The organism is Neomegalonema sp., assembly GCF_028688855.1.
Taxonomy (GTDB): domain Bacteria; phylum Pseudomonadota; class Alphaproteobacteria; order Rhodobacterales; family Rhodobacteraceae; genus Neomegalonema.
Genome location: NZ_JAQTXI010000010.1, coordinates 109,976 through 152,731, shown reverse-complemented (window position 1 = coordinate 152,731; position 42,756 = coordinate 109,976). Strand labels below are relative to the sequence as shown.

Annotated in this window: 39 protein-coding genes and 1 pseudogene (1 of these 40 running past the window's edge); 24 read left to right on the top strand and 16 right to left on the bottom strand. The window is 66.5% G+C overall.

Annotated features, from left to right (window positions below):
* The 8 genes and pseudogenes from PHN62_RS09770 to mobQ form a co-directional block, all read right to left on the bottom strand.
* Window positions 1-776, bottom strand: a 776-nt coding sequence (locus tag PHN62_RS09770; RefSeq protein ID WP_300149731.1) for a recombinase family protein, incomplete at its 3' end; no start/stop codon positions are given.
* Between the two features lie 41 nt (window positions 777-817).
* Window positions 818-1,150, bottom strand: coding sequence for a type II toxin-antitoxin system HicB family antitoxin (locus PHN62_RS09765; protein WP_300149728.1), 333 nt, complete (start codon window positions 1,148-1,150; stop codon window positions 818-820).
* On the bottom strand, window positions 1,147-1,401 hold the full coding sequence (locus PHN62_RS09760; protein WP_113490294.1) for a type II toxin-antitoxin system HicA family toxin: 255 nt from the start codon (window positions 1,399-1,401) through the stop codon (window positions 1,147-1,149). The genes PHN62_RS09765 and PHN62_RS09760 overlap by 4 nt, the downstream gene beginning before the upstream one ends.
* 16 nt (window positions 1,402-1,417) lie before the next feature.
* Complete coding sequence (locus PHN62_RS09755; RefSeq protein ID WP_300149720.1) at window positions 1,418-1,732, bottom strand: hypothetical protein; 315 nt, start codon at window positions 1,730-1,732, stop codon at window positions 1,418-1,420.
* On the bottom strand, window positions 1,722-1,949 hold the full coding sequence (locus tag PHN62_RS09750; protein ID WP_300149717.1) for an AlpA family transcriptional regulator: 228 nt from the start codon (window positions 1,947-1,949) through the stop codon (window positions 1,722-1,724). The genes PHN62_RS09755 and PHN62_RS09750 overlap by 11 nt, the downstream gene beginning before the upstream one ends.
* Window positions 1,950-2,086: 137 nt before the next feature.
* A complete protein-coding gene (locus PHN62_RS09745) occupies window positions 2,087-3,061 on the bottom strand; it encodes a hypothetical protein (protein ID WP_300149714.1) in 975 nt (324 codons plus the stop codon).
* A gap of 27 nt (window positions 3,062-3,088) precedes the next feature.
* Entirely contained in the window at window positions 3,089-3,967 is an 879-nt protein-coding gene (locus tag PHN62_RS09740) for an AAA family ATPase (RefSeq protein WP_300149734.1), read from the bottom strand.
* Window positions 3,968-4,086: 119 nt separating this feature from the next.
* A pseudogene (gene mobQ, locus PHN62_RS09735) lies at window positions 4,087-4,566 on the bottom strand (MobQ family relaxase); the annotation flags it as partial.
* A 181-nt stretch (window positions 4,567-4,747) separates the two neighbouring features.
* On the opposite strand from mobQ, the gene PHN62_RS09730 reads away from it, so the two are divergent.
* Together PHN62_RS09730 and PHN62_RS09725 are read left to right on the top strand one after the other, a co-directional pair.
* On the top strand, window positions 4,748-5,074 hold the full coding sequence (locus PHN62_RS09730) for a conjugal transfer protein TraD (RefSeq protein WP_300149711.1): 327 nt from the start codon (window positions 4,748-4,750) through the stop codon (window positions 5,072-5,074).
* Between the two features lies 1 nt (window position 5,075).
* Window positions 5,076-5,339, top strand: a complete 264-nt coding sequence (locus tag PHN62_RS09725) for a conjugal transfer protein TraD (protein WP_300149708.1) — start codon at window positions 5,076-5,078, stop codon at window positions 5,337-5,339.
* Between the two features lie 42 nt (window positions 5,340-5,381).
* Here PHN62_RS09725 and PHN62_RS09720 read toward each other — a convergent pair whose 3' ends face one another.
* From PHN62_RS09720 to PHN62_RS09700, 5 genes are read right to left on the bottom strand one after another with little or no spacing between them, the layout of a single operon-like run.
* Window positions 5,382-7,004, bottom strand: a complete 1,623-nt coding sequence (locus tag PHN62_RS09720) for a type I restriction-modification system subunit M (RefSeq protein ID WP_300149705.1) — start codon at window positions 7,002-7,004, stop codon at window positions 5,382-5,384.
* Entirely contained in the window at window positions 7,001-8,107 is a 1,107-nt protein-coding gene (locus PHN62_RS09715) for an AAA family ATPase (RefSeq protein ID WP_300149703.1), read from the bottom strand. Before PHN62_RS09715 ends, PHN62_RS09720 begins: the two co-directional genes overlap by 4 nt.
* Complete coding sequence (locus tag PHN62_RS09710) at window positions 8,104-9,372, bottom strand: restriction endonuclease subunit S (RefSeq protein ID WP_300149700.1); 1,269 nt, start codon at window positions 9,370-9,372, stop codon at window positions 8,104-8,106. The genes PHN62_RS09715 and PHN62_RS09710 overlap by 4 nt, the downstream gene beginning before the upstream one ends.
* The gene (locus tag PHN62_RS09705) at window positions 9,362-12,358 is read right to left on the bottom strand and encodes a type I restriction endonuclease subunit R (RefSeq protein WP_300149697.1); all 2,997 of its coding nucleotides are present in this window, start codon (window positions 12,356-12,358) and stop codon (window positions 9,362-9,364) included. The genes PHN62_RS09710 and PHN62_RS09705 overlap by 11 nt, the downstream gene beginning before the upstream one ends.
* Before the next feature lie 54 nt (window positions 12,359-12,412).
* Entirely contained in the window at window positions 12,413-12,712 is a 300-nt protein-coding gene (locus PHN62_RS09700) for a HigA family addiction module antitoxin (RefSeq protein WP_300149695.1), read from the bottom strand.
* Window positions 12,713-13,097: 385 nt separating this feature from the next.
* On the opposite strand from PHN62_RS09700, the gene yghX reads away from it, so the two are divergent.
* Both yghX and PHN62_RS09690 read left to right on the top strand, forming a co-directional pair.
* The gene (gene yghX / locus PHN62_RS09695) at window positions 13,098-13,997 is read left to right on the top strand and encodes a YghX family hydrolase (RefSeq protein WP_300149692.1); all 900 of its coding nucleotides are present in this window, start codon (window positions 13,098-13,100) and stop codon (window positions 13,995-13,997) included.
* Between the two features lie 145 nt (window positions 13,998-14,142).
* Entirely contained in the window at window positions 14,143-16,068 is a 1,926-nt protein-coding gene (locus PHN62_RS09690; RefSeq protein WP_300149688.1) for an AAA family ATPase, read from the top strand.
* 48 nt (window positions 16,069-16,116) lie between these two features.
* Here the strand turns inward: PHN62_RS09690 and PHN62_RS09685 are convergent, their stop codons facing one another.
* Window positions 16,117-16,611 carry an Lrp/AsnC family transcriptional regulator gene (locus PHN62_RS09685; protein ID WP_300149685.1) on the bottom strand — a complete coding sequence of 165 codons (495 nt, stop codon included), beginning with the start codon at window positions 16,609-16,611 and terminating at the stop codon, window positions 16,117-16,119.
* Between the two features lie 361 nt (window positions 16,612-16,972).
* Here PHN62_RS09685 and pgeF point away from each other — a divergent pair, with 361 nt between their 5' ends.
* The 4 genes from pgeF to PHN62_RS09665 all read left to right on the top strand — a co-directional run bounded on the left by pgeF (window position 16,973) and on the right by PHN62_RS09665 (window position 20,392).
* Complete coding sequence (pgeF, locus tag PHN62_RS09680; protein ID WP_300149682.1) at window positions 16,973-17,761, top strand: peptidoglycan editing factor PgeF; 789 nt, start codon at window positions 16,973-16,975, stop codon at window positions 17,759-17,761.
* A 186-nt stretch (window positions 17,762-17,947) separates the two neighbouring features.
* Entirely contained in the window at window positions 17,948-19,456 is a 1,509-nt protein-coding gene (locus PHN62_RS09675; protein ID WP_300149679.1) for a hypothetical protein, read from the top strand.
* A 220-nt stretch (window positions 19,457-19,676) separates the two neighbouring features.
* Window positions 19,677-19,931, top strand: a complete 255-nt coding sequence (locus PHN62_RS09670; RefSeq protein ID WP_300149676.1) for a YjhX family toxin — start codon at window positions 19,677-19,679, stop codon at window positions 19,929-19,931.
* A gap of 152 nt (window positions 19,932-20,083) precedes the next feature.
* Window positions 20,084-20,392 (top strand): EthD family reductase, encoded by a 309-nt coding sequence (locus PHN62_RS09665; protein WP_300149674.1) that lies wholly within the window; start codon window positions 20,084-20,086, stop codon window positions 20,390-20,392.
* Window positions 20,393-20,405: 13 nt separating this feature from the next.
* Here the strand turns inward: PHN62_RS09665 and rlmN are convergent, their stop codons facing one another.
* Window positions 20,406-21,623, bottom strand: coding sequence for a 23S rRNA (adenine(2503)-C(2))-methyltransferase RlmN (gene rlmN / locus PHN62_RS09660; RefSeq protein WP_300149671.1), 1,218 nt, complete (start codon window positions 21,621-21,623; stop codon window positions 20,406-20,408).
* Window positions 21,624-21,757: 134 nt separating this feature from the next.
* On the opposite strand from rlmN, the gene PHN62_RS09655 reads away from it, so the two are divergent.
* Window positions 21,758-22,792, top strand: a complete 1,035-nt coding sequence (locus PHN62_RS09655) for an asparaginase (protein ID WP_300149669.1) — start codon at window positions 21,758-21,760, stop codon at window positions 22,790-22,792.
* 179 nt (window positions 22,793-22,971) lie between these two features.
* On the opposite strand, the gene PHN62_RS09650 is transcribed toward PHN62_RS09655, so the two are convergent.
* Window positions 22,972-23,493 carry an invasion associated locus B family protein gene (locus PHN62_RS09650; protein WP_300149667.1) on the bottom strand — a complete coding sequence of 174 codons (522 nt, stop codon included), beginning with the start codon at window positions 23,491-23,493 and terminating at the stop codon, window positions 22,972-22,974.
* 377 nt (window positions 23,494-23,870) lie between these two features.
* Between PHN62_RS09650 and cpaB the strand changes: the two genes are divergently transcribed.
* From cpaB to PHN62_RS09575, 15 genes are all read left to right on the top strand, one after another.
* The gene (gene cpaB, locus PHN62_RS09645; protein WP_300149664.1) at window positions 23,871-24,953 is read left to right on the top strand and encodes a Flp pilus assembly protein CpaB; all 1,083 of its coding nucleotides are present in this window, start codon (window positions 23,871-23,873) and stop codon (window positions 24,951-24,953) included.
* A complete protein-coding gene (locus PHN62_RS09640; RefSeq protein ID WP_300149661.1) occupies window positions 24,950-26,614 on the top strand; it encodes a type II and III secretion system protein family protein in 1,665 nt (554 codons plus the stop codon). The genes cpaB and PHN62_RS09640 overlap by 4 nt, the downstream gene beginning before the upstream one ends.
* A gap of 11 nt (window positions 26,615-26,625) precedes the next feature.
* On the top strand, window positions 26,626-27,006 hold the full coding sequence (locus PHN62_RS09635; protein ID WP_300149659.1) for a CpaD family pilus assembly lipoprotein: 381 nt from the start codon (window positions 26,626-26,628) through the stop codon (window positions 27,004-27,006).
* A 24-nt stretch (window positions 27,007-27,030) separates the two neighbouring features.
* A complete protein-coding gene (locus PHN62_RS09630) occupies window positions 27,031-28,434 on the top strand; it encodes an AAA family ATPase (protein ID WP_300149656.1) in 1,404 nt (467 codons plus the stop codon).
* 87 nt (window positions 28,435-28,521) lie between these two features.
* On the top strand, window positions 28,522-30,381 hold the full coding sequence (locus PHN62_RS09625) for a CpaF family protein (protein WP_300149653.1): 1,860 nt from the start codon (window positions 28,522-28,524) through the stop codon (window positions 30,379-30,381).
* A gap of 133 nt (window positions 30,382-30,514) precedes the next feature.
* Window positions 30,515-31,540, top strand: a complete 1,026-nt coding sequence (locus PHN62_RS09620; protein ID WP_300149650.1) for a type II secretion system F family protein — start codon at window positions 30,515-30,517, stop codon at window positions 31,538-31,540.
* 127 nt (window positions 31,541-31,667) lie between these two features.
* Window positions 31,668-32,642: a type II secretion system F family protein gene (locus PHN62_RS09615; protein ID WP_300149647.1), complete on the top strand. Its 975-nt coding sequence runs from the start codon at window positions 31,668-31,670 to the stop codon at window positions 32,640-32,642.
* Between the two features lie 283 nt (window positions 32,643-32,925).
* Window positions 32,926-33,534, top strand: a complete 609-nt coding sequence (locus PHN62_RS09610) for a cytochrome b (protein WP_300149644.1) — start codon at window positions 32,926-32,928, stop codon at window positions 33,532-33,534.
* Window positions 33,535-33,673: 139 nt separating this feature from the next.
* The gene (locus tag PHN62_RS09605) at window positions 33,674-34,408 is read left to right on the top strand and encodes an SIMPL domain-containing protein (protein ID WP_300149643.1); all 735 of its coding nucleotides are present in this window, start codon (window positions 33,674-33,676) and stop codon (window positions 34,406-34,408) included.
* A gap of 154 nt (window positions 34,409-34,562) precedes the next feature.
* Window positions 34,563-35,849, top strand: a complete 1,287-nt coding sequence (locus tag PHN62_RS09600) for a TIGR03862 family flavoprotein (RefSeq protein ID WP_300149641.1) — start codon at window positions 34,563-34,565, stop codon at window positions 35,847-35,849.
* Window positions 35,839-37,932, top strand: a complete 2,094-nt coding sequence (gene recG / locus PHN62_RS09595; RefSeq protein WP_300149638.1) for an ATP-dependent DNA helicase RecG — start codon at window positions 35,839-35,841, stop codon at window positions 37,930-37,932. Before PHN62_RS09600 ends, recG begins: the two co-directional genes overlap by 11 nt.
* 229 nt (window positions 37,933-38,161) lie before the next feature.
* Window positions 38,162-39,436, top strand: coding sequence for a hypothetical protein (locus PHN62_RS09590; protein WP_300149636.1), 1,275 nt, complete (start codon window positions 38,162-38,164; stop codon window positions 39,434-39,436).
* A gap of 80 nt (window positions 39,437-39,516) precedes the next feature.
* Complete coding sequence (locus PHN62_RS09585; protein WP_300149633.1) at window positions 39,517-40,239, top strand: hypothetical protein; 723 nt, start codon at window positions 39,517-39,519, stop codon at window positions 40,237-40,239.
* The gene (locus tag PHN62_RS09580; RefSeq protein ID WP_300149629.1) at window positions 40,236-41,543 is read left to right on the top strand and encodes a transcription antitermination factor NusB; all 1,308 of its coding nucleotides are present in this window, start codon (window positions 40,236-40,238) and stop codon (window positions 41,541-41,543) included. Before PHN62_RS09585 ends, PHN62_RS09580 begins: the two co-directional genes overlap by 4 nt.
* 99 nt (window positions 41,544-41,642) lie before the next feature.
* Window positions 41,643-42,756: the 5' portion of a heparinase II/III family protein gene (locus PHN62_RS09575; protein WP_300149626.1), read on the top strand. 695 nt of this gene lie beyond the right edge of the window; only the first 1,114 of its 1,809 coding nucleotides appear in the window; the start codon lies at window positions 41,643-41,645; its stop codon lies off the right edge, out of view.

Here is a 42,756-nt window from a genome sequence, read left to right as displayed (position 1 = left end):
GTTTTGGAGCGCTTGTTGAACTCATGCTCGCCCATATAGGTGCGGCGGGTCAGGATGCGGTGAACCTGACCAATGCCCCAACGTCCGCCGTCACGGGTAAAGATGCGGCGGCTGTTGAGATAGGAGACAATGTTTTTGACGCCCATCTGGCCGGTGGTGCCGTCGCCCTCCAAGGCAAGCCGATAGATCAGCCGCACCGTGTCGGCGTGCAACGGATCAATCTCCAATTTCTTCTTGGTCTTGGCTCCGCGCTGCTCGGCGGCGACGGTGCGATAGCCGATAGGGGGAAGCGAGCCGTTCCAGAAGCCTTGCCGTGCGTTCTCCTTCAAGGCACGCATGACGTGCTTGGCGTTTTCCTTGGACTGATATTCATCGAACAGCGCCATGATCTGCCGCATCATGACGTGCATCGGGTCGTCGCCCATTTCCTGTGTAATCGAAACCAGCTTCACGCCGTTCTTCGCCAGCTTGCGGACATAGAACTCAAGCTCGAAGTGGTCGCGGAAGAAGCGGCTGAAAGAATGAACCACGACCACATCGAACGGCGCGGGCTTGCTGGTCCCGGCCTCGATCATGCGCTGGAACTCGGGGCGGCGGTCATTGGTCGCCGATGCGCCCGGTTCGATGAAGGTTTCGACCAGTTGCAGCCCGCGTGACTCGCAATAGGCTTCACCCTGCCGCTTCTGGTCGGGAATGGAAACATCATGCTCGGCCTGTCGCGCCGTCGAAACACGCAGATAGAGGGCGGCGCGTAGCGGCACGGTGGAAGCGGTCATGACGATGTCTCCTTTTAAACCCGGTTGAACGAACGAGGCCGCTATTCAGCGGCCTCCCTGATCGTCCCGACAATCCATTCATTCAGGCTCTTGCCCGATGCTGCTGCGGCAATGACTGCGGCGGCATGGTCGTCAGGGGTGAGGCGGACATTGAACTTGCCGGAGAACTTCCGGCGCGGCTCAATGCCCTTCTCCCGGCACATTTCCAGATAGACGGCCAACGACTTGCGGCCTTCCTCGATCAGATCGTGGACGCTCTCGGCATAGAAATCGGCCCCGCCATTGAGGCTGACAAACTCGCCGCGCAGCATCTGAATCTCGGGATCGAAAGCGATGACCGCCCTCTCGCCATTGATTTCAACGACATTGTTCATGGCTTTACTCCGTGTTCGTCCAGCCATTTACGGATGCTGGCAACTGCACCTTTGTCCGTATCCGGTGACGGATGCGGACGATGAAAGACGCGCACTTCACCGAACAGGAACACGCCGACGCGCGAACCTTCCCGCTCGCTGACCTCCGCCCCGAGGCTCACAAACAGCGCCTCTATGTCGGCCCAGCGGATCGAACCGTTGACCGGGCGGGCGAAGATCAGTTCCAGCGTGGCTCTGTGACGCTTTTTCATGGAGTATCCAGTATCATTATTTAGTACCGATTTCAAGATCAGTCTCAGCCCCGGCATCAGGCGATCCGATGTCGGGGTCAAAGAGTTCATCGAAGAGGTCGCCGAACCATCGCTCGAACACCTCGATCTCGGCTTCTGCGACCGGAACGGGGTCTGGCCAGTCGTCGGTGACGGTCCATGTGCTGAGGTCGTGCTTGGGCGGCCTGCCGGGGAACGGCCACGGATAGCCCAACAATTCCTCAAGCTGCTCGGACGCTGTAGGCGGTCGTTTGGTGCGCGGGGAGCGAGATGCCGTCACCGGCTTGTGGTCGCCGTTGCGGTCAGAAGTCATCGAGGAAATCAAATTCGTTGAACGAACGCTGCCGCCATCCGACGGGGTTAGCGACCCAGCGATTGATGTCGGATTCCTTCCAGCCCGCGCCATTGGTGCTGATCTTGATCTGGGCGGGAAATGTGCCTTCGGCGATCTTGCGATAGATGGTGGACCGAGACAGCCCGGTGCGGGCGAGAACGGTCTTCAAACGGACGATACGGTCTGGTTGATGCATGGCTGCGTTGCCTCCTCCTGGTTGTTTCTGACGATTGCAGATACCAGACAGAACAGTGATTTATCGTTGTGCAACTGATATTTAGGCAGCGTAGGGCTATGGCGTAGAAACGGCGGCAAATAGGAAAGATCTTCGCTCTACAATCCGATGCCCCGGCCTCTGCCAAGGCCATGACTGAGGGAAAGTTGCCGCCCCAGCCTCATGCCTGAGTCGAAATCCATGTCGATGCCGAGTTGCTTCTTGCGAACTTCGAGCAGGGATTCCATCTGGGGATCGCGCTCAAGGCTTTTTGCCATGTTGCCCATCTCGGTGCGGGCGGCCTTGTAGCCAGAATAGTTGCCTGCCGCATACTGCCGGTCGCCGGTCTCCTTGAGGTTCCGGAACCGCTCCACGAAGCGGTCGGCGCGCAGTTCGGGATTTTGGCGCATCTCGGTTTCCCGTTGCACGGCGTTCCTTGCGGGCATGGCTCGCTCACGATCACCAGAAGCCACATCAGCCGCAAAGCCGGGATTCCGCTTATAAACCGCCTCGGCGTCTTGGGAACCGTGGGGCCTCAGATCATTGAAGGCTGCGCGGGCCTCGTTGAGTTCCTGCGCCTGCTCGGGCGTTGCAGCGATGTCTCGGTCTTGCGCCTTGAAGATCGCATCCACGGCACGAGCATGACGGACAAAGGCCCGGCCACGGGCGCGGCGCAACGCGGCCTCCGGGTCTTCCCCGATTTGCTGCCCTGCCACAGGTTTCCCGGTCCTTTCCCTTTCCCGGCAAGTTCCGGCCTCGGGGCCAGGAACGCCGTCGCCCGGCGCGCGCAATCTGTCGAGCATGTCATCGACGGCATCGCGCACGCGCTCCGGCATCAGCCTTCGCATGATCTGGGCGACACGGGCGCGGAAGGTGATGCCGCGCCGCTCGGCATAGTCCTGCGCCGGGTCGTAATCCGTCGCCATGTCCTTAGCGCGGTCGCGCGACAGGGTGCGGGCAAGACGATCCTGACTGGCGAAGTCGTCGCGGCCATAATGCAGGTCCATGCCGTCGCGGTGACGTGACAGGGCAACATAGCTGCCGTGGGCGTCCATGCCGGGCGTTGCCAACACATGCGTCCGGTCCACCGTCATGCCCTGCGCCTTGTGAATGGTCGCAGCCTAGCCGTGATCGATGCGGTCATAGTCTTTCAGGTCAAAGGCAATGGAGCAGCCATCGTCGGTCTGCACGGTCATGCTCTGGGCGCTGACCTGTTCGACGGTCCCCAATGTACCGTTCTTCACGCCAAGGCCCCGCTCGTTTTGCAGGAACATGACGCGATCCCCGGCGGCGAAGTTCCGTTCGCCGCGCTCGACCGTGACGCGCACCTCCTCGCCCAGATCACCAGCCTCCCGCATCCGTTCGCGGGCGGCCTCGTTGAGTTCGCGCACCTCGGCATTGGTATGGGTGAGGATGATGCGGCTGCTGTCCGGCGATGCCTGCCGGTCGCGATCCCATCTGTCGATTAGATCGCCGCGCGCCTGCTCGCGCGTTTCGGCGGAATGCACCATGCCGTGACGGTCGTAGGCGCTGATCGCATTGCCGGTTCTTCCTGTCGCCAGATCACGGGTCGCGTCACGCTGCCAGTCCTCGCGCTGGCGGCGCACCTCATGGATTTCGACGCCGCCATGACGGTCATGGATAGACCGGAACGCCGCGCCCGCCTCGATGGATTGCAACTGCTGCGGATCGCCGACCAGAACAACCTTTGCGCCAGCCTCGGCGGCATGGGACAGAACGCGCTCCATCTGCTTTGTGCCGACCATGCCCGCCTCGTCGATAACCAGCACGTCGCGACTGGTGAGCATGTCGCGGCCCTGTCCCCAGCCGTGTTCCATGCTGGCGATGGTGCGCGAGGATATGCCTGATCCGCTTTCCAGATTCTCGGCAGCGATGCCGGACAGGGCAACGCCGCGAACCCCATAACCCGACGCCTCCCATGCCTCGCGGGCAACACCAAGCATGGCGCTCTTTCCCGTCCCGGCATAGCCGATGACAATGCCGAGATCGCGCCCGTCTGTGACATGCGCCAGCGCATCGGCTTGCTCGCCGGATAGGATAAGGCCGCGCTGTTCCGCTCGGGCAAGAGCTTCCGCCAGAGCTCCACCATCTCCGTGCGGTTCCAGTCCCGCACCTTCTGACCGAAACCGTTCTCGTCCACGCTGCGCATAGTCAGCATGACATGGGCATGAGGTTTGGGGCTGCCGTCCTCGGCAAAATCCCAGTGCACATTCAGGCCGGCGATCATGCCCTGATCGACAAACTCAGCCTTCGCAAAGTCGCGGGCCAGCGCGATCCCCTGCGCCTGCGTCATCTCGCGCGGAATGGCGAACTCGACCTCACGGGCAAGCTGCGCGTCCTTCCTGACCTCGAACGCCTCGACATCGTTCCAGAGCCGTTCGCGGTCGGACCAATGCTCGGGCGCACCGTCCGGCAGCAGGATTTCGGAATGGACGACGCCGCGCTTGTTGGAAAAGTCCTGCACGCGGTCGATGCGCTCGTCCCGCATCCGCGAGGCCGAGCGGTAAGCGGCGGACGCCACCGCACTGCTTCCGGCCTTGCGGCCAATGACCTTGACGTGAAGATGATAGATCGCCATCGCGATCAAGCATTTCCACGGTCAAGCGCACGTCGGAACGACGTATAAGCGCGCCCTCCCTCGAAAAAATCTCGGGATGGACCGGGCCGTGCCACACCGTCCCGGCAACAATACTGCGTTTTGCGTCCTGCACAACTATCCTTACCGCATCAATCACTTGCGACCGGGAAAGGATACGACAATGCGGAAACCGAGAGACTACGACGCCGAACTGAAAGCACTGGAAGAGAAGTCGCGCGAGCTGAAAACTCGTAAGGTGCAGCAACTTGGCGAACTGGTGATCGCTACGGGCGCCGATGCGCTCACCGCCGACGAACTGGCCGGTGCGCTGGTCGTGCTGGCGGAAACCACCGATACGGACAAGAGGGGTGCGTGGGCCAAGCGCGGAGCGGCGTTCTTTCAAGGTCGAGCACGGCGATCTGCGCCAACGCCTGACCGCGACAACGGCGGCGCTCAAACGCAACCGGGCGGCGCGCAACCGGCATCAGGCGGCGCGGGCGCGACATGACATGCGGACGTGGCAAGTCGAGCGTCGCAAGCACACCCGGCATCTGATCGAACTCGGCGCCCTCGTCGTCAAGGCAGGCATAGTGGACCTGACCGGCGATGATCGCGCCATGATCTACGGTGCGCTACTCTGGATGGCTGACAAGCTCAACAGCGAGGACGGCGGGCGAGCGCGAGAATTGTGGGCCGAAAAGGGGAAAGAGGCTTTCGCGGACGAGTACGCAACACATACGTCCGCGATGCCGAATGAAAATCGCGATAAATGAATATGATCGCGAGACTCGGAACTGCTCACAGTTCTGGTGGCGTCAAGGCAGTAAGGGTAGCCTTAGCTCTTTGAGGAAGCGATTATGATCAGTGGTCGCAGTCTTTACCTGCTGATCTAGCCGAACGAGTTCCTCATGGGTCGCCGCTAGGTCGATCTCTTCGTCCGCCGTCGCCGTGCTTATGTAACGCGAGATGTTTAGGTTGAAGTCGTTGCCTTCAATCTCTTCCAGCGGAACGCGACGGGAATAGCGCGTCTCCTCCGTGCGGAACTGATAGGTCGAGACAATTTTCTCAATATGTGCGTCGGTCAGGCGGTTCTGCCGCTTGCCCTTCTCGAAATGGTCTGCCGCGTTGATGAACAGCACGTCATCAGGCTTCTTGCACTTCTTCAGCACCAGGATGCAAACGGGGATTCCAGTGGAATAGAACAGGTTGGCAGGCAGGCCGATGACGGTGTCGATATGGCCGTCTTTAAGCAGTTTGGTACGGATGCGTGATTCCACCCCGCCACGGAAAAGCACGCCGTGGGGTAGAATGATGGCCATTACGCCATCATCCTTTAGGTAGTGAAAACCGTGTAGCAGAAACGCGAAGTCGGCTGCGGACTTCGGCGCAAGGCCGTGGTTTTTAAACCGTACGTCCTCACCCAGCGCTTCGCTGGGGTCCCAGCGATAGCTGAACGGAGGATTGGCAACCACGGCATCGAAACGCGGCATCTTGGCCGGATTTGTTTCGCGCAGGATGTCCCAATCGTTGGTCAGCGTATCCCCGTGGAAAATCTCGAACTCGGTATCCTTTACCCCGTGCAGCAACATGTTCATGCGGGCCAGGTTGTAGGTGGTGATGTTCTTTTCCTGCCCGAAAATCTTACCGATCCCATGTGTGCCCATTCGGTGGCGTACATTGAGCAGCAGTGAACCAGACCCGCAGGCAAAATCCATCAGGCTATCCATGTGAGCGCGCTGGCCTGTGGCCGGTTCCTGCCCATCGAGGGTGACAATCTGCGAGAGGATGTCTGAAACGAACTGCGGGGTGTAAAACTCGCCCGCCTTCTTGCCGGAGCCTGCAGCAAACTGTCCTATCAGATATTCATAGGCGTCGCCCAGTGCATCACTGTCGGTCGAAAAGTCCCTCAGCCCGTTGGCGATTTCCGTGATGATCTTGCACAGTTTGGTATTACGCTCACGGTACGTTTTACCGAGCTTGTCCGAAGACAAATTAATTTCCGAGAACAGGCCGCGGAACGTACTGGCGAACGATTCTGTCTCGATGTAATCTAGTCCCTTCTGGAGGGTATCGAGCAACTCGTCCTGTTGATTGCGCGCCAGCTCTGCGATGCTGGTCCAGAGATATTCAGGCCGGATGACATAGTGCATCCGACGTCGCATCTGCTTCTCGAAAACTCCTGCGTCATCGGGGTTGTCTTGATACCAAAGCTCAAGTCGCGAATTGACACCCAGTTTCCTAAGTACGTCGGCAGGTTCGGTAGGATAGTCTGCTCCTAGCTCTTTGGCGGCGGCGGCTTCATAATTGTCCGACAGGTAGCGCAGGAACAGGAAGGCCAGCATGTAATCACGGAAATCATCCGCGTTCATGGCTCCGCGCAATGTGTCGGCGATGGCCCACAGGGTCTTGCCCAGTTGCTTTTGCTCTTGGTCGGTCATTGGGTCTCTGCCTGCGCGGGCGCTTGGGGGAGTATCGCGGAATTGAAGGGGTAATATTCGAGGAAGTCGGTCAATATCTTCTCGAAGTGCTCCCGATTTTCGGGAAGCATCTCGACAGGGTCATAGAACGAGTAATTCCCATGGCTCAGGAAGTTGACGAGACGCCCATATAGCGTGCTGTCCGGGTCATCCTCTTCCCGCTTAATGCAGGCGGCGAAATCCTTGTAGCCGTGAAAAATCGACGACTTTTCGAGCAGACTGCGCAGGGAATGGAAGTGATGCGTGAAGACCTGACCGGTTTCCTTCGCGTGGCAAAGGTCTTGCAGCAGGGCCAAGTGATGGAAGAACGGCGTGTCGCCTGTGTAAGCCAACTGAAATTCGCCTGTTTGCCGTGACTTCGATAGCAGGCAAGGCACGAACTTGCGGTCGATCCGTTTGATTTCATTCCACATGACATTGTAGAAAAGCGAATGATGTGAGGAAATCACCGTTCTGATCGCGTGATCTTTCCGTTCCAGAAATCTGGCGAGATGGTTGCCTACTGTTATAGCGTTATGCTCGTCGAGCGACGAGATTGGGTCATCAATGTAGATGTACTTGACCCATTGATAGGCATCGGCACCGTCCATCGCCAATTCGACGATGGCGAGGAAGAAGCACCAGATGAAGATATTCTCTTCACCGCGAGAAACCTTAATGTTCTGATCAGGATCGTCGTCACGGAAAAAGCGCACGAACCAATCTTCGGTGTCGATCCGGAAATCGAAATCGACATAGCGCCGCAGCAAGGGACGGATGCGGTTGTCCATTTCCAGTTCCGCGAGCCCGTCAAAGAAATGGGAAGCGGAGTTGAGCTTCAGCTTGCGGTCAATGTCCCCATCCAGATCGTTATCCCAGGAAAACAGGTCTTCGGTAAAGGCGTTGAAATAGAGCGTGTCGCGGGTATCTGCTTGTTTGCCGATTCCTCTGAACTCCATTGAAAGACGGGTCTTACCAGTACCATTGTAGGCATACAGCAGGACAAATTTCTTATTTTCAGCCAGCAACTCTCGCAAGTGAGTCGCCAGCGCGGTGAGATCAGCAAAGGTCTGACTAGTGCTCATGCACTTACCTCGTCAATTGCCGGAAAGAGCTGCTGCACTAAGCCAGATTTATGCGCTTTGAGGGTTGCGAGCCGTTCACGCTGTGCATCGACCGACCGGTCCATTGCCGAAAGGCAGTGTGCAATCTTCGCCTGCTCCACCTGATGAGGGGTCGGTATGGGGACTGATTTGATAATATCAGCCGACAAATTTCCTTGCCCTCCCTGAAGATACCTTGCCGTTACCCACTCCTGACGGGAGCACCAGTATTGGTATAAGAATTCATTATTCGTTTCATGACGTAGACAAAGTATCGCTTGATTTATAGCGCCAGAAATCTTCGAAATTGCAGCCTTCCCGCTGTTAGCGCCATACATCGCAATCAACACATCCCCAACATCCACCATTTTTGCAGACGAATTCTCAATACCTTGAATAGTTATGGTCAACTGAGCTTCAATGGCGTCGATCTCTCCCGATCGGATGAAGGGGATTCCCCCTCCGTAGTAATCTAGATTAGCTGTTGAGGGCGTGCCTCCGCTGAAGCTTTTGGAGCTATTGCCAATAGTTTTCACTTCCCACTCTCCAGCCTCTTTAAACTCGGGAAAGCGGAGGCGGGGGGTGGTTTCGCCTGGGGCGGGGAAAAGCTGCTGCATCAAGCCGCGTTTGTGGGCCTTCAACGCCTCCAGCCTGTCAGCCTCGGCGGCAATCAACGCATCGATGGACGATAGGCAATCAGCGATTTTATGCTGTTCGCTGACCGATGGCAGCAGTAATCGCATTCGCGCGATGTCACGGTAGTAAATGCGAATACGCACCCCGCCATCGCCAGACTCGTTGGTGAACGCATCCCATTGCGTGGAACTACGGAAGTGATCGAGATATTCGGGAAGAATTGACGCGGAATTGGATCGAGCGAGGCACCGGAACACGACGTAATCCGGACTTACGAGAACCTCTTCATCCCCTTGCCATCGCGCAATTGACCCAATGTTCAATCGCATCGGGTTATACGCGAACCAATTTTTTCGAACCTTCTTGTAGCGGGCGATATCTCCGGACACTAATCGTTCCTCCATCGGAACGATGCCACCCTCTTTCCTGACACCCATCACCAATGCTCGAGCAAGCTTGTTGCCGTTTCGGGTCGTGGCCTCTTCGGTTACATCGCCAAGCCGAACGTCCTGTAACGGCTGCCCAAGAAACTCTGAAAATCGCAATGTCGGCATAAGCCCGCCCGACTGATCGTGTTCTCCCGGCACTGCGCCCGTACCCTTACTGCTCATATGCGCTAAGCCCCGAAATCTCGCGGCCTTGGGCCTGCTTGTGGAGCAAGGGGGCAAGATCCTCCATCAGCGCCAACTCGGCTTCCGTGCGCGCCTTCCAGCCCAGTTCCAGCGGGGCCATGAGGTCGCCAAGGCCATCGCCATCGAAAATTCGGCGCCGCAGCACGACATCGACAAAGGCTTGCAGCGCAGCAGCATCCACCCCGTGCTTGTCGGCAATGGCAGTCAGGGCCTGCACCTTCTTCGCGGCTTTGAACTGTTCGTAACCGGCGCGGATTTCTTTTTCGGCCAACGGCTGGTCAGCGGATAAGCCGCGAATATACTCGGCTATATCGTCCCGCTCATCGACAAACTTCGCATCGGATTGGATCAGACCAATCAACTGCTCGCGGCTCATTTTCAGCTTGCCGGGCAGGTTCTGCGTGTAACGCGCAATCAAGCCCATGATGTAATCATAGTCGATCACGGCTGAGTGGAAGAGCACAAACTCGAAATCGAGTTGGTCCACCGCCGGATCGTCGGAACCGCCATGTTTGTCCTGTTTTTCCTTCAGTCTCTTGGCTGTTTCCAGATACATGCTACGGAAGCCCTGTAAGGCGTCGCTTGGCACGGTCTGACTGATCGCTTCTGCCTGCTCTTCGCTCAGATCGGTGTACTGATCGAGCTGGGTTTTCAGGCGCTGCACCTCCTTGAACAAGGTGATGAACTGCCCGCGCGCGGCATCGCCCTTCAGATTAGGCACGTCCTCCGGGGCGTTGGACAACCCCTGTGATTCCATAAATGCGCCCAGCGTCTGCACAGCGGTTTGCAGGTTCTCAATGACCTTCGGGGCAGGATCGACTAGCCAGATTTGCCGGGGGTTGTCGACCTTCTCACCAGAGAAGAGCGCTATGGCTTCTTCCACTACCGCCTGCTGCTGCCGAAAATCGAGGATGTTGCCATAGGGCTTGGTGTCATTGAGCACGCGGTTGGTGCGCGAAAATGCCTGAATAAGTCCGTGGTACTTCAGGTTCTTGTCTACATAGAGCGTGTTCAGGAACTTGGAATCAAATCCGGTGAGCAGCATGTCCACCACGATGACGATGTCGATCTTCTCCGCACCCTTGTGGGGGAGATCAGCGTTGGGGAACTGCTGATCCTTGATGCGCTTCTGCACGTCCTGATAATACAGATCGAACTCGCCGATACGGTGGTTGGTGCCGTAACGGTTGTTATAATCGTTGATGATCGCCTTCAGCGCGGCCTTCTTGGCTTCGGGGTTCTGCGCATTATCGGCCTTTTCCTGCGGCAGATCCTCCTGAATCTGCTGCACATCCTTGTTGCCCTCGGCGGGCGGTGAAAAAACGCAGGCAATTTTCAGAGGTTGGAATTCAGGATCGGCGGCTTGTTGCTGCGCCTGAATTTTGGCGAACTTTTCATAGTAGTCGATGGCGTCATTGATCGATCCGGTCGCCAGAACGGCATTGAATTTCCGGTTAGCGGTAGCAGCATCGTGCTTGGCTAGGATCGTTTCGATGACCTTCTCTTTCTTGAGCGCTTCACCTGGCTTGGGCAGCTTTTCCCCTTCGGGCTTGTAGTAGTCGATGTGGAACCGCAACACATTGCGATCTTCGATAGCGTGGGTGATCGTGTATTGATGCAGGCTGCGCTGGAACAAGTCGTCCGTGGTGTGATAGCGGCCCTCTTCTCCCTCGATCTGCTGATAGCTGGCATTCTGCTCGAAGATTGGCGTGCCGGTGAATCCGAAGAGCTGAGCCTTGGGGAAGAATTCTTTTATGGCCTTGTGGTTGTCTCCAAACTGCGAACGGTGGCATTCGTCGAAAATAATCGCAATGCGCTCGTCACGCAGCGGCTCCAGCCGCTCCTTATAGGTCCGCGTCTTGCCAGATTGGCGACGATTGGAATTGTCAAGCGCCAAGCCCAACTTTTGGATGGTCGTGACGATCACCTTATCAGCCCGGTCATCTGACAACAGGCGACGCACCAGTGTTTCGGTGTTGGTGTTTTCCTCTACGCAACCTTCCTGGAAGCGGTTGAATTCCTCGCGGGTTTGCCGGTCGAGGTCCTTGCGGTCTACGACGAACAAGCACTTGGCTATGTCATCATTGTCCTTGAGCAAGGTCGATGCTTTGAACGATGTCAGCGTCTTCCCGCTGCCGGTGGTATGCCAGACATAGCCATTGCCGCAATTTTGATGAATGCAGTCCACAATCGCCTTCACGGCATAGATTTGGTAGGGCCGCATCATCATCAGCTTTTGTTCGCTGGCGACCAATACCATATAGCGGCTGACCATTTGGCCTAGGGTGCATTTAGCCAGAAATTTCTCGACAAAGCTGTCGAGATGAGTGATCTTCTTGTTATCTTCGTTGGCGAACTGATAAATTGGCAGGAAGCGTTCATCGGCGTTAAAGCTGAACTGGCGCGCGTTGTTGTTAGCAAAGTACCAGGTGTCGGTGCGGTTGCTCACTACGAAAATCTGGATGAAGCAAAGCAGGGTTTTGCCGTAGCCATTGCCCGGTTCGGCCTTATAATCGACGATCTGCTGCATGGCGCGGCGGGGGCTGACAGCCATCGTCTTGAGTTCAACCTGCACGACGGGCACGCCGTTGATGAGCAACATCACGTCAAATCGGTGGTGGCTGTTGTCCGTGTTGATGCGGAGCTGGTTGACCACCTCGAAGCTGTTTTTGCACCAATCCTTGATGTTGACCAACGTGTAGTTGAGCGGTGTACCATCATCGCGCTCGAAGCTGCTGTACCCGCGCAGGATGTTTGCAGCGGCGAACACGTCGGGCGTGGTGATGCTTTCCAGCAGGCGTTGAAATTCGCTATCGGTCAGGCGGACACGGTTCAGCGCCTCGAACTTCTGACGAAAGTTCAGCTCCAGCGCCGCGCGGTCACGGATGTCTGGGCGATATTCGTATTTAAGCTCTTGAAGCTTAGAAATAAGCTCTTTTTCTATAGCGCTCTCATTCGAAGCCATAACTCTAGATCACCGACGCAATAAAATTGCATATGATTATATATTTAGAAGACATCAACGCCCCTTCCGCCCATCTATTGAAGCCTTCACTGTGCTGAAAGGCTCGACATCAATATCTCCAGCGCGCTGCCTAACCTCGGCCAACTCGTGGTCGAGCTGCCGCATCAGCCACTCGCGTGCAGGTATTCCGAACGCCTTTTCTAACCGTATGGCCATCTCCGGTGAGATGCCCGATCTGGCGTTCAGTAAGTTGCTGAGGGTCTGTCGATCCACGCCAAGAACCCGAGCAGCGTCAGTGACGCTCAACCCGTTCTTTTCAAGGCAATCCTGTCGGACTGTTGTTCCTGGGTGCATCGTCAGTGATTCTCACCAAACCTTTGTGGCGCGACACTATAGTGATAATCGACACTCGACAACCTGATTCAGGTAGGATGCCGGAGTGACCCGGCACGACGAGACGCAATCTGATGATTGCCGGGGCTACGCGAAAGACCTGCACCTCGTTGGGTGGAGAGAGAAATTCAGAGGGCTATGGCGTAAACGTAGTGATCATCACTATCGGTCGCGGCCCGCCATTCTTCCAGTTCCGGCCAGATCGTGAAGCTCCGGCGCAGCCTGCTCCCGGGCGTGCGTCGTCTTCAGGGCGCTCGCCTCCGCGCTCGCCTTGTCTTGATTCCCCCCGCAGGGCTTCCGCATGTAGGCTCGTCGCGCAGATCAAGATCACAGGAAGGCGACGCCCATGACAGCCCCCGCCCCCCGCCTCACCGCCCGGGACTTCCCCCCCGAACTGCTCGAACTCTATGATTTCTACGTCCATGGCCGCATCACCAAGCGCGAATTCCTCGACCGCGCGGCCAGATTCGCCGTCGGCGGACTCACCGCCGCCGCCCTGCTCGGCAGCCTCGCCCCCGATTACGCCCTCGCGCAGCAGGTCGAGTTCACCGATCCCGAGATCCTCCCCGAATACATCCGCTATCCCTCGCCGAACGGACATGGCGAAGTCCGCGGCTATCTCGTGCGCCCCGTCGGCGCGACGGGGCCGGTTCCGGGCGTGGTGGTCGTCCATGAGAACCGCGGCCTGAATCCCTATATCGAGGATGTGGCCCGACGCCTCGCCAAGGCCGGATTCGTCGCCCTCGCGCCCGACGGCCTGACCTCCATGGGCGGATATCCCGGCAATGACGAAAAGGGCCGCGAGCTGCAGCAGCAGGTCGATCCGGCCAAGCTGATGAACGACTTCTTCGCCGCCATAGACTTCCTGCTCGCCAGCGATCTGACCACCGACAGGATCGGGATCACGGGCTTCTGCTATGGCGGCGGAGTCTCCAACGCGGCGGCGGTCGCCTATCCCGAGCTGGCGGCGGCGGTCCCCTTCTACGGGCGTCAGGCGCCGGCGGCGGAGGTCCCGAAGATCAAGGCCCCGCTCCTGCTGCACTTCGCCGAGACCGACCCCAACGTCAACGCCGGATGGCCCGCCTACGAGGAGGCCCTCAAGGCCGAGGGCAAGACCTACGAAGGCCATGTCTATCCGGGCACCAACCACGGCTTCCACAACGACTCCACGCCCCGTTACGACGAGGCGGCCGCCGAACTGGCCTGGTCCCGCACCCTGGACTGGTTCCGCAAGCATCTCGCCTGAAGCCCGACCTCCCGGGGCGCGTCCTCCCGCGACGCGCCCGACCTTCGCGCGTCTCGTGCGGAGGCGCTCTTAATCCCTCCTTCGTGGAAGCGCGCTATTCCTGCCGGAAGGCCCGCAGAGGCCATGCCGAGGGGAGAAAGCGGGCTTGACCGAATCGACCGATCTTCAGGAGCCGCGCTGGATGCGCGATCTGCGGCGCTTCCTGCCGCTCAAGAGCCAGTTCCTGCTGACCGGCAACGTGCGCGACCTGCAATTCCGCGCCACGGGGCGTTTCGCCTCCTCGGCCACGCTGGAGCAGTCTCTGGCGGCGATGCTCCGCGACATGGGCTACGCCGCCGTGCTGAGCTACGATCCCCTGCGCGGCGTGGCGCTCGCCGACGCCCGCGAGACCACCCCCGGACGCCCCTCTTCGGCGATCCTCAGTTCGCTCGGCCTCCAGGGCGCCGATCTCGGGGTCGGCCCCGATCTGCTGCGCGCGGTGCTGCGCCGCCTGACCTTCCATGACGGCCCGCCTCTGGCGCTGCTGGTGCATTTCGCCTCGCGGCTGAGCCTGCGCGCCGACGTCCAGACCGCCGAGGAGCACGCCTTCTTCACGGAAGCCCTGGTGCTCAGCCACAAGGCCGTCGCGCGTCCGGTGGGTCCGGACCGGGCGCCGCGCTTCAACGTGGCGCTCTGGATCGCCGACAAGGAGGGCGACCTCCCCGACTGGCTGGTGGTGAACAATCCGCGCTTGCGGCACATCCCGATTCCGCCGCCCGACCGCGTCCTGCGCCGGATGATCGCGCCCTCGGTGATCCGCAGCCTGCCCGACGCCCAGGGCCAGACTCCCGAAGCCCTCGGGCAGGCCGAAGACGCCCTGGTGGACGGATCGGAAGGCATGCTCCTGACCGATCTGAACGCCATCGCGCTGCTGGCCCGCTCCGAGGGCGTGGGGGTGGCCGCCATCTCCGAGGCGGTGCGCCGCTACAAGGTCGGCGCCACGGACGACCCCTGGCGCAAGATCGAGCGGCGCACCGTGGTCGAAGGCGAGAAGCGCCTCGCCGAACGGGTGCTCGGGCAGCCGCACGCCCTGCGGCACATGATGGACGTGGTCAAGCGCGCGGCTCTGGGGGTGGGGGGGCGCTCGGGCGACCGTCCGCGCGGAGTGGCCTTCCTCGCGGGGCCGACGGGCGTCGGCAAGACCGAGCTCGCCAAGGCGGTCACGCGGATGATCTTCGGCGACGAATCCGCCTATATCCGCTTCGACATGTCGGAGTTCAGCGCCGAGCATTCCGCCCAGAGGCTGATCGGCGCGCCGCCGGGCTATGTGGGCTACGACGTGGGGGGCGAGCTGACCAACGCCGTCCGCGAGCGCCCCTTCAGCGTGGTGCTCTTCGACGAGATCGAGAAGGCCCATCCGCGCGTGCTGGACAAGTTCCTCCAGGTGCTCGACGACGGCGTGCTGACCTCGGGCCGCGGCGACCGGGTCTATTTCTCCGAGACGCTGATCGTCTTCACCTCGAATCTCGGCGTCTCGGGACAGGATGCCGAAGGGCGGCGGCGGGCTCTGGTCTCGCCGGACCAGCCCTACGAGGCCATCCGCGCCCATGTGCGCGGCGCCATCGAGGATTACTTCACCCTCACGCTGAACCGCCCCGAGATCCTCAACCGCTTCGGCGAGAACTTCATCGTCTTCGACTTCATCCGCCCGGAGATCGCGTCGAGGATCTTCGACATGCTGCTGGCCCGCGTCCTTCTGGAGACCCGCGCGGCGGGCCATTCCGTGCAGATCGCGCCCGGCGCGCGGGTGGCGCTGAAGGCGCTCTGCACGGCGGACCTCTCGCAGGGCGGACGCGGCGTGCGCAACAGGATCGAGGCCCACCTGGTGAATCCGCTGGCGCGGGCGCTCTTCGCGCGCGAGCAGCCGGGCCCGGTGCGGATCGTGGACGTCCATTGGGACGAGGTCGGCGCCCATGTCACGCTCGAAGGCGTGGAGCCGCCTGCGGCTCCGCGCCCGCCCGCCCCCGAGGAGGAGGCCGCTTCCGCGCCCGCGCCCTTCGCGGGGCTGCCGCGCATCCAGCCGCGATTCTGAACGGAGAGGGGTCTCCCTCTCCGCCCGGAGCCGCCTGCGGAGGCCCCGTCAGACGGAGGTGGTCTGATCGAGCAGCTCGAAAGGCACGCCCGGCTCGCGCTTGGCGGTGCGGATCACGAGGCGCGTCTTGACGCTCGCCACGTTGGGCGCCGAGGTCAGATGATCGGTCAGGAACTTCTGGAAGGTCGAGAGGTTGGGCGCCACGCAACGCAGGATGAAGTCGATCTCGCCGTTGAGCATGTGGCAGTCGCGGACCAGCGGCCAGCTCCGGGCGAGGGCCTCGAAGGCTTCGAGATCCTCCTCGGCCTGGCTTTTCAGCCCGATCATGGCGAAGACCATGACGTCGAAGCCGAGGGCGCGTTCGTCCACGTCGGCGTGATAGCCGCGGATCAGCCCTTCCTCCTCGAGCGCGCGCATGCGGCGCAGGCAGGGCGGCGCGGAGATGCCCACGCGTTGCGAAAGGTCGACGTTGGTCATCCGTCCGTCGGCCTGGAGTTCGGCGAGGATCTTGCGGTCGATGGGATCCAGTTTGACGCCTGGCATTTCGGCTCCGTATGCGCGCCAGGACCCGCGAGGGAATGGAGCGGCTTCTGTGATTTTCTTGGGCTCCGCCGCCCTTCAGAGCGGTTTGGGCCTGATCATTGAAAGAAAATTACAGATTCGCGGCGAAAAAGAAACGGATTTTCTGGGATTCCGGGCCCTCCCCGACTTTCGGATCAGGTCCGGGGGTCTGCGGAGCCCTTTCCGGCCCCTCCGGAGCGGCCCGCCGCGCCCCGGATCCGGAGCCCGGAGAGGCCCGCGCCCGCTCCAGGTCCGCAAGGAGGGCCGGGACGCGCGCCCTCGCTCTGGACGCCCTGACGGCGGGGGTCTAGAGAAAGGCGATTCGCCGAGGGAGGATCTCCGCATGCTTCGTCCGCCTTTCCAGCGCGCGCCTCTTCTGGAGCGTCCGGAGATCCGTCACGGCTTCTTCGGGCGTCAGGGAGGCGTCTCTCCGGGGATCTACGAGTCCCTCCAGTGCGGACGCGGCGCGAAGGAGGACCTGCCCGAGCGCGTGGCCGAAAACCGCGCGCGGGTCGCGCAGGCTCTGGGGCTGGCGCCGGCGGCGCTGGTCTCGGCCCATCAGACCCACAGCGCCGCCGCCGTGGTCGTCGAGGCTCCATGGGCGCCCGGCCAGGCGCCGGAGGCCGACGCTCTGGTCACGCGCGTTCCGGGGATCGCCCTGGGAATCCTGACCGCCGATTGCGCGCCCGTCCTCTTCGCCGACCGCAGGGCGGGCGTGGTGGGCGCGGCGCATGCGGGCTGGAAGGGCGCGCTCGGCGGCGTGCTGGAGGCCGCGGTGGAGGCCATGGTCGGGCTCGGCGCCGAGAGGGGGCGCATCCGGGCCGCCGTGGGGCCCTGCATCGCGCAGCGCAACTATCAGGTCTCGGGCGAGTTCCGCGCCGGGTTCCTGGCCTCGGGCCCGGAGGCGGCGGCCTTCTTCGCCGAGGACCACGCCGATCCCGAACGCTGGCGCTTCGATCTGCCGGGCTACGTGCTGGCGCGGCTGAAGGCGGCGGGCGTCGGCGAGTCGCAGGGGCTCGGGCTCTGCACCTACGGCGCCGCGACGCGCTATTTCAGCAACCGGCGCGCCGTCCACTGGGGCGAGCCCGATTACGGACGCCAGCTTTCGGTCGTGGCGCTGAACCCCGCCTGAAGGCGGAAGGAAACGCGCCTCCTCCTTTCGCGCTCCGGCGGGGGAATCCTTCGCCGGAAGCGCGACCTGGCGCGTTTCCTGCGGTTTCCAGATGAAAATCCGCCATGGGACGGTCAACGACCGGTTAACGCTCTTGAGCCTATCTTCGCGGCGCTCCGACCGCATTTCCGAGGATAGGCGCCGCCCATGAACCCTCCTTCGTCCAACGCCTTGCGCCCTGTCCGTCTCCGCCCTCTGGCGCTGGCGCTGCTGACCGCGACCGCGCTGAGCGGATGCGAATTCACCCAGTCGCTCTTCCGGGGACGCTCCGCCATTCCCGAGGCGCCGACGCATCCCTATGCGGGCGGCCCGCCGATGCTGGTCAAGCCGCCCTCCATCGTGGCGACGCCGCAGCTGAGCGCGCCGCCGCTCGGGGCGGAGCTGCTCGTCACGCCCGCCGGACGCCACATCGCGGTGCTGCCGGTCGAGGGCGCGCCGCAGGATCGCGGCTACGTCATCCGCGAGGCCCTGTCCTCGGCGCTGGGGCTGCGGGTGGGTCAGGCGGCCTTCTCGGCGGCGCCCCAGGCCTATCGTCTGGAGGGCCGCGCCTTTCTGGAAGGCGGCGCGCTGCTGCTCGAATGGCGGCTGATGGATTCCGTCGGCCGCACGCTGGATCAGGTCTTCGAGCGCCAGGCCTTCGCCGCCCAGCCGGGAATCGACCCCTGGTCCGCCCTGAGCGACGAAGCCCTGAGCGCCGCGGGCCGCCGCAGCGCCGAGCGTCTGGCGCGCGGGCTCTCGGGGGGGATCTCGGGCGCCCTGCCCTCCTCCGCGCCGCGCCCCGCCGCGCCCGCCCCGATCCGCAGCGGCGCCGTGGCCTTCGGCCCGAACCCGACGCCTGCGCCCTCCGCCGCGCCGCTCGTCTTCGGACCGGCGCCGCTCGCCTCTCCCGCTCCGGCCCCGGTCTCGATCCAGGGCGGACAGGCCCTCCCGACGCGCCCCGCGCCCCCGCCTCAGATCCCGACGCAGAGCGGCGGATTCTCGCCCGGCGGCCCCGTCGCGCAGGGCTCTCCGGGATTCGCGCCCCTCCCGAGCGCCCCGCCCGCCGCCACGCGCCCGCCGATGGCGGTCATGGGGGTCCAGCCCTCGCCCCAAGCTCAGACCCTCCCGGCGCCGACGCCCGCGCCTCTGGCGAGCCCTCCCCGGCCCGTCGCCATGGCGCCGCCTGCTCCCGCGCCTGCGCCTCCTCCGCGCCCGGCGCCTGTTCCCGCGCCTCCTGCGCCCGTCGCGGCTCCGGCCCTCTCCGGAGGCGGCGGCTTCGGCCCGCCGACGCCCATCGCCTCCACGACGGCGACCGCGCCCATCGCCTTCCGGGGCGTCTTCGGCGCGCCCGGCGACGGAGACCGCAGCCTCAGCGCGGCCTTGCGTCAGTTGCTGATCAATGCGGGCGAACGCGTCGTGCCCGAGGGCACGCCCGGCGCCATGGTGCTGGCGGGTCAGGTCGAGAAGAAATCCGGCGGCGCGGGCGGCGACGTGATCAGCATCACCTGGCGGCTCGAAGACGCTCTGGGCGGCGGCGTGGGCCAGGTGCTTCAGGAGAACGAAGTCCCGCGTGGCGCGCTCGACGGCGCATGGGGCGAAGACGCCGGGTACGCCGCCGAAGGCGCCCTCGACGGCGTGAAGCAGCTGATCTCCGCCGCCCGCAAGGGTCCGGGCTGATTTCCGGTTGACCCCGGGCGCGCGGAGGATCATCCTGCGCGCCTTGTCCGATCCTCACGGCCGCCCCATCGGGCCCGCCGCGCCAGAGGAGCATAGATGTCAGGGATTGCGATCCGCCGCTGACGCCGTTTCGAAGCCCTTTCGAACGCCGTCGGCCTGATTCGCCTCCGGAGCCTCGGGCTCCGGGGAATTTCGGCCTGCCGGATCCCGGACATCTTCAATGAACATCTCGAAGCTCGAACAGCGGACGCTGCATGCGCTCGCGCAAGGCGGCGTCATCCGCCATGAACAGCAGAAAGGCCGCGTCCTCGCGGTGGACTGCGTCACGCGCGAAGGCTGGACCCTCGCGGACTGCACCCTCGACGTCTTCCGCAAGCTGCGTCGCCGGGGCCTGATCGCCTCGCGGAGCGGCGGCCCCTACCGCATCTCGCCGGAGGGGCTGAAGGTCGTGCGCGCCCAGCTCGACAACCGCTGAACCAGGAAGCGCCGCCGAGGCTCAGGGCTTCGGCGGCGCCTCATGCTTTGGTCTGCGGCGGACCTTGGTCGGAGCCGGGGGCGCTTGACCCTTCGAAGCCGCCCCCTCACCATTCCGGAGAGCTCGACACCGATACATCAGGAGGAAACCCCATGGCTCGTCTGGTCGCTTTCTACAAGACGCCCAAGGACAAGGCCGCGTTCGACGCCTATTACACGGCGACTCACGCGCCTCTCGCCCGCAAGATCCCCGGCCTGCGCGGCTACACGGTCAGCGACGGCCCCGTGACCGCCGTGGCCGGAGCCCAGGACGTCTACAAGGTGGCCGTGCTCGAATTCGACTCGCTGGCCGCCCTGCAGGCGGGCCTCGCCACCCCGGACGGCCAGGCCGCCGCCGGCGACATTCCGAATTTCGCCTCCGGCGGCGTGGATCTCGTGGTCTTCGACTCGAAGCCGGCCTGAAACTCTGCGCCGCTCAGGAGGCTTCGGCCTCCGGAGCGGCCCCCGCGCGGCGGGGATTGCGCGCCCGCTCGGTGGCGGACTTGAGCTGACCGCAGGCGGCGAGGATGTCGCGTCCGCGCGGCGTGCGGATGGGGCTGGCGTAGCCCGCGCGGTTGACGATCTCGGCGAAGGATTCGATCCGCTCCCAGCTGGAGCATTCATAGATCGTCCCCGGCCAAGGGTTGAAGGGGATGAGGTTGATCTTGGCGGGAATCCCCGCGATCAACCGCACCAGCCGCCGCGCGTCGGCGTCGGAATCGTTCACATCCTTGAGCATGACGTATTCGAAGGTCACGCGCTCGGAGTTCGAGAGCCGCGGATAGGCCCGCACCGCGTTCAGCAGAGCCTCGATGTTCCATTTCTTATTGATCGGAACCAGCTTGTCGCGGACTTCATCCGTCGTCGCATGCAACGAGATCGCCAGCAAGCACCCGATTTCTTCGCCCGCGCGCAAAATCTCCGGCGCCACGCCCGAGGTCGAGAGCGTCACGCGGCGGCGGCTGAGGCTGAAGCCCTCGCCGTCCATGACGATGGCCATGGCGTCGCGCACGGCGTCGAGGTTGTAGAGCGGCTCGCCCATGCCCATCAGCACGATGTTGGTGATGCGGCGACGGTCGTCGATCTTCTCGCCGGGACGCGGCCATTCGTCGAGATCGTCGCGGCAGACGAGCGCCTGACCCACGATCTCCGCCGGAGTCAGGTTGCGGACCAGCTTCTGCGTGCCGGTGTGGCAGAAGGTGCAGGTCAGGGTGCAGCCCACCTGCGAAGAGACGCAGAGCGTGCCGCGATCCTCTTCGGGGATGTAGACCGCCTCGACCTCATGGCCGCCCTCGATGCGCAGGAGATATTTGCGCGTCCCGTCGGAGCTGATCTGACGCGTGGTGATCTCCGGGCGCGCGATCTGGAAGGCCTGAGCCAGCTCCGTCCGCAGGCCCTTGCCGAGATTGGTCATCTCGTCGAAATCGCGGGCGCCGCGCTGATAGAGCCAGGACCAGATCTGAGCCCGGCGCATCTTCGCGGCCTTGGCGTCCATGCCGAAATCCATCAGCGCCTCGAGCATGCGCTCGCGGGTCATGCCGATCAGGTTCTTCGCCGATTCGGAGACCTTGCGCGGCGCGACGCGGAAATCAGGCGCCAGAGCCTCGGCTTGCGGCGCGGTCGAGGGAAAGGCGACGGCCTGAGCGGGCGTCATGGGCGGAATCTCCGGGCTTCGAGAATGCGAAAAGGGCGCGAGACCTCTGGTCCCCGCCGTCTGAAGGCTTAATATAACGCGCCTGCGCCCCGAGCGCAAAAGATCGCGCGCGACTTTCAGGGAGGCGCCTCCATATGTCCGATTCCGTCAATCCCGTCCTCGTCGAGACCACCCGCCGCGACCGCAAGGGCGGCGAGATCGTGGAGAACCTCCATCGCGGCGCGGTGGCCGTCGCGGGTCCGGACGGCGAGCTGATCTTCGCCCTGGGCGACGTCGGGCGCCGGATCTTCCCCCGCTCGGCGGTGAAGATGATCCAGGCGATTCCCCTGGTCTCTTCGGGCGCCGCCGAGGCCTATGGCCTGACCTCGGAGCATCTGGCGCTCTCCTGCGCCTCGCATGAGGGCTCGCACGAGCATGTGCGGCGGGTCTCCGCCTGGCTGGAGGCTCTGGGCCTCGGGGAGTCGGATCTGGGCTGCGGCCCGCAGGAGCCCAGCGACAGGGCCGAGGCCGAGCGTCTGCGCGGAACCGGCGAGAAGCCTTGCCGCCTGCACCATAATTGTTCGGGCAAGCATGGCGGCTTCCTGACCCTGACGCGCCATCTGAAGGCGGCTCCGGCGGATTACCTCGACCCCGAGGCCCCGACTCAACGCGCCGTGGGCGCGGCCTTCGCCGAGGCCACCGGACAAGACGCTCTCCCCGCCCATGGCGTGGACGGCTGCGCGGCGCCGAACTTCACGGCTTCTCTGGCGGGGGTGGCGCGGGCCATGGCCGGATTCGCCTCGGCCGGAGACGGCGACGCCCATGACGCCGCCCAGCTGCGTCTGAGGCGGGCGATGAAGGCGCATCCCTTCCTCATCGCGGGCGAGGGCCGGGCCTGCACGCGGCTGACCGAGGCTCTGCCTGACGAAGCGGTGGTGAAGGTGGGGGCGGACGGCGTCTTCACGGCGATCCTGCCGGGACGCGGGATCGGTCTGGCGCTGAAGATCGACGACGGCGCGAATCGGGCGGCGGAATCGGCTCTGGCGGCGATCCTGACGGCGCTCGGCGCGACGGGGGGCGCCGAAGCCCTGACGGAATCCCTCAAGGCGCCGCCCATCCGCAACAGCCGTGCGGAGGTCGTGGGCGAGATCCGCCCTTCCGCAGCGCTTTCCGGCCTGCGGCGTCTCTGAGCGCCCCCTCCCGAGGGGAAGGCGCGCCCGAAATCCGGCGCGCGACTCGCCGGGAGGGCGAATCGGCGGCGGCGCCCCGCCCGGCCCCCCGCCTGACCTCCGCGGAGTCCGGTCCCGGCGCCCACCCATGCGCCGGAGTCCGGGTTCCGTCCGGGTCTGCGTCCGGGGCTGCGGACGCCTCAGCGGCAGGCGGCCTGAGCCGCGTTGGAGGCCGCCGTGAAGCCCGCGAGCGAGAAGTTGTGCTCGACGCGCGATCCCCCCGCGACTCCGGCGGTGACGATGGCGGTGGCGCCGCCGCGCAGGGCGCTGAAGAGCCGACGCTCCTCCTGTTCGCCCTCGACCCAGGCGCCGTCGCCCACCGCGAAGAGGGTGAAGTTCGAGCGGCCCACCTGGAGCGTGACGGGACGCGATTCATCGAAGGGCACGCCCGAGATGATGCTGATCTCGCCCGAAACTCCGGCGCGCGGCCGGTAGGAGGCCATCAGGAAGGTCTCGCCCACCGTTCCCGGATTCTGGGAGTAGTTGGACTGGGTGGGCGTGGTGGCGGCCCAGCAGACCGGCCCGTCGGCGGGCTGCATCTTGAAGGCGCTCCAGAAGCGCGACTCCATCAGGCGCGTCCGGGCGTCCTGGGCGACCGCGGTTGTGGCGGCGGCCGTCGCGACCAGGGCGGCGCCGACGACGAACAGGGCGACGATCCTCACAGGGTGACCTCATAAGGTTGATCCGGTCCATCAAGACCGGAGAACACGGCGAAATCCGTCCGGATCGGGGCCGGGCCGAAGAAGCCCTCCCCTCGCCCCGGACCAGGGGTCCGTCGCCGAAGGAGGGGCGCCCCGCAGACGGCGGCGATGTCCGGACGAGGTCCGGGAAAGGACCTCCGCCGCCGTTTTCCCTGATTCGCGTCGGGATTCCAACCCTCTTGCGTGAAACCATCCCTTCGCGGCGCCTCCTAAAACAATTTTAGGACAAGACGCGCATAGTTCTCGGACCGATCGGAGGTCCGGATTCGGACTCTTCAAGACGGCGAAGTCATGCGGCGGGCCCTTCCAGGCCTCTCGTCAGCAAGAGGAGACGCAGCGTGCGTGGCGTCAGGATTTTCATTTTACTCTGCGCCTGTCTGGCGGCCATGGCGACGATGTGGCTGGTGAAGAGCGCGATGAACAGTCAGGCGGCTCTGCCGCGTCAACCCGTGATGGCGGGCGCCGCGGCCCCCGTGGCGCCCGTCGCCCGGACCGAGGACGTGCTGGTCGTCTCGCGCGACATCCGCATCGGCGAGACGCTGCGCCCCGGCGACGTGCGCTGGCAGGCCTGGCCCGCCGACGCCCTCGTCACCTCCTTCGTGACCCGCAGCTCGCGCCCCCAGGCTCTGGACGAAGTGACCAGCAAGGTCACCCGCACGCGCCTGACCCAGGGCGAGCCCCTGACCCAGTCGAAGATCCTCGATCTTCAGGGCGGCGGCCTGATGTCGGGCATCGTGCGCGAAGGGATGCGCGCGATCAGCCTTCCGATCTCCGACGTGACCGGCGCAGGCGGCTTCATCCTGCCGGGCGACTACGTGGACATCCTGCTGACCCGCGCCTTCACCATCGACATGGTGAACGAGGAGACCGGCGTGGTGAACCGCCAGATCTCCGAGAACCGCACCGACACCATCATGCGTCACGTGCGCATCCTGGCCATCGACCAGGTGCTCGGCGAGGGGGTGCGTCAGCCTTCGGTGGTCGGCGCGACCGCCACCGTCGAGGTGACGCCCGATCAGGCCGAGCTGATGGCTCTGGCGCGCCAGATCGCGCAGCAGTCGCGCGGCTTCATCACCCTGAGCCTGCTCAGCTTCGAGGAGCTGAATTCGGCCTTCGGCGGCGACGTCGACAAGATCATGCCGACCACCCGCCTCGACCTGCGTCAGGAGGCCGCGCGCCTCATCGCCGAAGCCGAGACCAAACGCGCCCAGTACGAGGAAGTGCGCCGCCAGACCCAGGAGGCCATGCGCGCCCGGTTCGGCGCCGCCTCCGAAGACGAGGCGCCTGCGGCGGCGGCCGCCCCGGCCGTCGCGCCCGGCGCGATTCCTCCGCCGCGCCTGCTCGTGGTGCGCAGCGGCTCCGCCGCGGCCGTGCCGACCATGCCTTCCGCCTCCCCCGCGACCGAGGAGACCCCGAAATGACGCTTCGCGTCCGCATCCTCCGCCGCCTGAGTCCGGCGGCCGTCCTCTCCGCCTGCGCTCTGGCCTGCGCGCCCGCTCTGGCCGACGCCTTCAAGGGCTCCTCGTCTCCCGTGGGCTTTTCGTCGGGGGTGGGCGGCCCGGTCTGGGATCCCGGCCAGTCCTATCTGCAGTCCGGGCCCCTCGAGACGGGCTCCGTGCCCTCCTCCGCGAACTACTACCTCGACCAGGCCGAAGGCCGCCCCGGCGCGGACATGTTCTCGCGCATGAGCGGCTACGGCGCCGACATGGTCCAGGACGGGCTCTACGGCCCCTCGATGATCGAGATCGGCGGCGAGGGCGCGGCCTCCCAGGCGGGCGTCGTGCACGTCTCCAAGACGGCGCTGCTCAAGCTTCCGGCTCCGGCGCGCGAAGTGGTGGTGGCTGACCCCGGCATCGCCTCGGCGACGCTGCGGACCAACCGCCAGATCCTGCTCTACGGGCTGAAGGTCGGCCAGACCAACATCTTCGTCTTCGACGAGAACGGCGCGCAGATCCTGAATCTGGAGCTCCGCGTCGAGGCCGACCTGCGCACTCTGGAAGCCTCGCTGCGCGCCAACTTCCCCGGCGCGAACCTGCGGATCGAGTCGATGCTCGGCCAGGTGATCCTGCGCGGCCAGGCCTCCAGCCTGCGCGAGGCCCAGGAGATCCGGCGCTTCGTCCGTCAGGGCGTGGCGGCGATCAACGCGGCGGGCGGCGTGCAGGTCAAGGGCGAGGACGTCGAGATCATCGACCGCATGGCCGTGGCCGGCGAGAATCAGGTGATGCTCAAGGTGCGCGTGGCCGAGATGCGCCGCGAGATCGTCAAGCAGTTCGGCGTGAATCTGGGCGGCAAGGGCGGGATCGGCGGCGCGGCCCAGGAGATCACCCTGAGCAACCCCTTCAACGTCAACGGCCTCGTGGGCAGCGGCCTGGCCGCGAGCCTGAGCGCGACGGTGGCGGACTTCACCCTCTCCAGCCTGGTGCGCGCCTTCGAGCGCCATGGCGTGGCGCGGCTTCTGGCCGAGCCCAACCTGACGGCGGTCTCGGGCGAGAGCGCCAGCTTCTTCGCGGGCGGCCAGTTCCCCTATCCGGTCTCGATCGACGAGCGGGGGAACATCGGCTACGACTTCCGCAACTTCGGCGTGGCGCTCGACTTCACCCCCGTGGTGCTGGACAACGGCCGCATCAGCCTGAAGATCTCGACCGAGGTCAGCGAGCTGACCAACGAAGGCGCCCTGACGACCGGCGCCGTGACCATCCCCGGCATCGCCATCCGCCGGGCCAACACGGTCATCGAGGCGCCTTCGGGCGGAGCGATCGCCATCGCGGGGCTGATCCAGCAGCGCGACGCCGGAGACCACGCCGGTCTTCCGGGCATCAAGAACCTGCCGATCCTCGGGCGGCTCTTCTCCTCCAGCGACTTCAAGCGCTCGGAGACGGAGCTGGTGATCCTGGTGACGCCCTATCTGGTGCGCCCCAACGCCCCCGACGCCTTCGTCCTGCCCACCGACGGCTTCGCGCCGCCGAGCGACGCCGACCTCTACATGCTGGGCCGCGTCCAGGCGACCTACGGGGCCGGCCCCTACGACCCCGCCGCCGCCCGCGCCGCCCTCCGGGCGCCGCTCGGCTTCATCCTGAACTGAGGGAGAGCGTGATGCTCGGACGCCTGAAACCTGCGGCGCTCGCCGGCGCGCTCGCCGCCCTCCTCGCCGGCTGCTCCGGCTCCGTCCCCAACGGGCCGGAGCAGGCCGCCCTTCCCTGGCAGGTCTTCCCCCCCGGGGCGACGACCCATTGTCCGCCCGCCGCCGAGGACATGCGCCTCAACCGCGCCAACACCCCGAGCCCCAGCTTCGGCTGCGCGACCTCGGTGAACATGGCGGCGCAGATCGCCTATCCCTCGGATCTGAAGGGCCCCCAGCCCATGACCGCGCCGGACTGGCCGCGCGAAGAGCGCGTTCTGGGCGACTGGCGCGAAGGCGAACTCACCCAGAGCAGCCGCGGCCAGACCGGCACCACCTCGATGATCGGCAACTGACGGTCGCTTCAGGAGAAGACCCCCATGGCCCGCACCGCCACCGCCAAATCCGCCGCCGCCCGTCCGATGGGCTCTCCCTCCGAGGAGGCCTTCGCGCCCATCGAGGGCGTGATCCCCCGCGTCAGCATCGAAGCCTTCTGCGAGACGGAGAATTTCGCAGACGCCCTGCGCGGCGCGGCCGCCGACCGGCGCATGGTCAAGACCAGCCTCGCCGTCTCGATGGGCGGCGTGGCGCGGGCGGCCAAGTCCTACAGCGACGCCAGCACGCCCAACCTGCTGATCGTCGAGAGCTCCGAAGGCGGCTTCGGCATCTTCAGCGAGCTGGAGATGCTGGCCGAAGTCTGCGACGCCTCGACCAAGGTGGTCGTGGCGGCGCCCTCCAACGACGTGACGCTCTACCGCGAGCTCAAGCGTCAGGGCGTGGACGAATACATCGTCACCCCCTCCTCGCCGATGCAGGTGATCGACGCGATCTCGGCGATCTACGCCGGGCCCGCCACGACGCCCATGGGCAAGATCCTGGCCTTCGTGGGCTCCAAGGGCGGCGTGGGCTCCAGCACCCTGGCGCACAACGTGGCCGCGGCCATCGCGCGGCGGCGCCAGAAGGAGACGATCATCCTCGATCTGGACATCGAGTTCGGCACCGCCGGGCTCGACTTCAACCAGGATCCGACGCGCAGCATCCTCGACGCCCTCGCCGACGGCGACAAGCTCGACGACGTGAAGCTCAAGCGCCTGCTGATCGAGGAGAACCAGCATCTGCGCATCCTCGCGGCGCCGAGCACGCTCGACGTGAAGGTGGACATCGACGAGACCGCGATCACCTCGCTGCTCGACGTGCTGCGCAAGAGCGGCGACTACGTGGTGATCGACGCCCCCCACGGCTGGACGCCCTGGGTGCGCCAGGCCCTGCTTCTGGCCGACGACATCGTTCTGGTCAGCGCGCCGGACCTGGCCTCGCTGCGCAACGTCAAGGGGCTCTACGATTCGCTCAAGAGCCGCCGCCCCAACGATCCGCCGCCGCGCATCGTGCTCAATCAGGTGGGCGTGGAGAAGCGTCCCGAGATTCCGCTCAAGGATTACGTGAGCGTGCTCGGCGCCCATCCGGACCTCGTGCTGCCCTATGACGCGGCGGTCTTCGGCGCGGCCTCCAACGGCGGCCAGATGCTCTTCGACAGCGCCCCGCGCCACAAGGTCACCACCGATCTGGACGCCTTCTCGGACAGCTTCTTCTCCACCACCCGCAACGGGCGGCGGATCCTGCGTTCGGGCGGCGCGCCCGGCGGCGTGACCACCGGCGGAGCCAGGAAGGGCGGCCTCAACCCCTTCGGCGCCGTCAAGGGCTTCATGGACAAGCTCCGCGCCCGCCGCAAGGACGAGGAGCCCGAAGACGACGACGACGAGGACGAGGACGACGACCGCAAATGACCGCTTGAGACGGCTCCGCGCCCCGGCGCGGAGCCGCGATCAGGACGGGCTCCGCCCGCTTCCGTCAGCCCCCGAGAGTGACGAGACATGAGCAACCCCCCGACGCCCCCCAAAATGTTCGGACGCCGTCCCCAGGGCGAGGCGCCCGCCGGATTCGGCGGCCTCGGGATGCCGACGGGCGCGCCGCCTCCGCCGCGGCGCTCTCCGCCGCCTCCTCCGCCGCGTCCCGGGATGAAGGCGCCTCCTCCGCCCGGCCCGGCCGGCGCGGGCGGTCTGGGGGGCCTGGGCCCGAGGATCAAGCCCAAGCCCACCGACGCGCTCAACATGGACCTGTCGCGTTCGCGTCCGCCTCCGGGCTTCGGCGGCCCCGCCGGCGCCCCTCCGCCGCGTCCGGGCGGGCCGAGGCCCGGAGGCGTCGGGCCGGGCCCGATCCGTCCGGAGGCCGCCGCCGCCCATGCGGTCGAGGAGGAATCCGGCGAGGTCGTGCCCGTCGGCAAGGTCACGAGCGTCTCGCTCGCGGGCGACTCCACGCCGAGCTCCGGCGGCGGCTTCGGCGCCCTGCGCGCCAAGGCCCGCGCCAACAAGAAGACCCCCGCCATGGCCGCCGCCGAGGAGGAGGCCAAGGCCGCCGCCACCGAGCGTTCGCGCGGCGATCCGATCCACACCCAGGAATATTACGCCCTCAAGACCGACATCTTCTCGGCGCTGATCGACGCGATGGACCTGTCGCGCGTGGTCGCGCTCTCGCGCGAGGACGCCGAGAACGAGATCTCGACGATCATCAACGAGATCGTGGCGGTGAAGGGCTTCGTCCTCAGCGTGGCCGAACAGCGCCGCCTCGTGGACGACATCTGCGACGACGTGCTCGGCTACGGCCCGCTCGAACCTCTGCTCGAACGCGACGACATCGCCGACATCATGGTGAACGGCGCCGATCAGGTCTACATCGAGACCAAGGGCAAGATCGAGCTGACCAACATCCGCTTCCGCGACAATCGCCAGCTTCTGGAGATCTGTCAGCGGATCGTGTCGAAGGTCGGCCGCCGCGTCGACGAATCGAGCCCCATCTGCGACGCCCGCCTTCTGGACGGCTCGCGCGTCAACGTGATCGCGCCGCCGCTGGCCATCGACGGCCCCACGCTCACGATCCGCAAGTTCAAGAAGGACAAGCTGAAGATGGCCGATCTGGTCCGCTTCGGCGCCATCACGCCGGAAGGCGCGAAGGTCCTGGAGATCGCGGCGGCCTCGCGGTGCAACATCCTGATCTCGGGCGGCACGGGCTCTGGTAAAACCACGCTGCTGAACTGCCTTTCGGGCTTCTCGGCCGACGACGAGCGCATCATCACCTGCGAAGACTCGGCGGAGCTTCAGCTCCAGCAGCCCCATGTGGTGCGTCTGGAGACCCGGCCCTCGAACCTCGAGGGCAAGGGCGAGGTCACCATGCGCGACCTCGTCAAGAACTGTCTGCGCATGCGTCCCGAGCGGATCATCGTCGGCGAGGTGCGCGGCCCGGAGGCCTTCGACCTCCTCCAGGCCATGAACACCGGCCATGACGGCTCGATGGGCACGCTCCACGCGAACAGCCCGCGCGAATGTCTGAGCCGTCTTGAATCGATGATCACCATGGGCGGCTTCGCGCTGCCCTCCAAGACCATCCGCGAGATGATCTGTTCGGCGGTCAACGTGATCGTGCAGGCCCAGCGCCTGCGCGACGGCTCGCGCCGCATCACCCACGTCTCCGAGGTGCTCGGGATGGAGGGCGAGACGATCATCACCCAGGACATCGTGCGCTTCAAGGTCACGGGCGAGAACGCCCAGGGCAAGCTGGTGGGCAAGCATCTCTCGACCGGCGTGGGCCAGCCCGCCTTCTGGGAGCGCGCCCAGAGCTACAACCGCGAGGTGGAGCTCCAGGGCGCCCTGACCAGCATGGACGAGGATCTGAGCTGAGACGCAGAGGCGCCGTCCCCCGGCCGGAGATTCCGCGCCGGGGACGACGCGGCGCAAGGATTTGTGAGGCTTCGTCGCCCTATCATCCCGCGCAGGATCGGAACGGGCCGGCTTCAGGAAAGGGCCTCCCCCCATGGACATCTTGACCAACATCATCGCGAACCTGCCTTCGCAGCACGTCGTCTACCTGACCGGCGCGACCACCTTCCTGGCGGTGGCCGGACTCCTGACGGCTCTGGTGGGCATGCGCGCCGACGGCGCGGGGACGCTCTCGCGGCGCAGGCTGACCGGCGGCGCCATGACGCGCAAGTCGTCGGCGGCCTCGCTCACGGCCTCCACCGCCGCCGACCGCAAGAAGACCATCCAGGACCAGATCAAGAAGAGCGAGAAACGCCGCCTCACCCAGACCAGCTCGAACAACCTCGGCGTCCTGCTCGAACGGGCGGGCGTGCCGCAGAGCGTCCTCGGCTACATGGGGATCTTCGTGGGCGTCGCTCTGGCGGCCCTGGCGGTGCTGATTCTGGTGATGAAGGTTTCGCCGCTGGTGTCTCTGGCCTCGCTGCCGGTGACGCTCTACTTCCTGCCGCGCTGGTGGCTCAAGCGCATGATCGCCAAGCGCGAGAAGAAGTTCATCGAGGAGTTCCCCAACGCCATCGACGTTCTGGTGCGCGGCGTGCGCACGGGCCTTCCGGTGAACGACGGGCTCAAGCTCATCGGCCGCGAGATGCAGCAGCCGGTCGCGGGCGAGTTCCAGCGCCTCGTCGACAGCTTCACGGTGGGCGTCTCGATGGAGGACGGGCTCAAGCGCATGTACGACCGCCTGCCTCTGGCGGAGGTCAACTTCTTCTCGATCGTGCTGATCATCCAGAAGCAGACGGGCGGCAACCTCGCCGAGGCCCTGACCAACCTCAGCACGGTGCTGCGCGACCGCAAGAAGCTCAAGAACAAGATCAAGGCCCTCTCCTCGGAGGCCAAGGCCTCGGCGGCCATCATCGGCTCGCTGCCCTTCCTTCTGGGCCTGGTGCTCTACTTCATGTCTCCGGAATACATCGCGCTGCTCTTCACCGAGGAGCTCGGCAACATCCTGCTCGGCATTGGTCTGTTCTGGATGGGGCTGGGCATCTTCGTGATGCAGCAGATGATCGCCATCGACATCTAGCGCGTCGTCCGGCGGCGCCCGAAGGGCCGCCCGCCGCGGGAACGCGACCACGAGAACAGAAGCCGGAGCTTCCGCAGGATCCAGGGGGATCGCCGGAGGCTCCGGGGCCGCGGCTGGAGATTCCTTCATGAATTCCGATCTGATCCTCATGATCACGCCCTTCGTCGCGCCGCTTCTGGCGGGCTTCGCGGTGGGCGGCATCCTCTACGCGCTGATCGGCATGAGGAGCTCCGAAGCGAGCTCCCTGACCGAGCGCCTCGAAAGCGTGCGCCGTCGGCGCGAGAATCTGCGCGGCCTGCACCGCATGGAGTCCGGCGGACGCGGAAACCAGGGCCCCGCCGCCGACAAGAAGATCCGCGCCATGCGGAACACCGTGGAGAAGTTCCGCCTCCAGGAGATGATCAACGACACCAGCCTGCGCCAGAAGCTGGCGCGGGCGGGGTTCCGCAGCCGCAACGCGGCGATCGTCTACGTGTTCTTCTGCGCGATGCTGCCCATCGTGGCGGGGTCGATGGCGCTGGTCTACATGTGGATGTTCCGGGCGGGGGACTTCGACCTCTTCCGGACTTCGGTGGCGATCCTGGTGGCGGCGGCGGCGGGCTATTACGCGCCGACGGTCTTCCTGAGCAACCTGACGCAGAAGCGTCAGAAGGAGATGCTCCGGGCCTATCCGGACGCGCTGGACCTGATGGTCATCTGCGTGGAGTCGGGCATGTCCATCGAGAAGGCCTTCCACAAGGTGATGCACGAGATCACGCCGCAATCCAAGGCGCTGAGCGAGGAGATCGGGCTTCTGACCGCCGAGCTCTCCTTCCTCGGCGACCGCGGCCTGGCCTACGAGAACTTCGCCAACCGCACGGGGCTCCAGCCGGTGAAGGCGCTGATGGGCGCTCTGGTGCAGGCCGAGAAATACGGCACGCCCGTCGGCCAGGCCCTGCGCGTGCTCTCGGAGGAGAGCCGCAACGAGCGCATGTCCCTCGCCGAGCGCAAGGCCGCCGCCCTGCCCGCCAAGCTGACCGTGCCCATGATCATCTTCTTCCTGCCGGTGCTGTTCATCGTGATCATCGGCCCGGCGGTCATCCAGGTGCGCGAACTCATGTGAGGCCGCGACAGGACGTTTCCCGGCGAGCAGGCCGGAAGGGCGCGTCCGCAGGGGCGCGCCTTCCGTTTTCATCCCGGGCGCCGCAGACGCCTCCTCCGCGCGCGCCTGCTCACGCGAAAGCGAGCGCCCCGCCTTGCGGGCTCCCTTGCTCCGGCGGCGAGGGCGGGCCAATCTCCGGCGCTCCGGGTCCGGCCGCAGCCGCCTTCCGCGCGGCGGCCTTCCGCGTGAAGGCCGGCCAGGCCTGACTCCGCCCGTCCATCCTCCCTCCGGAGTCCGCCCGCCCATGCCCGTCGCCAGATCCTCCGCCCCCTCCGGCCTCCGCCTGACGGATTCCCCCGCCGCCTACGGCCTGATCAGCAAGCTCCTGCACTGGGGGATGGTCGGGCTTTTCCTCTGGCAGATGGCCAGCGTGCTGCTGAGGGTCTTCTTCTGGGAGAGCGGCGGCGAGGCTCAGGCCGCCGCCCGCGCCCTGTGGCGGACCCATCATCAGACCGGCGTGCTGATTCTCGCGCTCGCGCTCCTGCGCGGCGCCTGGGGGCTGCTCAACGCCCGCAACCGCCCTCCGCACGAGGCCTCCTTCCTGGGGCGGGCGGCCTGGCTGGGGCATCTGGCGCTCTACGCGCTGATGATCCTCGTGCCGAGCCTCGCGGTGCTGCGCTTCCACGCCATGGCCCGCGCGCCGCTCAACGCCTTCGGCTTCGAGATCCTGCCCCAGGCTCCCGCGCCCGACGAGGCCTTGCGGTCTGTCGGCGACGCGCTCCACGGCCCGCTCGGCTGGACGCTCTTCGCGCTGATCTGCGGGCATGTCTTCATGGTGGTCCTGCATCAGGTCCTCTGGAAGGACGCGACCCTCTCGCGCATGACCGGAGAAGGCGCCCCGCCCGCCTCGTGATCCGCCCGCCTCTCCGAACGCGGAGAGAAATTCCACGGATTCGCCCCGATCCGGGCCGCGCCCGCTCTTTTTCCGCCATGATGGGCGGCCTATATGCGCCGCAGCACTTCCATCCTTTCCTTTCCCGCAGGAGCTTTCCATGTCGCGTCCCGTCCTCCGCCCCGCCGTTCTGGCCGCCGGTCTGGCCTTGTCCGGCCTTCTGGCCGCCGCGCCTGCGGCTTTCGCCGACGACCGCCTGATCTCGGTGTCCGGCGAGGGCTCGGCCACGGCGGCCCCCGATCTCGCGACCGTCTCGGTCGGCGTGCAGGTGGAGGCCGACACCGCCCAGGAGGCCGTCGCGCAGAACGCGACCCGCATGACCGCCGTCTTCGAGGCGCTCAAGGCCGCCGGAATCGAGGACAAGGACGTCCGGACCTCCAACTTCACCCTCGGCCCGCGCTACGACTGGGTGCAGGAGGGCGCCGGCGGCGGCGGACGCCAGGTGCTGCGCGGCTATGAAGTCTCGAACACGGTCAACGTCCGCCTGACGGACATCTCCAAGGTCGGCCCCACCCTCGACGCTCTGGTCGGCGCGGGCGCCAACCAGTCGGCGGGCGTGAACTTCGACATCGAGAACCGCGACGAACTCCTCAAGGCCGCCCGCCGCGAGGCCGCGCTCAACGCCCGCGCCAAGGCGCAGGAATACGCCGAAGCCCTCGGCGTGACGCTCGGCAAGCTCGACGGCCTGAGCGAACAGGTCTCCGGCCCGGTCTTCCCGGTGGTGGCCTTCGCCCGCGCCGCCGCGGCGCCGATGGCCGCTCCGCCGACCCCCATCGCGGGCGGCGAGCAGAGCATCACCGTGACCGTGACCGGAACCTGGCGGATCGCGGACTGATCCGCCTTCGCCTTTCGCCGCCTCTCCCGCGAGGGGCGGCCCCGAATCCTCCGGAGCCTTTCCCGATCCCGACGGATCGGGGAAGGCTCTGGCTTTTCGGCGCGGCGCGGCTTATCCCCAAGGCCTCCCGACGTCTTGAAGGCCTCTCCCGCGCATGACCTCCACCGCTCCCCTCGCCCTCGTGATCGGCGCCGGCCCCGCCGGACTCATGGCCGCCGAGATCCTCGCCCGGGCCGGAGCCCGCGTCGTGATCGCCGAGCGCATGGCGAGTCCGGCGCGCAAGCTGCTCATCGCGGGGCGCGGCGGCCTGAACCTCACCCACACCGATCCCGAAGAACGCTTCATCGGGCGCTATGGCGCGGCGGCGAAGCGGCTGGCGCCCGTGATCCGGGACTTCCCGCCCGAGGCCCTGACCGAATGGGCGGAGGGCCTCGGCCAGAAACTCTTCGTCGGCAGCAGCGGACGCCTCTTCCCGGAGAGCCTCAAGTCTTCGCCCCTGCTGAGGGCCTGGCTGCGGCGGCTCGGGGATCTCGGGGCGGAGCTGCGGCTCCGTCGGCGCTGGGTCGGCTGGACGCCCGAAGACGCATGGCTCTTCGAGACTCCCGAGGGCCCCGAGGAGATCCGGCCCGACGTCGCGGTTCTGGCGCTGGGCGGCGCGAGCTGGCCCCATCTCGGCCCGGACGGCGCATGGACGGAGCTTCTGGCCGCCAGAGGCGCGGCCCTCACGCCCTTCACCCCCGCCAACAGCGGCTTCCATGTGGAATGGCCCGAGGATTTCGCCGCCCGCTTCGCCGGGACGCCCCTGAAGCGGGTGGCCGTCGCCTGCGGCGCGACGCGGGTCATGGGCGAGGCCATGGTCGACCGTCGCGGACTCGAAGGCGGCGCGATCTACGCGCTCGGGCCCGCCATCCGGGCGGAGCTGGCCTTGCGCGACAAGGCCGCGATCCGCATCGACCTGCGCCCCGATCTGAGCCTCATGACTCTGGCGAAGCGGCTGGGGGCGCCGCGCGGCAAGCGCTCGCTCTCGACCCATCTGGAGAAGGCGGGCGGACTTTCGCCGGTGGCGCGGGCTCTGGCGCGCCTGGCGGGCCCCTTCGACGCCGAAGACCCGCGGACGCTGGCCGTGCGGATCAAGAACGCGCCCCTGACGCTCGGGGCCCCCTTCCCGCTGGACCGGGCCATCTCCAGCGCCGGAGGCCTGCGCTGGTCGGAGCTCACGCCGGATTTCGAGATGCGCCGTCTGCCGGGAGTCTTCCTCGCGGGGGAGATGCTGGATTGGGAGGCCCCCACGGGCGGATATCTGCTGCAGGCCTGTTTCTCTACAGGCGCGGCGGCGGGCGCGGCGGCGGCGCGGCGCCTCGGGCTCTCGCCGCCGGAGCAGCCCGCCGAACAGCTTGCCAATCCGCCGGATTCCCTGGAGTCCCGAGATCATGCGCCCTGAGATCCTCTATCCGCTCTTCGCCGAACCCCAGAGTCTCGAAGGCGTCGGGCCCAAGACCGCCGCCGGACTCGAGAAGCTCGGCGCGCGCAGCGTCGGGGACATGCTGGGGATCCTGCCGACGGGCGGCGTGGATCGCCGGATCCTGCCCGACGCGAGCCAGTCCGTCCCCGGCGCGGTGATGACGCTTGAACTCAAGATCCTGCGTCATCGCAATCCCGTCCGGCAGAACATGCCCTGGCGGGTCGAGGCCGAGGACATGGCGGGGACTCCGGTGAGCCTCGTCTTCTTCCATCCCAATCCGCAGCATCTCCAGAAGCAGCTTCCCGTCGGCGCGACCCGGATCGTCTCCGGCAAGCGCGAGGATTTCGACGGAACGATCCAGATCGTCCATCCGGAGCACATGCTCCCGCCCGAGGAAGCCGGGAGGCTCCCGGCCTTCGAACCGACCTATCCCACGGCGGGAGGCCTCGCGCCGCGCACCATCGCCAACGCCGTGGCCAAGGCTCTGGCTCAGGCGCCCGACCTGCCGGAATGGCTCGACGCCCCCCTGAAGGCCCGCGAGAACTGGCCCGGCTGGCTGGAGGCGGTCGCCTCGATCCATCAGCCCGCGAGCCGCGCCGATCTCGATCCCTCATCCCCCGCGCGGCGACGCCTCGCCTATGACGAGATGCTGTCCCATCAACTGGCGCTCGCGCTGATGCGGGCCCAGATGCGCCAGAAACGGCGGGGATTCTCCAATCCCGGCGACGGAAGCCTGCGGGCGAAGGTCTGGGCGGCTCTGCCCTTCGGCCCGACCGGCGCCCAGACCCGCGCCATCGCCGAGATCGAAGCCGACATGGCTTCGGAAAACCGCATGCTGCGGCTGCTGCAAGGCGACGTGGGCGCAGGCAAGACCCTCGTGGCGCTGATGGCGATGCTCATCGCGGTGGAATCGGGCGGACAGGCCGCCCTCATGGCCCCCACGGAGATCCTCGCGCGCCAGCACGCCGAGCGGCTCGCGCCTCTGGCGGCGCGGGCGGGCCTGCGTCTGGAGGTGCTCACCGGCCGCGACAAGGGCAAGGCCCGCGCGAAATTGCTGGAGGATCTGGCCTCGGGCGAGATCCATCTCCTGGTCGGCACCCATGCGCTGTTTCAGGGCGAGGTGGGGTTCAGGGATCTGCGGCTCGCGGTGGTGGACGAACAGCACCGCTTCGGCGTCAATCAGCGCATGGAGCTGGCCGCCAAGGGCCATGGCGTCGACATCCTGACCATGACCGCCACGCCCATTCCGCGCAGCCTCGCGCTGATGTCGCATGGCGACATGGATTTCTCCGTCCTCGACGAGAAGCCGCCGGGGCGCAAGCCCATCGTCACGCGGCTGATCTCCATGGCGCGTTACGACGAGGTGGCCGACGCCCTCGGGCGGGCTCTGGCCGCGGGACGACGGGCCTACTGGATCTGTCCTCTGGTGGAGGAATCCGCCGCCTCCGACCTGCCCGCCGCCGAGGCGCGGCGTCGGGCTCTGGCGGGGCTCTTCGGCGAGGAGCGCGTGGGGCTGGTCCACGGGCGCATGTCCGGCGCCGAGAAGGACGAGGCCATGTCCCGCTTCCAGCGCGGCGAGACGCAGATCCTGGTCGCCACCACGGTGGTCGAGGTCGGCGTGGACGTGCCCGAGGCCAGCGTCATGGTGATCGAGCAGGCGGAGCGTTTCGGCCTCGCGCAGCTGCACCAGCTGCGGGGCCGGGTGGGACGCGGCGCGGAAAGCTCGGCCTGCCTGCTGCTCCATGCGCCGGGCCCGCTCGGCGAGACGGCGCGCAAGAGGCTGGAGACCCTGCGCGAAAGCGAAGACGGCTTCCTCATCGCCGAAACCGACCTGAAATTGCGCGGCGCGGGGGATCTTCTGGGGGTGAAGCAGGCGGGGCTTCCGGCCTTCCGCTACGCCGCGCCGGAGGCCCATGACGACCTTCTCGCCGTGGCCCGCGACGACGCCCGCCTGATCATGACGCTCACGCCGGATCTGGCCTCGGAACGCGGTCGGGCGCTGCGGATTCTCCTGCACCTGATGAGACGTGACGAAGCCGTGAAGTACCTCTCTTCCGCGTAAGGAGAGGCAGGAATCCCTTGACGAATCCTTTCCGATTCTTCACCATCCGGAGGTCTGCGCCCCTCAGGAGACGCAGACAGGCGGCCCGCCGCCGCTTCGGGATTCGTCCCATCATCTCCGGAAAGGCCGAAAGACTTTCAAGCCGCAGCTTCGCTGCGGCTTTTTTTCGGCGTCGTCCGCTCACGAAGCGATCTTGCGCCCTGTGGGGGCGGGCGCCATGTGAGGCCTCATGACGCGCCCGACAGCCTCCTCGACCGCCGCGCGGAGATCGCGCAAGAGCCTGCTCCCCGCCTTCCTCTGGCGGAGCGGACAATTGCTCGCGGCCCTGAGTCTGGTGAACTGGGGCGCGCCCATCCTGCTCTCGGAGCGCTCTCCGGAGGTCCTGCTCCGTCAGGGCCTGATGGAGGCCTTCCAGACCGAGGCCACGCCCGAAAGGCTGATCCTCGACATGGACGCCGCCCTGGCCGCCGGAGAGATCGACGACGCGCTCCTGCTCAAGGAGGCGGCGGATCTCGCGGGCGTGACGCTGCCTCAGCGCCAGCTCGACCGGCTCGCCGCCGAGACCACCCGCCTGGCTCAGGCCCGCCGCACGGCCTATGACTGCGGACGCGGCTTCATCCTCGGCGCCGGAGAAGGCGCGGCGGGGATCGGCTGCGCGGTGATCTCGGATTTCTCGGTGGTCGGCGACGTGCGGGATCTGGCGCGCGAACTCCCGAAGGAGAACCCCAATGATCTGATCGTGGGTCTGGCGGCGGTGGGGCTGGCTCTGGAGGCGGGGATGCTGGTCAGCCTCGGCGCCACGGCGCCCGCCAAGACCGGAGTCTCGGTGGCCAAGTCGGCGGCGCGGTCGGGACTGCTCTCGGGGCCTCTGGCGCGCGAACTGCGGGTCGCGGTGGGCGAGGCGGTGGACCTCGGCCGTCTGCGCCGGGGGGGGCGCGTCGAGGAGGCGGGCGGCCTCCTGCGCGCGGACGGCCTCGGCCGCCTGACGCGTCCCATGGGCGATCTGAAGGCGGTCTACGACGTCGGGGGCTGGCGCGCGACGCGGCAGGTCCTGAAGATCAGCGACAGCGCCGACGACGTGGCCGACGGCGCCCGCGCCGCCCGGGCGCTCAGGGCGGATTCCGCGCCCGTGATGCGGGTGCTCGGCAAGGGCGCCCTGCGCGGAACGAAGATCGTCATGCGCGGCGCCTGGAAGATCGCCAGCGCCATCTTCGCGGTGATCGCGGGGATCTTCCAGATCCTGCTGGTGGCGCGGGATCTGCTCCGCGCGAGCCTGCGGCTGGTCTGGTGGGGGCTCAAGGGCTTCGTGAGGGCCTTCCTCGCCGGAGTCAGGCCCGATCCGCGCCCTGCTCCGCGTCCTGCTCCGCCTTCCTCCGCGCGGCCTGCTCCGCGCGCGGCGCCGGAGCCCGCCCGCCTGACGGCGGCCTCTCCTCCGCGGCTGGACGCGCCGCTGGAGATCCCTTCCGCGCGTCCGGCCTTCGCGGATCCGGCGCCCCAGGCCTGAGCTCCCCGCGGAGGCGCGCTTCCGCCGAAAGGCGCGAAGGCCATGGCGCCTTTCGCCGAAAGGCGCTATGAGCGGCGCCCATGCGCCAGGAAACCCGCAACGACCTCATACTCGCCGCCCTGTTCTTCGCCGTCGTCATGATGTGGACGGGGAGCTGGGAGCTGGCCCTCATCTTCATGTTCGCTCTGGGCTGGCATGAATACGGGCATGTGCTCGCCTTCCGCCACGCCGGACACAAGCGCGTGCGCTGGCGCTTCATTCCCTTTCTCGGCGCGGTGGCCTGGTCGGGCGCCCCGACGCGCAGTCAGGTCGAAAGGCTCTACATCGCGCTGATGGGGCCGGGCTTCAGCCTGATCCTTCTGGTCCTCTGCCTGCTCGCGCGGGCGATGGTCCCGGTGGGCAGCTGGGAGGGCTGGCTCCTGAGCTACGCCATCCTGACCATCGGCATGCTCAATGCGGTGAACCTGCTGCCGCTCTGGCCTCTGGACGGCTCGCATGTGCTGCGGGCCATGCTGGCCGGATGGGCGCCGCCGGGTCTGGCGCGCAACATCCTGATCGCCAGCGGCGGACTTCTCGTGATTCTGGCGGCGGTCAAGGGCCTGTTCGTCATCAGCATCTTCGCAAGCCTGCAGGTGATGGCCCTGATCCGCTTCGAAGCCGAAGCCGACGAGGCCGCCATGCGCCTGCTGACCCCTCGGGAGCGCTGGCTCGGAGCGGTCGCCTATTTCACCACGCTGGGCGCTCACGGTCTGGCGGGCTGGCCCTTCATCGCCAGCTTCACCGGTCTGGACTCCCTGTCATGACATCCGGAACGATTCCTCAGGCGGGTCTGCCCGCCCGGGCCGCCGCCGTCCAGATCCTCGAAGGCGTGCTGGCCGACGGCCGACGCCTCGACGAGCTCTGGGCCTACGCCGAAGGCCTGTCCGCGCGCGACGCCGGCTTCGCCCGCGCCCTGACCTACGCCGCCCTGCGCGAATTCGGACGGCTTCAGGTGGCGCTCGCGACCTTCCTGCCCAAGCCGCCGGAAGGGCGCGCGGGGGCCATCCTGCTCTGCGGCGCGGCGGAGCTTCTGGTTCTGAAGGGCGCGCCGCACGCCGCCGTGGATTGCGCGGTGCGTCTGGCGAAGGGGAGTTCGGCGCGGGCTCTGGCGCCTCTGGTCAACGCGGTGCTGCGCCGGGTCTCCGAGGTCGGGCCGGAGGCCTTCGCGGAGCTTGATCCCGAACTCAACGCCCCCGACTGGCTGATCAGGCGTCTGAAGGGGAATTTCGGCGCGGCCGGGACTCTGGCGATCCTCGCGGCCCATCGGGCGGGGGCGCCTCTGGACCTCACGCCGCGCGATCCCGCCGAAGCGGCGCTCTGGGCCGAGAAGCTCGGCGCGCAGCGGACTCCGGGCGGCGCCTCGCTGCGGCTTCAGCCTCAGGGCGCCGTGACGGCCCTGCCAGGCTTCGCCGAGGGCGCATGGTGGGCTCAGGACGCCGCCGCCGCCCTTCCCGCGCGGATGCTCGGGGATGTGCGGGGCCTGCGGGTGCTGGATCTCTGCGCGGCGCCGGGCGGCAAGACGCTCCAGCTCGCGGCGGCGGGCGCCGAGGTCACGGCGCTGGACGTCTCCGCAGAGCGGATGGAGCGCCTGAGCGAGAATCTCCTCCGCACGGGGCTCAAGGCGGAGCTCGTCGTGGCGGACGCCCTCGACTGGGGCGCCGAATCATCCTCCTACGACGCGATCCTCATCGACGCGCCCTGTTCGGCCAGCGGCACCATCCGGCGTCATCCGGATCTTCCGCATCTGCGGGGGGCGAAGTCGGGCGGGCCCGAGAAGGGCCTCGCGCTGGTTCAGGACCGGCTCCTGCGCCGGGCCGCCGAATGGCTCAGGCCGGGGGGCGCGATGGTCTATGCGGTCTGCTCGCTCTGGCCCGAGGAGGGGCCGCAGCGGGTGACCTCGCTGCTCAAGGCCCGCCCGGATCTGCGCCGCGAGGCGCCGCCCGCCGGAGCGGTCCCGCCGGAGCTTCTCGACGCCTCCGGAGCGCTCTCCACGCGGCCCGACCTCTGGCCGGAGATCGGGGGGATGGACGGCTTCCACGCGAGCCTGATGCGCAAGGCGCCCGCCTGAGGAGAGACATTCCCCGCGTGACAATTCCGAAGCTCTGGCCTAAGTCTTCCAAGGCTTTAACCATCGGAACGGGACCGGCATGGGGGGGAGCGCAGGCGCATGAGCAGCCCGAACGACAAGAGCGCGCGGGCTTCCGGAGCCGTCGCGCGCCGTCTCGCCCGCGGCTTCGACGGCGCGCGCGGCTGGTGGCGCGGAGTCTCCGCGCGGCGCCTGGCCGAGAACGGCCCCCTGCCCGACCATTTCCTGCATCGCTTCGAGCCCATCCGCGCCGGATGGCCCGAGCGCGCCGAGCGCATGGCCGAAGGGATCTTCCACGCCGAGGGCGTTTCGGTGAAGGCGCTCGACGCCGACCCCTGGGCGCAATCTCCGCCGGGCGAGCTCTGGGCCGAGGCCCTGCACGGCTTCGGCTGGCTGAACGACTTCCGGGCCGTGGACGGGGCTCCGGCGCGGGCGGCGGCGCGGCGGATCGTCGAGACCTGGCTTCAGCGGGCGAGCTCCTGGGATGCGGTGGGCTGGCGGCCTGCGGTGCTCGGCGACCGGGTGGCGTCCTGGATCCTCCATGGCGCATTGCTGACCGAAAACGCCGAGATGGTCTACCGGAGCGCGGTCTTCCGGAATCTGGCGGCTCAGGCGCGCTTCCTGCGGCGGGCCCTGCGCGACGAGCGCGTTCCGGCGCGTCGGGTGCGGGCGGCGATCGGGCTGGCGACGGCGGGGCTCGGGCTGGAGAGCCACGGCGAGCTTTACGCCGACGGCCTGGCCCATCTGGAGGAGGCGCTGGATCTGGCCCTTCTGCCGGACGGCGGGCCGGTCTCGCGCAATCCGGGCGAGGCGCTGGACCTGCTGGAGAAGCTGATTCAACTCCGCGCCAATCTGCTGACCGCCCGGCGCGAGATTCCCCCCGCCCTCGTGGACGCCATCCAGCGCATGACGCCCATCCTGCGGCTCTATCGCCAGGCGGACGGCGGGCTCGGGCTGTTCAACGGCGCCCGCGAGGAAAGCGACGGCCGCATGGATCGCGTGCTCGCGGCTTCGGGGGTGAATTCGCCCGCTCCGCCCCGCGCCATCGAGAGCGGCTTCCAGAGGCTCGCGCGCGGACGCACGGCCATCCTCTTCGACACGGGAGCTCCTCCGCGCGGCCCCGCCTCCGCCGAAGCCCACGGCGGGACGCTCGCCATCGAGATCGGCGTGGGGCGTCGGCGGATGGTGGTCAATT

What these genes read in the sequence shown, in the direction of transcription:
- PHN62_RS09640 (WP_300149661.1), top strand. Translation starts at nt 24,950, where the DNA reads ATGACGCTTCGCGTCCGCATCCTCCGCCGCCTGAGTCCGGCGGCCGTC.
- PHN62_RS09590 (WP_300149636.1), top strand. Translation starts at nt 38,162, where the DNA reads ATGACGCGCCCGACAGCCTCCTCGACCGCCGCGCGGAGATCGCGCAAG.
- PHN62_RS09700 (WP_300149695.1), bottom strand. Translation starts at nt 12,712, where the DNA reads ATGCACCCAGGAACAACAGTCCGACAGGATTGCCTTGAAAAGAACGGG.
- PHN62_RS09750 (WP_300149717.1), bottom strand. Translation starts at nt 1,949, where the DNA reads ATGCATCAACCAGACCGTATCGTCCGTTTGAAGACCGTTCTCGCCCGC.
- PHN62_RS09610 (WP_300149644.1), top strand. Translation starts at nt 32,926, where the DNA reads ATGCCCGTCGCCAGATCCTCCGCCCCCTCCGGCCTCCGCCTGACGGAT.
- PHN62_RS09725 (WP_300149708.1), top strand. Translation starts at nt 5,076, where the DNA reads ATGCGGACGTGGCAAGTCGAGCGTCGCAAGCACACCCGGCATCTGATC.
- PHN62_RS09615 (WP_300149647.1), top strand. Translation starts at nt 31,668, where the DNA reads ATGAATTCCGATCTGATCCTCATGATCACGCCCTTCGTCGCGCCGCTT.
- PHN62_RS09765 (WP_300149728.1), bottom strand. Translation starts at nt 1,150, where the DNA reads ATGAACAATGTCGTTGAAATCAATGGCGAGAGGGCGGTCATCGCTTTC.
- recG (WP_300149638.1), top strand. Translation starts at nt 35,839, where the DNA reads ATGCGCCCTGAGATCCTCTATCCGCTCTTCGCCGAACCCCAGAGTCTC.
- yghX (WP_300149692.1), top strand. Translation starts at nt 13,098, where the DNA reads ATGACAGCCCCCGCCCCCCGCCTCACCGCCCGGGACTTCCCCCCCGAA.
- PHN62_RS09685 (WP_300149685.1), bottom strand. Translation starts at nt 16,611, where the DNA reads ATGCCAGGCGTCAAACTGGATCCCATCGACCGCAAGATCCTCGCCGAA.
- PHN62_RS09620 (WP_300149650.1), top strand. Translation starts at nt 30,515, where the DNA reads ATGGACATCTTGACCAACATCATCGCGAACCTGCCTTCGCAGCACGTC.
- PHN62_RS09710 (WP_300149700.1), bottom strand. Translation starts at nt 9,372, where the DNA reads ATGAGCAGTAAGGGTACGGGCGCAGTGCCGGGAGAACACGATCAGTCG.
- PHN62_RS09760 (WP_113490294.1), bottom strand. Translation starts at nt 1,401, where the DNA reads ATGAAAAAGCGTCACAGAGCCACGCTGGAACTGATCTTCGCCCGCCCG.
- PHN62_RS09580 (WP_300149629.1), top strand. Translation starts at nt 40,236, where the DNA reads ATGACATCCGGAACGATTCCTCAGGCGGGTCTGCCCGCCCGGGCCGCC.
- pgeF (WP_300149682.1), top strand. Translation starts at nt 16,973, where the DNA reads ATGCTTCGTCCGCCTTTCCAGCGCGCGCCTCTTCTGGAGCGTCCGGAG.
- PHN62_RS09670 (WP_300149676.1), top strand. Translation starts at nt 19,677, where the DNA reads ATGAACATCTCGAAGCTCGAACAGCGGACGCTGCATGCGCTCGCGCAA.
- PHN62_RS09635 (WP_300149659.1), top strand. Translation starts at nt 26,626, where the DNA reads ATGCTCGGACGCCTGAAACCTGCGGCGCTCGCCGGCGCGCTCGCCGCC.
- PHN62_RS09745 (WP_300149714.1), bottom strand. Translation starts at nt 3,061, where the DNA reads ATGACGGTGGACCGGACGCATGTGTTGGCAACGCCCGGCATGGACGCC.
- PHN62_RS09605 (WP_300149643.1), top strand. Translation starts at nt 33,674, where the DNA reads ATGTCGCGTCCCGTCCTCCGCCCCGCCGTTCTGGCCGCCGGTCTGGCC.
- PHN62_RS09630 (WP_300149656.1), top strand. Translation starts at nt 27,031, where the DNA reads ATGGCCCGCACCGCCACCGCCAAATCCGCCGCCGCCCGTCCGATGGGC.
- PHN62_RS09675 (WP_300149679.1), top strand. Translation starts at nt 17,948, where the DNA reads ATGAACCCTCCTTCGTCCAACGCCTTGCGCCCTGTCCGTCTCCGCCCT.
- PHN62_RS09715 (WP_300149703.1), bottom strand. Translation starts at nt 8,107, where the DNA reads ATGAGCACTAGTCAGACCTTTGCTGATCTCACCGCGCTGGCGACTCAC.
- PHN62_RS09625 (WP_300149653.1), top strand. Translation starts at nt 28,522, where the DNA reads ATGAGCAACCCCCCGACGCCCCCCAAAATGTTCGGACGCCGTCCCCAG.
- PHN62_RS09705 (WP_300149697.1), bottom strand. Translation starts at nt 12,358, where the DNA reads ATGGCTTCGAATGAGAGCGCTATAGAAAAAGAGCTTATTTCTAAGCTT.
- PHN62_RS09730 (WP_300149711.1), top strand. Translation starts at nt 4,748, where the DNA reads ATGCGGAAACCGAGAGACTACGACGCCGAACTGAAAGCACTGGAAGAG.
- PHN62_RS09720 (WP_300149705.1), bottom strand. Translation starts at nt 7,004, where the DNA reads ATGACCGACCAAGAGCAAAAGCAACTGGGCAAGACCCTGTGGGCCATC.
- rlmN (WP_300149671.1), bottom strand. Translation starts at nt 21,623, where the DNA reads ATGACGCCCGCTCAGGCCGTCGCCTTTCCCTCGACCGCGCCGCAAGCC.
- PHN62_RS09665 (WP_300149674.1), top strand. Translation starts at nt 20,084, where the DNA reads ATGGCTCGTCTGGTCGCTTTCTACAAGACGCCCAAGGACAAGGCCGCG.
- PHN62_RS09655 (WP_300149669.1), top strand. Translation starts at nt 21,758, where the DNA reads ATGTCCGATTCCGTCAATCCCGTCCTCGTCGAGACCACCCGCCGCGAC.
- PHN62_RS09585 (WP_300149633.1), top strand. Translation starts at nt 39,517, where the DNA reads ATGCGCCAGGAAACCCGCAACGACCTCATACTCGCCGCCCTGTTCTTC.
- PHN62_RS09600 (WP_300149641.1), top strand. Translation starts at nt 34,563, where the DNA reads ATGACCTCCACCGCTCCCCTCGCCCTCGTGATCGGCGCCGGCCCCGCC.
- PHN62_RS09755 (WP_300149720.1), bottom strand. Translation starts at nt 1,732, where the DNA reads ATGACTTCTGACCGCAACGGCGACCACAAGCCGGTGACGGCATCTCGC.